The sequence below is a fragment of the Candidatus Chloroploca sp. Khr17 genome, assembly GCF_004138165.1.
Classification (GTDB): Bacteria; Chloroflexota; Chloroflexia; order Chloroflexales; family Chloroflexaceae; genus Chloroploca.
The window spans coordinates 1-57,671 of the sequence record NZ_RYFF01000002.1; the positions used below are offsets into that span (position 1 = coordinate 1).

A 57,671-nucleotide genomic window follows, 5' to 3' on the forward strand; every position below is an offset into this window, starting at 1 on the left:
CCCCCCCCCCCCGGCCCGCCCCACCCCTGCCCTACCCCTCGCCCCTGCCCGGCCCCTCGCCCCTGCCCGGCCCCGGCCCGGCCACTGCCCGGCCCCCCCGCCGAGACGGTGCTACCGCCCTGTCTGTGGCGAATAATCGACGCGGGGATGATAAATCGACTGCAAACTTGTCACGAACGCCTGCTTGATCAGCGTCAGATCGTGCATCGTCAGCGGGGCCAGATCAAGCTCGCCTTCACGAACCCGGGTCTCGATAATGCTCTTGACTAGTTCGTCCAGGGCCATTGCGCCATTCAGACCGCCCGAGACCTGGCCGTCAGTGGTGCGCGATGGGGCCAGTTTGCCATTCTGCGCTTTCGAGCGCACCGTCGCCTCGACCGAGTCGGCTAACATCATGATCGCCTGTTCGCGGGTGTGGGGGCGCGGGCCTGGGTAACGGAAATCAGCTTCGTTGACGGTGTCCTGTTGTTGCAGGGCCTGCTGGTAAAAATGGCGAATCACGCCCGTGCCATGGTGGGTCGCAATGAAATCCACGATCTGCGACGGCAAACCCTCGGCCTGCGCCATCTTCACCCCTTCGCGCACATGATCCACAATGATCTGCGCACTCGTCACCGGGTCGAGATCGTTATGCACATTTTCGCGCCCCATCTGATTGTCGGTAAAGAAATAGGGCCTGATTGTCTTGCCGATGTCGTGATAGTAGGCCCCCACGCGTAGCAAGAGCGCATCGGCCCCGACCGCCTCGGCGGCCGCTTCGGCCAGGTTGCCAACCGCAACACTGTGGTAGTAGGTGCCCGGTGCCTCGCGGATCAACTTGCGCAACAATGGGCGCGATGGATGGGCCAGTTCCATCAATTGAAGCGGCGTAACCTGACCCGCGGCCCGGCTGACCAGGTTGAAGACCCCCAGCGAGAGAATCGTCGCGAGCCCACCATTCATCCCGGCAAAGAGCACCATTGGCAGTAGCGCACTCGAGAGGGTAGCCATTTGCAACGAAGGACTCTCCATCAGCCAGAAGGCCAGGGTCATCCCAAAGGCCGTCATTGCGACACTCACGCCTGCGATGAGGAAGGTAAAAATGCGATCAGCTGACCGCACCGCCAGTACCGCAACGACGCAGGTGGCAACAAGCGTGATCGCCAGCGGCAACGCATCCTGTTCCATCACCCCGATCACCGCCGCCATCAGTGCTGATGCCGTGATACTGATGCGCCCGCTAAAAACAACCGCGAAGATGATCGCCATCGTTGCCAGGGGAAAATAGTGCGGCCACGCTGGTACCAGGGGCAAGAGCAGGCGTGCGGCGATCAGGGTTGCGTTGATCAAGATGATCAAGACTACCAGCGAGCGTGGCCGCATGGCAAGCGGTGCCTCGTAGATCACAGCGTAGGCCATGAATCCGGCCGCAAGCAGGGCCGAAAACAACCCTCGCCCCAGAATATCGCTCCAACTGAGCGGCCGTGGCATCGCGCCAGTGCGTTGTAGTTTCTCGATAATCTCGGGAGTGATAATTTCGCCGGTGCTTACAATGCGTTCACCCGCTAGCACGCGGACCGACTGGGGGGGTACGTTGTTGGAGACCTCTTCGCGGCGTTGCGCGGTGGCTGCTTCGTCAAGCGTACGGTTGACCCGCAGAAACGACTCGGTAAAGAAGGTCGCCAGTTCACGTTGCGTCGGCGAAAGACTCGTTGTGGCGAGCCAGTAGGTCAGCCAGCGTTCACGCAGTTGCAATAAGGCCCGCTCGTCAATCGCAAAATCGTAACGCTCGATCGCCCGATCATAAAGGGCAAGTGTCTGCGTGCGCAGCTGATCCCACCGCACTTCATCGAGCGTTAGCATCACATCGGCTTGCGCCTCGCTGATCTGCAAGGCCGCATTGGGCAGTGAGGCGAGCGTAGTCAGGCGTTGCGCCCGGGTCAGCGATGGGTCTTCACGGACACTCGTGATGGTATCGAGCAACGCAACGAGATTCTGGCGCTGTTGCACCGGGATCTGCGGATCATAGACATAGATCAGGTTGTCGGGGCTGTTGGCGGCCTGCGCCTGACGCTCGGCCGTCAAAACCTCACTGACATAACTCACTTCGTTGGGTGCCCAGATGCTGATCGGGCTCGGTACGCCAACCTCAAGTTGCCCATATTGTCCAGGTAAACTCACGGTGAGCGCGGCCCAGATGCCAAGCATCAACAACAACCCTTCAAGCAAGAGGGTTATCCTGAGACGCCTTGGCTCAGCCACGGTCTGACGTTGTGGTCGAACATGGGAAAGGCTGGCAAGCCAGCGTGGTCGCGTAGTATTCATATGCACAGAGCGCCGGCTCGGGGCCGCAGCCTCTTTCCGACGTATGTTGACTTCACGGTGGCGAAGTCGCAGGAGTGCGGTGTGTTACCCGTTGGCGAGTAATTCACGCGCTACCTGGCTCAAGGCGCGTCCGTCGGCGCGCCCTTTGAAACGCTCTATTAGAGTCGGCATCAGTTTGCCCATTGCCGCCGGGCCACTCAGCCCCAATTCGGCAATCAAGGCCGCAACTTCAGGCCGTAACTCTTCAACACTGAGCATACGGGGCAGATACGCTTGCAAAATGGCAAGCTCAGCCTCTTCAACGGCTGCTAATTCCATACGTCCAGCTTTACGGTATATCTCGGCGGCCTCATAGCGCCGTTTGACCTCTTTGGTGAGCACGGCTTCTTGTTCTTCGGCGGTCAAGCTCACGCGCCCCTGGGCATCAATCGCGGCCAAGGCTGCTTCACGGGCCGCTGGATCGTGGGCGTGCTCGGCCTCTATTGCGCGCGCTGCGGCATCAAAACGCTGTTTTGCAGCCTCAAGTTGGGCACTCTGCAAGGCGGCCCGCGCATTGCGAATGGTCTCCACCCTGGTGCGCTCCCCCGCTTTCATCGCAATTTTCAAATCGGCTTCTAACCGCTCACTAATCATCATTGCTGCTTTCCTTGGAGGCTGTCTGCAAAGGGTGTCAGCATCGTTCTCCACTACGTGGTGTGCCCTTGGAGGGCCGGCTTTAGCCGGCTCATGGTTCAAGTACATAATCCGGTATGCGCCCGATGCCGTGGGGATGAAGCCCTCGGCTCGGGGAAGCGAAGCCCGCCTGCGCGGGCGAGAGCGGATTCATTTCTGAAAGACCATAAGCCTGCACTCCGGTGTAGCCCGTCGACTTTTCAGACAGCCTTTTAGAGTTCGACGTGACGTGGAAAAACCCGATGCTTTTCGGCGATCATAATCGAATGGATCTGATTCACGGCTTCGTCGAGCTGATCTTCACGATTGAGCACGACATAATCAAAGAGCTCAAGCCGCGCCATTTCGTCGCTGGCGACCTCAAGGCGGCGTTCGATGGTCGCAGGATCTTCGGTGCGCCGCAGCATCAACCGCCGTCGGAGTTCTTCCGGCGAGCCGGGCGCGAGAAAGATAAAGATCGCTTCGGGCGCAAGCGCTTTGATGGTCGCTGCGCCATCAACATTGATCCGTAACACGACATCGCGCCCGCTTGCCATTGCTTCCCGAATCTCAAAACGCGGGATGCCTTTGTACTGCCCATAGACTTCTGCCCATTCGAGCAGTTCTTCGTTGGCGATCATCTCGCGAAAACGTTCCTCACTCACAAAATGATAATCGTAGCCGTCAAGTTCGCCAGGCCGAATCGCCCGACTCGTGGCCGTAACGACAAAATGAAAGGGTAAACCTAGTTTCCGCATGCGCATCAAGACCGAGTCTTTGCCGACGCCTGATGGCCCCGAGATCACGATCAGCAATGGCTGAGGCGGCGCTCCTGCCAGCAGTGGATTATAATGCTGCTCGGTCATGGTTCTGTTCTCACGTTTGTGGTATCCTACTTCAGGGCCTTACGAGGGTTCGGCACGATCCAAGAGGAGCCAGGCGTCGCGATGTATTTTGATGCGTTGACCCTTGCCGCAGTCGCTGAAGAGTTACGGGCGACGATTCTGCATGGCCGTGTGCAGCGTGTCTTGCTGACTGGCCCGCTCAGCCTCGGGCTTGAGGTCTATGCCCATGGCCGTCGTTATCAGGTGCTTGCTTCAGCTCATCCGCAATTGGCTCGTGTCCATCTCGTCGAGGGGCGTCTGACCCGTGGTGTTCAGCAAGAGACGCCACTCTTGCTCCTCTTGCGCAAGTATGTGCTCGGTGGGCGCATCACGGCCGTTGAACAACCACCTCTCGAACGCGTGCTTCTCCTTAGTATAGTCAAAGCTGAGGAGATCCGCAACACTGATTCCGCCGCCGATAGTCCGTCGCCTGTGAGCGAGGGTGTCGCGCCCTCGGGGAGTGTTCGAGGGCGGGACGCCCTTGCTCACAGGGATGTTTCTCACCAGTTACCTGAGTCCTTGGATCTGCAACCTGATGATGACTTTGATGCGTTGCCTGACTTTGATGATGAGACGGGTGAGGATGCCGCGTTGGCGGCGTCGCCACGCCCGCGCTCCCGGCGCACTGGTAGGTTGCTGACCTGTGAGTTGATTATTGAGCCGCAGGATCGGCGCAGCAATATTCTCCTGGTTGATGATAATAATCTGATCCTCGATAGCATCAAGCGCGTGACGCCGCGGATGAGTAGCCGTGTGGTGATGCCCCGCCGTGTCTACGAGTTGCCGCCGCCGCTCGACCGCCGCGATCCGACCCTTGCTACGGCGGCTGGCCTCGCTGCCCTCGCCGAGACCGGTCAGGTGGACCTGGTTCGCGCCCTTGTTGCCGGGTATCGCGGTGTTTCGCCTCAGCTTGCGCGTGAAGTCGTTTTCCGGGCGCTCGGACGTACCCAGGCGCGACTTGATGAGCCGTTGCCCCACTATCTGCTTGCCGCTCGTTTACGTGAACTGATGGGGGAGCAAGCCTCCCCCTCGCTCGCCACTGGCCCCGAAGGGCCGGTGGCCTATGCCCCCTACACGTTGACCCACCTCAATCCGGTTGTGCCTATGCCGTCGATCAGCGCGGCCCTCGAGCAGTTCTACGCCTCCCGCGAGACGGTGACTGGTCATACGCAGCGCCGCGAGGCGCTCGTGCAAGCGTTTGGCACGACCCGTGAACGCCTGGCGCGCCGCTACGACCAGCTTGCAACGGAACTCGAACGTGCCCGCGAGCTCGATCAGTTGCGCTGGGAAGGCGAGATGATCTTTGCCTTTCTCCATAGTCTGCGCCCCGGCCAGACCAGCCTTGAGGTCGAAGGGCGGGTCATCGCCCTTGATCCGCAGCGTTCACCGGTTGAACAGGCCCGCGATCGCTTTCGTCAGTATGAGAAGGCCCGGAGCGCGGTCGCGGGCCTGCCCGAACGCCTGGCCGAAGCTGAAACCCAACTCACTGCGCTCGATCAACTCGTGGTGCTGCTTCACCTCAGCGATACCTATGAAGAGGTTGAACAGATCGCCCGCGAAGCCGAGGAATTCGGTTTTATCCGTGAGCATCCCGATCCCACCACGTCCCGGCGGCGTCAGCGCGCTGCTGCCACCCGCCCCTTGCACCTGGTCTCCAGTGATGGCTTTGATCTCTATATCGGGCGCAGCGCCCGCCAGAATGAGGAGGTGACCTTTCGAATCGGACGAAGCGACGATCTCTGGGTGCATGTGCGTACCCTGCATGGGTCGCACGTTCTGGTGCGTTCAGGCGGCCGCGAAGTGCCTGAAGCTACGTTGCACGAAGCGGCATGCCTGGCCGCCTATTTCAGCCAGGCCCGCAATGAGGCCGCCGTTGAGGTTGACCTCTGTCGGCGTGCCCATGTCCGCAAAATACCGGGTGGCCCGCCGGGTCTCGTGACCTATCGCGCTGAACGTACGCTGCGGGTTGCCCCCTGTCAGCCTAGTTTGGAGGCCTCATAATGGAAGCATCGTCTGGTGACAATCCGTCGCGTTGGCAAAGAGAGATTAACAATATTCTTGAAGTTCAGATCTCACGTTACCCGTTTCTTGTGCAAATGCGGGCCTTGATGCGGCAACTTCAGGATGAACGGGCCAACTGGCCGGTCTTATTACCCCTGTTGTTCGTCTTCTTTGTGCTGGTCTATCGCAATGAACGCAAGAAGGTCAAGCGCCTTCTGCGTCACCTAGCTGAGTAGGATGTATGCGCTCTCTGATCTTCGTTCTGGGCCTTGTCTTGCTGGTTGCCTGTGGTTCGCCAGGGGCCTCTGCTGAACCGACCCCTACCCCCGCGCCTGTGAGCGTTATTGCCAATCAGGGGGCTTATGCTGTCCTGGTTGATGAAGTCTTTAGTATGAACCTGCTGCTCGAGTTCTCGCGGCTTGATGCTTTCGAGCGCGATGCGGTCGAGGCCGTCGCGTTGACCCCTGCTTCGCCGCTGATCGAGGTAGTGAATGCTCAGACCTTTTCTCAGGCGATCGGCGGTTTACGTTCGCGGCGCAATCTCACGCTCGACGTGCGCGCCCTTGCCCCTGGCGAGCATACCTTCACCGGGATGCTGATCCGCACCTCGACCCGTAGCTACGAGGTGCCTGTCGGCGAGTTGCGGGTCGAAATTCTGACGGGTCAGACGCCGGGTTTCTTCACGGTGTTTCAGACCCGTGGGGTCTTTGAAGAGCCGCAGCCACTTGTGACCACCCTGGTGAATCCGACGCGTACGACCTACCAGTTTCGCGGCATCATTCCGACCAATCCAGCCTTGAGCTACGGCCCCGAGGATCTCAAACAGATTGCCGCTGATGGAACGGCGACGCCCGTGCCCCCCGAAGGTTTGACCCTAGAACCTGGCGCACGCATCGAGATACGGCTTGACTGGACGGTGGATATGCCCAACGACGAGGGGCGCAGTGTGGAACTACGCCCCCTGGCGCTGCTCGAAGGCCCCGACGGGCCGGTCTATATCCCGATGGCGAATCTTGTCTTTCGCAATGCTCAGGCGGTGCGGCGTCTATAAGCCCATCGAGACATACTTTTCTTCGAGATACTCGTCAATGCCACTCGGCCCGCCCTCGCGCCCAAGCCCACTCTGCTTGAACCCGCCAAAGGGGGCCTGGGCGGTCGAGGGGATGGCGTCATTGATGCCGACGATGCCATACTCTAGCCCCTCGGCCATCCGCCAGGCCCGGCTGAGATCGCGGGTGTAGCAGTAGGCCGCCAGGCCAAAGGGTGTTGCATTGGCATACCCAAGCACCTCGGCCTCGTCATCGAAGCCGATCAGCGGGGCCACAGGGCCGAACGTCTCTTCGCGGGCGACCAGCATCGTTGGCGTGGCATGTGCCAGTACCGTTGGCGTCCAGAACTGCGTCTCGGGCGCAACCGCGCTACCGCCAGTCAAGATCGCAGCGCCACCCGCCAGCGCATCGGCGACGTGGCGTTCGACTTTGGTACGCGCCTGCTCATCAATCAGTGGCCCAATCACCGTCGCCGGGTCGAGCCCGTTGCCGACCTGCATCGCCGCCACCCTGGCCGTAAAGCGCTCGGCAAACGCCTCATAGATCGAGCGTTGCACAAAGATCCGATTGGCGCAGACACAGGTTTGACCAGCATTGCGAAACTTCGAGGCAAGCGCCCCGCTCACCGCCGCATCAAGATCCGCATCGGCAAAGACAATGAACGGCGCATTGCCGCCAAGCTCTAGCGAGAGCCGCTTGACCGTCGCGGCTGACTGCTGAATCAACAACTTGCCAACCTCGGTCGAGCCGGTGAAGCTCACCTTGCGCACCCGCTCATCGCCAAAAATCGTCGTGCTGAAGGGCACCGGATCTTGGCAGGTTACAATATTGCAGACCCCAGCGGGCAACCCGGCCTGGCGCAAGATCCGCCCCAACTCAAGTGCCGAGAGCGGCGTCTGCTCGGCTGGCTTGATCACCGCTGTGCATCCTGCGGCGAGGGCCGGCCCGAGCTTGCGCGTAATCATCGCACTCGGGAAATTCCAGGGCGTAATCATCGCGCAGACCCCAACAGGCTGCCGCAAGACAAGCAACCGTTTGTTCGCGACACTCGCCGGGATCGTCATGCCATAGATGCGCTCGGCTTCACCGGCAAACCAGGTCAAAAAGCTCGCCGCATAGGCAATCTCGCCACGCGCCTCGGCGAGCGGCTTGCCCTGCTCGAGCGTCATGACGGTTGCCAGGCGCTCCTGCTCTTCCAGCATCAACCCTGCCGCCCGACGGAGGATCGCCGCCCGTGCCGGCGCAGGCACAACGGCCCAGGTGGGCAGGGCCGCCGCAGCAGCATCAATGGCAGCCTGCACATCAAGCTCATTGGCATCAGCTACCTCGGCAAGTTGATCGCCCGTTGCAGGATTCGTCACCGTAAACCGACCGCCACCGGTAGCCGGACACCATTCTTCACCAATCAACAACCCATACGGCTCTGTTCCAAGCATGGTCTGGGCAAGCATACGTGCATCTGTCATCACTTTCCTCATACTATATTGTTGCTTGTGTTGGCGACAACGGCCAGCTTTGCTGGCCGTTGTCGCCAGCACAAGCGAGTTTTCAGGGGCCGCTAGGCCCCCTGAAAACTCATAACGACGCATCAGGATTGATGCGATAGCTATTAATCATCACATTCGTTACCTCAGTATACTCGTCAAACCGTTCATCGGGGATCAGGGTCGTCAGAATCGAGATCTTATTGCCCCGTTGCTCAACGAAACTATTGCCCAATAGGAGAAACTCTTCACCCGAAGCCGCAGTCGCAACATAGGCCCATGCTAACAAGATACTCCCATCATTCTGGATCTCTGGATCATCATTTTCAAAGCCAGGTTGCCCACGGAAATTATTGTTGAGAAAGGCGTCGAGAATGCTCAGTAATTCCTCTTCGTTATAGGCCGTCTCGTCCTCAAAGAGATTAATCATCACGCCGCCCTTGCGGGTCGTATCAGTCCAGGTCATAAAAAGTTCATCAGGCCTGCTCTGATCAATCAGGACCCAATTTGCGGGCACATCAAACGAAAAGACGCCCGAGGGATGCTCGTAGGGGACAAGGTTGCCAAACTCAACGAAGAGCGGATCAGCCTCGGTCGTTGCGTCAAGGCTTGCTTGCTCAGAGAAGGTCGCGGTCGGCTCTTCAAGCGGGGCGGGAGCCCCGTTCTGCCCAACCGTGCATGCGGCCAGCAGCATTGTTACAAAGAGCGCCGCTGCAAGCGTGAGCCGTCGTAGGAAGTTTGTCATGGATATCGTTCTTTCTAGGCTTGCCGCTAATAATCGTGCTATTTTACCATTGACGAACCGCAGCCGCCTTCTGTGGAGTGACCAAAAAAGCCAGCTATGCTGGCTTTTTTGGTCACTCCACAGAAAAACGTTCCTCAACGGGTGCAGAGCATGCCGCCATCAACCACCAGGGTCGTGCCGTGGATGTAGCTTGCTTCATCGCTGCACAGGAAGAGGATTGGCCCAGCAATATCTTCGGGTTGCCCAATGCGGCGCTTCGGAATGCGTTCGACAAAATAGCGCTCGCGCTCTTTGTCGCCAAACATGCGCTGGGTCATATTGGTGACCACCATGCCTGGGGCGACCGCATTGACATTAATATTGCGCCCTGCCACATCAACCGCAATGCCCTGGGTCAACAGCTTGGCTGCCCCCTTGCTTGCATTGTAAACACTCTGCCCCATCGCGGCAATCTCGCCCATAATCGACGTGACATTGACAATTTTGCCATAGTCGTGCTCGAGCATAATCGGCAGCACCGCCCGGCAGAAGTAGAACGTGCCACGCAGGTTGATATCCATCACGCGGTCATACTCATCATTCGACATCATCGGAAACGGGCTGAATTGTCCGGTACCGGCATTATTGACCAGAATATCAATCGTGCCAAAGCGTTCGCGGGTCTGCTGCACGCAACTCTCGATGGCTGCCTGGTTTCGCACATCGACCTGTAAGGCCAGACACTCGGCCCCGAGTGCCTCAAGCTCTTGACGTGTCTCCTCGAGACCCTCGACATTGCGATCGGCACAAATTGTTACCTTCGCGCCCTCGCGGGCCAGACCGACCGCCGTTGCTCGCCCGATCCCCGATGATGCGCCCGTTACAATGGCGACTTTGTCTTGAAAGCGCTGGGTCATGCTTTTTCTCCACAGCCAGCAGGGTGCCCGCACGGCCCCTGCAAGCTCGCTGTACATATGAACAGACATCGTTGCTTATAGATAATAACATAGTCTCACTGATTGTGCTGGGCTGCACTGCACCAGTTGCCATTGCACGTAATCTGCGGTAGACTTCTCGCTGGTGTGACGCAAAGGCGCAGCTTTGCGCCTTTGCGTCAATAAGAGATTGCTTCTAGGGCAAAAGTGGGCGGGCTGCCCGCGCTCCCTGGGGTGAGGTTCGGGGCCGCAGGCCCAGTGGAGAGAAAACATGCTTCATCACCTTCCAATTGCTGTGATCGGGCCTGGTGCGATGGGCGAGGCGGTTATTGGTGGTCTGCTGCGTCAGGAACTGGTCACTCCTGACCAGATTCTGGTCAGCCATCCGCGGGAAGAGCGACGCCGTGAACTGGCCGCTACCTATGGGGTGCATACCAGCCCTGATAATGCCGTGGCGGCACGTTGGGGCCGCATTGTGATTCTGGCGGTCAAACCCCAACAACTGCAGCGCGTGCTGCCGCCGCTGCAACATACGTTACGCGACGATGATCTGGCCATTTCGGTCGTGGCCGGGGCGACCATCCAGAGCATCGCCGAGGCGCTCGCCCATCCGGCGGTGGTGCGCAGTATGCCCAATACCCCCGCAGTGATCGGTGAGGGTATGACAGTCTGGACGGCGGCCCACGAGGTGAGCCTTGAGCAGCGTGAGTGGGCCGAGACCGTGCTCGGGGCGCTGGGGTATGCGCTGTTTGTTGATACCGAGGCCTATCTTGATATGGCGACGGCGATCAATGGTACCGGGCCAGCCTACTTCTTCTTGATGATGGAGGCGATGGTTGATGCCGGGGTTCACCTCGGGTTGTCGCGGCGCATTGCCGAAGAACTGGTGCAGCAGACGATGCTCGGCTCGGTACGTTATGCGCAGCAGAGCGGGTTGCATCCAGCGCAACTGCGCAATGCGGTGACGTCGCCAGGTGGCACAAGTGCCGCCGCTATTTCCGAACTCGAACGCGGGGGGATGCGTACCGTTCTCTCTGATGCGATCTGGGCCGCCTACCGTCGCTCGGTTGAACTTGGCAAACGGTAGTGATGTGATGGTCTGAGGGAGGGCTTGCCCTCCCTCAGACCATCAGTTGACCTATCGGTATGATGCGCTCTCAGCTGATCTCGATTAGCAGTTCGTGCAGTTTTACACTCTGACCGGGCTGGATGTTGAGCATGCTGATCGTTCCGCTGCGGGGGGCCGTGATCTCGTTCTGCATCTTCATCGCTTCCAGTACCAGTATTGGCTGTCCTACTTCCACATACTGGCCTGCTTCAACCAGGATGCGGGCAATCAGGCCGGGAATGGGCGCTTTGACGCGCCCGTCGCCACTCCGTGGCCGTGAAATCGGCGTATCACGGTCACGGATCTGCACGTTGTGCCGCCCACGGGTTGTCTGAATCCAGTGCAGATCATGATCGATCAGGATCTCGTGCGGACGGTTGCCCACCATCGCCCAGGCGCTATGTGCGGATGTCGCCGACCAGGGGAGCCTCACCCGCACTGGCTCACCATTGACCTGTACCTCGATCCACCCTTCGATATTCGGTGAACCACTTATCTCAACCTCAAAATCATTTTCGTTAATGGTGACAAAAAAACGACGCATAGGTGCTCCTCTTCACTGTGGCAAACGACGACTATCACGGTGCCAGCCACTCGTGAAGGCTTCGGGGATTGCTCGATGCGCCGCCTGGGTGCGCTGGAGATAAGCGAGCGCGACAATCGCCGCCAGATCGGTGGTGTAATCGCTGACTGGTGGCATCTCGAGCAGGCGTCGTCGGCTAAATTCGGTGGTGTAGGTTCCCGCAATGAAGGCATCGTCATTCAAGATGAGCCAGAGCAGCGCGAGGTTCGTTTGCACACCAGTAATCTGAAACTCTTGCAGCGCCCGATGCACCCGGCGTATGCACTCCTCGCGGGTTGGTCCCCAGACGACCAGTTTCGCCAGGAGCGAGTCGTAACGCACAGGAATTTCAGCCCCGGCATAGGCGTAGGTGTCAACCCGGACATTAGGGCCACCTGGGATGCGGAAGCCAGTGATATGTCCTGGGCTCGGCAAATAGCCACGCCATGGATCTTCCGCGTTGATGCGACAGAAGATCGCGTGCCCCTGCAGATGCACCTCTTCCTGGGCAAAGCCCAGGGGCAGGCCTGCGGCAATGCGCAACTGCTCACGCACCACGTCAATGCGTGTGACCATCTCGTTCACCGGGTGCTCGACCTGGAGCCGCGGTTTGACCTCGGTGAAGAAATGATTGCCTTCATCATCAAGCACAAACTCGATCGTACACGCACTGCGACACGAAAAGAGCCGCGCCACCTGGATTGCGGTTGCCCAGATCGCCTCGCGTTGGGCCTGGCTCAGATTTGGTGCCGGTGTCTCTTCGATCACTTTGCGCGTATTGCGCTGGATCGAACCATCGCGTTCACCCAGATGGATCAAGTTGCCGTGATGATCGCCAAGAATGGGTACCTCGATATAACGCGAAGGGAGCACAGCCTTTTCGAGATAGACCTGTGCATCGAGATAGACGGATTGGGCCGCCGCTGATGACCGTCGCACGACCCCAAGCAGATCATCTGGTCCACGGGCGACAAAGGTTCCCCGTCCGCGTCCACCCGCACAGGCTTTTACCACCAGCGGATAGCCAACCGAGTCGGCTTCACTCAAGAGCGCTTGAGCTTCGTCTGGCATAAAGATCCGTGACGAAGGCTGTGTTGTTGGAATCCCGACGGCCCTGGCGTGCGCAATCGCACCGACTTTATCACGTACCCGACTGAGCACTGTGCTCCCCGGCCCAACGACAGCAATGCCAGCGGCTTCACATGCCTGCGCAAACCCTGGATGCTCGGAAATCAGCCCATACCCCGGAAGCACTGCATCAACCTTGCTTGTCCGCGCCGCCGCGAGCATCGCGTCAGGGTCACGGTAGCCTAGTTGGGCCATAATGGGATACGCCTCGTCGGCCAGGCGGACATGCAGCGCACCTTCATCGCCAGGCTCGTAGACCGCTATCGCCGCAATGCCCAGGTCACGACAGGCGCGAACCATGCGCACGGCGATTTCGCCTCGGTTGGCGATCAATACTCGTTTGAACATACAAGCACCTTCGTGCATACCAATGCAACTTGCATTGTCGTGCGAAACTCTTCCTACATCGGTGAAATGCCATGCTTCTTGGGCAGGTGACGGTCACGTTTCGAGAGCGTCACGTGCAGCGCCCGCACGAGCACCCGTCGGCTGTCGCGTGGCTCGATCACGTCGTCAATCAGACCACGTGCCGCCGCAACATAGGGGTTGTTGAACTTCTCTTGATAGTCGCTCACCAGTTGCTGGCTGCGTGCCTTCGGGTCCGCAGCCGCCTTGACCTCGTTGCGGAAGAGGATGTTGACCGCCCCTGCCGCCCCCATCACCGCCAGTTCGGCGTTGGGCCAGGCATACAGCAAGTCGCCCCGGAGCCCTTTGCTGCTCATGACGCAGTAGGCCCCGCCATAGCTCTTGCGCAGAATTAGCATCAGTTTGGGCACCGTTGCCTCGGAATAGGCATAAATGAGCCGCGCACCGTTGCGGATGATCCCTCCATATTCCTGACTCGTGCCAGGCAAAAAGCCAGGGACATCTTGCAAAGTGATGATCGGAATATTATAAGCATCACAGATGCGAATAAAGTGCGTCGCCTTGATTGAAGCTTTGATGTCAATCGTGCCTGCTAAATACATTGGCTGGTTTGCCACTAACCCAACCACATACCCATCCAGGCGCGCAAAGCCTACGACCATGTTTTGCGCCCAGAGCTCGTGAACCTCTAGGAAACGCCCGTCATCCACGATACTAGCAATGACTTCCCGCACATCGTAGGGCTTCTGCGGATCGACCGGTACCAGTTCCTCAAGCTCAGGACAGCGGCGCTCGGGGTCATCGCGGGGCGGTACATACGGCGGGTCGCTCATATTATTCGAGGGCAGGTAGCTCAGCAATTCGCGCACCTTCAGCAGACACTCCTGGTCATCGCGTGAGAGAAAGTGCGCCACCCCACTCTCGGTGGCGTGAATTCTCCCCCCTCCCAGTTCTTCCTGGCTGACCTGCTCTTGCATCACTGAGCGCACGACTTCTGGGCCAGTGATGAACATGTAGCTGTTTTCGGTCATGAAAATAAAATCAGTGAGCCCAGGCGAATAGACGGCGCCGCCCGCACATGGCCCGAGGATCACCGAGAGTTGCGGGATCACCCCCGAGGCTTCACAGTTGGCATCGAAGATCCGGGCATAGCCCCCCAGACTATCAACGCCCTCTTGAATGCGCGCCCCACCCGAGTCATTCAGCGCCACAAAAGGACAGCCGTAACTCAGGGCCATCCGCATCGCCTTGACGATCTTGTTCGCGTGCATCTCGCCGAGTGAGCCACCCATCACGCTCGCATCCTGAGCCGCCGCAAAGACCTGGCGCCCATTGATCAAGCCAAAGCCAGTCACGACGCCATCACCAAACCGTGACCCCTTGCCACCCATATAACTCTCGTAGCGCGGGGTCACCAGCGTATCAATCTCATTGAAACTATTGGGGTCGAACAATATCTCGATCCGCTCACGTGCCGTCAGGCGACCCTTCTGATGCTGCGCAGCCGCATCTTTTTCTGTGCCAGCCGCAATGGCTTTACGTTCACGGAGCTTACGAACAAAATCTTCCATCATAAGTCTCGACTCTCATATTCCATACAGCGGTGACTGGATAACCGGTCGGTTGCCCACCTGCTCGGTGACGAGACGTGGGGTAATGGCGGCAATCGTCAGGACAACATGGTGATCCTGGCGCCACCAGCAGCGTACGCCAGCTGGCGGTGCGCCAAGCGACGGATCGCAGTGGGCGAGAAATGCTCGCCAGCCAGCATCCTGGTCTGCTGCGTCGAGCAGTGGTACCAGGCATTCGACAAGACGTGTATCAACCCGCAAGCCGTGCCGTAAGGCTTTTAGGACAGCCTCTTTGGTGCTCCAGATTGCATTGAGCAAGAGGTTGTAGTGGGAGGGATCGGTGGCTTCGAGCAACGCGAGCTCGCCAGGCGTGTAGTAGGTTTCGGCAAAGTTCGCATGCCGTGGCTCGATCTGCTCAATATCGGCACCCACCGGTGCCCCCGCAGGGGCCAGCGCACAAAAGGCCTGCCCCGCACTATGGCTGATCGTGAGGCGTACCGTCCCGAGGGCCATCCGCAAGGCGGGATCAAGCGCATGGATTTCGGGTGCGCCATCAGGGGCCGGCAGAATCATCAGTTCCGTTGGGTGGGGCGCGAAGCCAAGCTCGCGTTGTGTCCAGGCCTGGATGAGCCGCCGCGCTGTCCAACGTCCGAGCAACCACTCTTCACGCCGTTTTTCCATGCGGAGTGTCCGCATCCGATCACGTTCGGGTACGCTTAGCCATAGTTCTGGTGCTACGGCCGGTAGATCGGATCGTTGTTGGATCAGCCAGTCAATCATGTCTTTCCTATGCGCCTGGTTGGGCGTTGGGCAGGCAGGAACTTCCCGCCTGCCCAACGCTATTCTTTCCTACAGGTGCGCCGTCCCCGGCAAGCGGGCTGTCCGATAGCCGTGCAGATCAAGATAGACGTTCCCCAGGTCGTCAACAACCCGTGCGTCAAAGCTCGTGCCGTTTTCGACCGGGGTGACGATGGCGTAGATCTGCGCGTCGCCAGCCTCTTCCAGATGCCGATAGACCTCAAGCGTGTCAAGTGAGGATGGCAAGGCCATCGCCTCGGTCTGGACGATCTCCCACACGCCTGCTGTCTGGAAGCAGAGCTCTAGCAAACGTGGGTCAACCAGGTGTTCGGCGTTGATCGGGGTGCTATCGGGTGGCAGGTCGCCCGCCAGCATGCCAATCGCCATCTCGTCGCTCAGCATGACCTTCTCGAGCACCTGGTACGCTGGGCCGTGGAAGTAGACTTTGTAGATCTCACTTCGCTCGATCACCCGCGCATGCTCGTCCGCAATCGGTTGTTCGGTCTGCGCCGCAGTCAGTTCCCCACGCGTGAGGCGAACCTCGGCCCGGAAGTGTACCGTCTCTTGCGCTGGTGGCGGGGTCTGCCCTGGGGCCACTACCGGTTGGAATGTCGAGCTCAACGTGGTCTGGGCCAGCAGATCTCCACCTTCGGCAGGCCGAATGACCGCCCGCAGCGTCAGTGTGCGTGGCTGGCTGCGATGGAATTTGACCGGGCTATCGAGCCGCTCATGCTCGATCCGCGCCAGACGGAAGTCAGGGGCAAACAGCCCCGCCACCTCCGCAAAGCCTTCGGTGCCCATCACGCCCGGCAACACCGGTGTCCCTTCGATCTGATGATCGTACAGGAACGGTTGCTCGTGCGGATCAAGTGAGGTCTGGGCAATGATGCCACCATATAGCTTGGCGGCTTCGACTGTGCCGACCATCAGGTACGGGCGCTCACGCGCAGCCAGCGTTGCTGCGACTTTGTCTGGGTCAAGGCCGCCGTTCGGGTCAAACTCTTCGGTGAGGACACCCAGGCGCAACCCGACGACGATTTCGTCGCGGGTATCGCCCGCCGTCAATTCGCGCCTGATCGTTGGGATGCCAACCTCGGGGGGCAGCATATCAATCCCCGCCATCTCCATGATCCGTGGGATCGACCCACGGGTCGCCATCCCGATCCCGCCCCAGGCTGTCCAGTCAATCACAATGGCACGTGTGTCGGGGCGCCAGCGCCGCATGCTGCTGCTGATTTTGCAGAGCAAGTCGTTCGCGGCACTGTAGTCGGTCTGACCACTGTTGCCAAACCGCCCGGCCACGGAACTGAAGGCGACGGTTGCGCCAATCGGCAGGCCCTTGGCCGCCCGCAGCATATTGAAGAAGCCATCAGCCTTGATGTCAAAGACGCGGCTGAATTCGTCGTGCGCTTTCTCACTCAACGCCCGACTGATCTCGATGCCACCTGCGTGCAACAACACATCAATGCGGCCCTCGCGCTCGCGAAGGGCGTCAATGACCCCGGCAACCGCTGGGGTATCACGCAGGTCGAGGCTGTAGTAGTTGGCTGTACCGCCCGCTGCTTCGATCACTTCAATCACCCGCAACGCCGCCTCTGACCGTTCCACCGCCATGATGCCCCGGTCAATCTGCACTGGCGTTGGCCGTTCGCCGCGGGCCTGCGCTTCCGCGATCAGCGCCGTCTTCAGTGCGGCCCGATCTTGCCGGAAGAGCCGAATGTGCTCGTCGGCGGGATCTGGCTCTGGCGTGAGATCGAGCAGGTAGAACGTGCCACCCATCCCGGCTGCCGCCAGGTCGCCAATGATCGCACTCGTGATGCCCCCCGCTGCCCCCGTCACCAGATAGACCGTCTCGGGCGTCAGCACCATCCCCGAGTTGCCATTGTAGGCGTGGCGCTCTTCCAGGCTGATGCTCAGCCGGAGCCCGTCACTGTAGCCGACTTCAACGATGCCCGGATCGCTCAGGGTTTCGGCGATCAGGCTCTCGGCTGGTTCGACACTCTTGCGCCCGGTCTCGAAGTCAACCGCTTTGACCAGCACCGACGGGTATTCGCGCTTGTAGGCTTTGGCAAACCCTGTCACTGCACCGCCAAGCGGGGCCGCCGCGCCTTCGTCGTCGTAGCCGTGCCGCCCACCCATCCGCGTTCCCACCACGAGGAAGGGAATGCGCTCGGGTTGCGCCCCAACGAGCGTGTGCGTCGCCAGATGCAGATTCTTGACTCGCGCACGGTTCAGTTCGTGCCACTCTGCCAGGTCAAGCTCTTCCAGGTCTGGCTCGACCTCAAGGGCCGGTAGCCAGTAGAGCCCGTCAACCGGCCCTTCGGCAAGCATGCCCTGGATCATCGCGACAATGGCACCCTCTTCCGGTGGCGCCTCAATCGGCAGCACCGTCACGCCCCGCTTTTCAAGCCGCGTTACGAGCGCTTTGCCGACACCACTCCGATCCAACATGACGATGACCCGCACGCCTTCACCAAGCTGGGCGTTCGTTGCTTTGCAGAGATCCAGTGGTGGCCGGAGCACTGGTGTGGCGACGCGCCGTGGCGCTCGGTTTGCTTCGCTCAGGTCGTAGGCCCCGGTAGGCACTGCTGTGGTCGTCTGCGTTGACTCAGCCGTTGCGCTCGCGCCTGTTCCTTCGCTCACCACCGCCGCGCCATTTCTGGTCTCGGGACGCTTTGTATAGACAAAGCCAATCACGTCGCGTAGCGTCGGATAATCGCGCAGCTTCAGATCTTCGATGCGGGGGATGTTGAACGCTTCGCGCACTGCCGCAAAGGTCTCGGCTTGCTTGACCGTGTCGACCCCCAGGTCGGCCTCAAGGTCGAGGTCGAGATCGAGCATCTCAATCGGGTAGCCGGTCTTGTCGGCGACCAGGTTGAGCACCGTTGTCGTGACCTGATCCTCCGCTGAGGCCATGCTTTGCGCTGGTGCATTTCCATTCGGGGCGATCGACGGTGCTGTGGCAACGGTTGTCGCTGCCGCTGCCGCCAGATCGGGGCGCTGCGTATGCACAAAGCCAATCACATCGCGCAGCGTTGGATAATCGCGCAGCTTCAGGTCTTCGATGCGGGGGATGTTGAAGGCCTCGCGCACCGCCGCAAAGGTCTCGGCCTGTTTGACCGTGTCGACGCCTAGGTCGGCCTCGAGATCAAGGTCAAGATCGAGCATTTCGGTCGGGTAGCCGGTCTTGTCGGCGACCAGACCAAGCACCGTTTCGGTAATTGGATCGATCGATGGCTGAGTCACCGGTGTTGCCGCCGGTGCAACTGCTGTCGCCGGTGTCGGGGCCACCGCTGCCGGTGCTGCCACTGATGCGGCGAGATCGGGCCGGTGTGTGCGCACAAAGCCGATTACGTGCCGCATCGTCGGGTAGTCGCGGAGCTTCAGGTCTTCGATGCGGGGGATGTTGAAGGCTTCGCGCACTGCCGCAAAGGTTTCGGCCTGCTTGACGGTGTCGACGCCCAGGTCAGCCTCGAGGTCGAGGTCAAGATCGAGCATCTCAATCGGGTAGCCAGTCTTGTCGGCGACCAGGTTGAGCACCGTGTCAGCCACGGGATCACTCACGCTTACTGGCGCACTAATGGTGATCGGTTGGAGCGCTGCGGCGACGGGCGCTGCCGCCGGTGCCGCCACGGGCGCGGCGAGATCGGGTCGCTGTGTACGCACAAAGCCGATCACGTGCCGCATCGTCGGATAGTCGCGCAACTTCAGGTCTTCGATGCGGGGAATGTTGAAGGCTTCGCGCACCGCCGCAAAGGTTTCGGCCTGCTTGACCGTGTCCACGCCCAGGTCGGCCTCGAGGTCGAGGTCGAGATCGAGCATCTCAATCGGGTAGCCGGTCTTGTCGGCGACCAAATTGAGCACCGTGTCAGCGACGGGATCGCTCACGGTGGCTGTCACACTAACGGCGACTGATTGGGGCGCTGTGGCGACGGGTGCTGCCACTGGTGTTGCCACCGGCGCAGCGAGATCGGGCCGTTGCTCACGGACAAAGCCGATCACATGGCGCATCGTCGGGTAGTCACGCAGCCTCATGTTCTCGATGCGGGGAATGTTGAAGGCTTCGCGCACCGCCGCAAAGGTTTCGGCCTGCTTGACCGTGTCCACGCCCAGGTCGGCCTCGAGGTCGAGGTCGAGGTCGAGCATCTCGCTTGGGTAGCCCGTCTTGTCGGCGACGAGCTTGAGCACCGTGTCCGCGACCGGATCGCTCACGACTGGCGGCGGACTGACCACCGCAGGCTGGGATGCTGGTGCCGGGGCAACCGGTGTTGGCGCAACAACGGGTTTGTGCGCAGCTGGTGCTGGAGCCGGCGCAACCGGTGCCGTTGGTTTTGTGGCAACTGGAGTCGGCGCAACCGGCGCCGTTGGTTTTGTGGCAACTGGAGTCGGCGCAACTGGCGCTGGTGTTGCTGGTCGGCTCACCACACTTGGCGCGCTCGGGCGGCCATTGCTTGCTGGCATAACCGCCATGTGATGTCCGGCCACATCAGGCGCAAACGCTGCGCGCTGCACCGGCCCGGTGCCAGCAACCCAGTCACTTGGTGCTGGTACGCGCTTTGGCGCACCCTGGGCCTTGATCCGCAAGACGCGTTTCACCACTTCGGTCTCGGCCCGGTCATAGCCACTCACCTGGGCCAGCCAATAATCATAGCGCTGGCGCTGATCAATGCGCTCGCTTGATCCTGGAATGCGTCGCAGCAAGGTCAGCGCGATCTGCGAGCCAAAGCCTGCTGCCAGGTGGATCGCATAGCGCACCGGGTAACGTCCGCCGCGGCTCAGGTTCAACTGGCCGAGTTCGGGGTCGGGCTCGCGGTAGTTCGGTACCGGCGGCACAATGCCATGCTCCAGGATCTTGACCGCGATCACATCTTCGATGCCCACCCCCATCGGATGGCCGGTGAAGCCTTTGGTGTTGGCGATGACAATGTCGCTCGCCGCTGGCCCAAAGGTGTGCCGCAAGGCGGCGATTTCGGCCGAAGCACTGCCGCCCCGGGCCGGCGTAAAGGTCTCGTGCGAGATAAAGACCGTCTGCGCCGCCATGGTGCGCCGATCCAACCCAAAGCGCTGCTCGGCGGCCCGCACCAGATTGTCCACAATCTGGCTGATGTGCTGCACATCCAGGCGCGTTCCGTGGAAGGCGCTATTATTCGTCTCACTCGAGAGCACCTCGACAATGCCGCGCATGCCACGCTCGCGGACGGCATCCTCGCTCTCGACCAGCAAGGCACACGCGCCCATGCCGAGCAAGGTGCCATGCCGACGCCGATCAAACGGCAACGCAGCCTCTTCGACCGCATCATCGGTTGCCGCGGCCCCCGTTGCCAGGAAGCCGGCCCCGACCCATTCGAGCATATGCTCGCTTGTGACATCGTCGCCGCCCACTACCAACACCCGTCGACAGCGCCCACTGCGGATCCAGTCTTCGGCAATCGCAACGGCCTGTGCGGTCGAGGCACATGCCGCATTGACATGCGTATTGGGCCCGCGTGCGCCGATATACTCGGCCAACTGGCTATGGCCCATCGCCAGGATGCGGAAGATGAAGCGTCGGTCGAATGTGTACGGATTGCGTTCGATCTCGTCGCGTACTTCGTTCATGCGCTGCGTCAGACGCATCAGCGTCGCCTCGTCACTCGTCACGTTGCGCAGCGCTTCCAGTTCCTGCAGCAGCGCCAGACGACCCTCGTGCTCGTAGTAGCGCTGCAACTCGCCACTCAACTGGTCATAGCCAGGGAAGGCGCTCGCAAAGATAACGCCAGTCTCGTCACGCAAGGCCTCGGGTAGCATCCAGCGCTCGGGCAAGAAGGTGCCCTTGCTCGTCTTTTTGTAGGTTTGCACCAGCGGAAGGCCGGCCTCACGCAGCGCATCAAGCCCCGCCGCCATCGCCAACTGGCTGGTGATGTCCAGCGCCTCCACCAGATTGGCCGCGACGCCGTATTCCGCCGTGAGGTCAAAGCTCCCTGAGCGCCCCGCGAGCCGGATCACATCGTCGGCGTGATCGATCTCTTGAAAGCTACCGCCGCCATCTTCACCCTTGACCACCCGGGTTACATGCTTCTTGACCATCAACCGACGGAAGCGCTCGGGAATGAGATCAATCAGTTGCTCGCCACGCAGGATGCGCTCGGCATTATCGAGTGCCATTAATGGCTTTGCCGCCCCCGGCAGGCCCAGGCCCGTGCCACTGATGACAATCGATCCGGCTGGTGGTCGATTACGGTCGTAGGCAGTCGGGTGTGGAGCCGGGCTTGCGCCATTGCCTGCCCCTTGCCGAAGCGCCTGTGTCAACAAGGCACTCAAGGCTTCGAGCCCTTGCCCATTCCCGTTGCCATGCTGCGCTCCATGATAGTCGCCCTGGCTCATCTCGCGGGTATCCTCCACCGGGCTCGCCTGAGCCATTTCGGCGTCAAGCGCGGGCAGATGTGCTACATTCGCAGGTAGGCGATGGGTTACCACCGGTGCCTCGTGGGCATAGGCTGCGGCGACCTGTCGAGGTGCCGCGACTGCGACCGGCTCAGCTGCATCCAGGCCTGCCGCATAGAGCCCGCAGAGCGCCTGGTTAAAACTGGCAAGCTCACCCGTTTTGGGATGGTTGGTAAAGAGCGCAACGGCATCGCCTTTGTCACCAAGTACATCATCAACAAAGCCCTTCAACGCCTTCTTGGGGCCGCACTCGATAAAGATCCGGCATCCCTCGCGATAGAGCGTCTCGAGTCCCTTGACCCACTGCACCGGCGAGGCGATCTGGCGCTCCAGAAGATCCTTGATGCCCTCCACCGTGGTCGGATAGAGTTCGCCGGTCACATTGGCGACCAGCGGCAGTTCTGGTTCACGGATGTGCAAGCGGTCGAGTACCTTGCGCAACGGCCCCGACGCCGGGGCGACAATGCTCGTGTGGAAGGCATGACTCACCGGGATGCGCTGGGCCTGGAACCCACGGCTAACAAAGAGGTCAATTGCTTGCTCGACGGCCCGACTCGCGCCACCGATCACGGCCTGGCTATAGCTATTGAGGTTGGCTGCAACCACATAGCCATCAACCTCTTTGAGCGTGCTCTCGATCACCTCAAGCGGGGCCATGACGGCGGCCATCCAGCCATTATCCTCTACGCTCACCCTGGTCATCTCGGCACCACGGGCGGCTGCCGCCTCGAGCGCCTGGGCAAAGGGCATAATGCCCGCCGCCACCAGCGCTCCATACTCCCCAAGCGAATGGCCCATCACCATATCGGGACGAATGCCATACTCCGCGAGCAGCGTTAGCAGCGCGATATCGAGCGTCAGCATCGCCGGCTGGGTAATCGCCGTCTGCATCAGCGCCCGCTCGGCCTGCTTGATCACCGTCGGATCGTCGCTATCCACAAAGAGATAACTCGTTAACGGTTGCCCAAGGATCGGCGTCATCACCGCATCAGCCTCGGCAAAGACGGCGGCGACCGCCGCTGAGTGCTGGGCAAGCTCGCGCCCCATATTGAGGTACTGGCTGCCCTGGCCGGGGAAGAGAAAGGCCACTTTCCCGGCAACCGTTCCACTGCCCCGAAAGATACCCTGGGCGGCAAGGGGTCGCCATGCAGCCGGATTATTCAACCCCGCAGCGCGCGCTGCCTTGCCCAGTTTCTCGGCCAGGTCGCTTGCCTCGCTAAAATCCACGACGAGCCGCTCGGGTTGACGGAGTTCGGCCCGCTCCGGCGCAGCAAGTGGCGGTGTCCAGCCACCTTTCACGCGCTCAAGGGTCGCCGTGATCCGCGCTGCCAGATCGGCGCTTGTTGCTGCACCCAGGGCCAGCATGCCCCGCAACGGCGGCTTCTGATCCACTTGAGCAGGGGCAGCATAATGTTTGCTCATACTCTTCGCCTCTTCGCCTCTAGCCTCACCAGGGATCGCAGCACTCTGATAGCGGCGTGGGCCAGTGGTGATCATCCCGGGCACATACTCTTCAAGCACCAGGTGAAAATTGGTTCCCCCAAACCCATAGGCACTCACGCCCGCACGGCGGGGGAAGGCCGCTGGCCGCTCCCACTCGCGTCCCTCGTGGAGCAGGCTAAAAGGCGTTGCCGTGAAGTCAACACTCGGGTTTGACGGCATTGCATTGAGCGTCGGCGGCAAAATCTTCTCGTGAACCGCGAAGGTCGCCTTGAGCAACCCGGCGGCTCCAGCTCCGGCTTTCAGGTGGCCAATATTGCTCTTGGCCGACCCGAGGCCGATGCGCCCGCGTTCGACGCCCGCAAAGACCTTGCTCAGACTCTCGACTTCCACCACATCACCGACCCGCGTGCTCGTGCCGTGTGCTTCGAGCAGCGTGCAGGTCGCGGGGTCAAGCCCGGCATGTTTCCATGCACGCTCGACCGCATAGATCTGCCCGATCGGATTGGGCGCCGTAATGCCCTTGCCTTTGCCATCCGACGCCGCCCCGACCCCACGGATCACGGCGTAGATCGTATCGCCATCGCGTTCCGCATCCGCCAGGCGTTTCAGCAAAAACGCCGCAGCGCCTTCACCCATCACAAAACCATCGGCCCCATCGCCAAATGGGCGTGTCCCGGTCGCCGAAAGCGCCCCGATCTTGCAGAATTTTACATAAGTCGAAATGCCCATATTGCGGTCAACGCCACCCGTCACCACCGCATCAACATGGCCTTCGCTCAGCATCTCAACGGCAGCCGCAACCGCGGCAAAGGTCGAAGCACAGGCTGCATCCGTGATAAAGTTGGGTCCGCGCAGGTTGAGCACATTCGCCACCCGTCCGGCGACGATATTGGGCAACTCACCTGGCATCGAGTCTTCGCTGATCGCGGGCAACTTCCGCCCCACTTCAGCATAAAACTGAGCCAGCATCGCCGCCTGCACCTCAGCGGGAAGCGTTTTGAAGGCGTCGGTACTCGCAAGATAGTTGGCAAAATCGGGGGCCACGATGCGCTGATTGGTCAGGTAGTGCAACTCGCCGCCCATCGCCGTGCCGAGGATAACCCCGGTATTGTCGGTATTGAGCGCCCGGTCAGGCAAGCCGTAATCAGCCAGCGCCTCGGCGGCAACCGTGACCGCCCACTGCTGCCCTTCATCCATCGCACTCGCCACGCGGGGCGGAATGCGGAAACGCTGCCAATCAAACTGGAAACCCCGTACCCACCCACCGATCTTCGTGTAGGTCTTGTCAGGGGCCGCCGGATCAGGATCGTAATAATCCGCCAGGCTCCAGCGATCAGCCGGTGTCTCGCTGATGCTGTAGCGCTTAGAAAGAATATTCTGCCAGAATGCTCGTGCATTAGGAGCATCAGGCAACATCGCGCCAACGCCCACGATGGCGATGGCGCACGAGGCCGAAGTATCCATGAAAAGCTCCTCCGGAGCACCCCCACGCAGGGGGTCACTACTCTGCCGGGAACGCGGCATTGAGCCGCTCGGCAACGATATTCATATCCTCAATCTGTCCAGCTTGAGCCTGATAAATCGCCGGTAGCCCGAGGTTTCCCGCTAGGTTGGGATCGGTCTGCCCTGCACTGATGCACCAGCGTAGCCCATCGGTGGCGACCTTGAGTGCCGCCTCGCGGGCGTGAATGCGCGCCATGGTGCGTAGGGTTTCGGGGCTAAAGGGCACGGCCTTGCTTGGGTTATTGGCGGCGCGCTCGCTAAAGATCGCGGCCGTTTCGGCCCACGCAATCAACTCACCAAGCCGGAAGAGAATATGCTGATTGCGGGTCAACCGATCAAGCCGGCAGCGCTCTAGCACCACCGCCAGTGCACGCAACGCCAGCGCGGTGGTGGCGGCCCCGGTGTCGGGGTTGGTACGGGCCAGTTGCTCGAGTTTCGCCGCCCAGTCGTTGTAGTAGGCTCCACGCGTCTTCAAATGCAACTGCCACCGATCACGCGCAATCGTCCACTCCATAATCTCCGAGGTACCCTCGTAGATACAGGTGATCCGCACATCGCGCTTGACCTTCTCGACCATATACTCTTTGGTGTAGCCATAGCCACCGTGCGCCTGGATCGCATCTTCAGCCGCCTTATTGCCGCTCTCGGTGGCGAAATACTTCGCTACGGCCCCCTCGGTCTGCTGCCCGGGGTCGCCCGCATCAATATTTTCCGCAACCCACTCGATATAAGCGCGTGAGGCTTCGAGCCGCACTGCATTCGGTACCAGCAGTTTGTGGGTGTAGGCCTGTTTCGTCGAAAGCAGCGCCCCACCTTGAATGCGCGTCTGCCCATACTGAATCGCCCGCTCAAGCGCGCTCCAGCCTCCACCCATGCCAAAGGCCGCGACCATCAGTCGGGTATAGCCAAAGACCGCTTGCGCCTGCGCAAGCCCCTGCCCTTCGACGCCGCCGACCAGATTTTCGGCTGGCACAAAGACCTCATCAAGGAAGAGCGCTGCCGTATTCGAAGCCCGAATGCCGTGCTTATCTTCGGGCTTGCCCCAGCTAAAGCCAGGCGCCCCCCGCTCAACGACAAACCAGGTTGGCCCGCCTTCGGTATTGGCAAGAATCGTATAGAGCGTCGCCACCCCACCATTCGAAATCCACTGCTTGCGCCCCGAGATCTTGTAGCCAGTCAGTTGCCCATCTTCATAGACTGGCGTTGCCCGGGTCGTCAGGCTGCCAAGATCACTCCCTGCCTGCGGCTCAGTCGCCCCATAGGCCACCAGCAAGCCCTCGTCGGCAATGCGCCCCATCCAGAGCGCCTTCTGCTCGTCGGTGCCACCCACCACGATTGGATCCGTGCCGAGAAAGGTTGCTAGTACTCCCGTCGCGACCCCAAGGTCGATGCGTGCCATTTGCTCGGAAACGCGGTAAATATCGTAAGCACCCCCACCGAGCCCACCGAACTCTTCGGGGATGAAAATAAGGTGCAGGCCAAATTTCTCAGGGTCGTAGAGATCCTTCAGCACCTGGTGCGGAAATTCGTCACGTTCGTCCAACTCCCTCAGAAATTCGGGTTTCAGTTGCCGGTCGGCATAATCCCGCAACGTCGTCAGTACCATCTCCAGCGTATCGGTATCCAGGGTCGTCATTACCTGTCCCTCCGAACTAGACCCATAACATAAGGGTATAAAACAGGCTCTAGTGTACACCATCGCAACGCGCTCGCGCCAATAAGTTGCAGAAGTAATAGATAAGAGATATTTATTATGCGAGAAATTTCGTTCACCGTTATGTTTCTAGGAGTATCAATTTGTGCCTTTGCCTTGTCTGTGAAAACATTCTCAATTGTATCAATCCATGGTATACTAAGCCGAGACTGCCCAGGTTTCGCTCAGTGAATGGACGTATGTTGCACAGAATAGGGCAGCCCTGCAGCGCACTCAGGAGTTCCAACAGGGAGAGTGTATGATCGTCGGCATTCCGGCTGAATTGGTGTCGGGTGAAGATCGCGTGGCGATCGTCCCCGCAGATGTGCCAGCCCTCATGAAAATGGGGTTGCAAGTTGTCGTTGAGGCAGGTGCCGGGATGCGGGCCGGGTTTCCTGACGCTGCCTATGTCGAACGTGGGGCGCGTACCGTGGCGTCGCGTACCGAGGTCTATGCGCAGGCTGATATCGTGCTCAAGGTGCGGGCGGCCGGCGCTGATCCAGGTCACGCCGATAAAGAACGGGCGATGTTGCGTCCTCAGCAGTTGTTGATCGCGTTTCTTGAACCGCTGTGGGAACCAAGGTTGGCGGCGAGCTTGGCTGAGCGAGGCGTGACCGCGATGGCGATGGAGTTGATCCCTCGCATCAGTCGTGCGCAGAGTATGGATGCGCTCTCTTCAATGGCGACGGTGGCCGGCTACAAGGCAGTGCTGATTGCGGCTGCCAGTATGCCGCGGATGTTTCCGATGTTGATGACGGCCGCTGGTACGGTGACGCCCGCTCGGGTCTTTGTCATTGGTGCCGGTGTGGCTGGGCTTCAGGCATGTGCTACCGCCAAACGCCTTGGGGCGCGCGTTGAGGCCTATGATGTCCGTGCTGCAGTGAAAGAACAGGTCGAGAGCGTTGGTGCCAAGTTTGTTGAGTTGCCCCTTGAAACAGGCAGCAGCGAAGACAAAGGTGGCTATGCCAAAGCGCTTGGCGATGATTTCTACGAGCGGCAGCGCAAGTTGATGGCTGAAGTGGTCGCACGTAACGATCTCGTCATTACAACGGCTGCTATTCCAGGGAAGCCATCACCGGTCTTGATTACGGCTGAGATGGTTGCTGGCATGCAGCCTGGTTCGCTGATTGTCGATCTCGCCGCCGAACGTGGGGGGAATTGTGCCTTGACCCGGTCTGATCAAATTATCGTCGCGCATCATGTCACGATCATTGGGCCAGGTAATTTGCCCGCAACGGTGCCTAATCACGCGAGCCAACTCTATAGCCGTAATCTGATCAATCTGCTCCGCCTCTTGGTCAAGGATGGCAAATTGACGGTCAATATGGATGATGAGATTATCCGTGAGTCTACCGTCGTTCACGATGGCAAAGTTGTCAGCGCCAGGATCAATGATCTGATTGGTGCGGGTACACCAGTTGCCTCGTCATAGCTGATCACTCAACGCATCGACGCATCAGTTAGACCAGCAGCGGTCGTTCTGATCGCTTGCCCCTGGATAACAAAGGAATCTTCGCATGGAAATACTCGTGGTCTCGTTGACCGTCTTTGTTCTGGCGCTTTTTATTGGTGTTGAGATTATTACCAAAGTGCCGCCAACCCTGCATACGCCGTTGATGTCAGGCTCGAATGCTATTTCAGGCATTACCTTGGTTGGGGCGATCCTTTCGGCTGGCTCGCTGGGGCCACAGGCGGCGACAATCCTTGGCTTTCTGGCTGTTATTCTTGCGACGATCAATGTGGTCGGTGGTTTTATGGTGACGAATCGCATGCTTGGCATGTTTCGCCGGAAGGATTGAGCGATGGGCAACGCGCTGATTAATTTGGCTTACCTTGCGTCGGCAACGCTCTTTATCCTTGGCATCAAGGGCCTTACCCATCCACGTACCGCCGTGCGTGGCAATCAACTCGGTGCGATCGGGATGCTCATCGCGGTCGTAACCGCTTTGGTCGATCAGCAGGTCGTCAATTATGTCTGGATCATCGCTGGCTTGGTCATCGGTTCGGGCATCGGTGCCCTGATGGCGACCCGCGTCCAGATGACCGATATGCCCCAGATGGTTGCGTTGCTCAATGGTTTCGGTGGTGCCGCTTCGACTTTTGTCGCCGGTGCTGCCCTCCTTGATGCGCTTCAGATCGATCTGGCACTCATTACGCCGCAGTTTATTGTTGCTACTGCTGCCTCCGGTCTTGTTGGTACCGTGACGTTCTGGGGCAGCCTTGTGGCGTTTGGTAAGCTGCAGGGCATTGTCAAGGATGTTCGCTTGCCGGGTGCCCAGATCTTTAATGCGATCTTGCTCGTCGTCGCTCTCGCGCTCTCGGTCTGGCTGATTGTTGATCCGACGGCCGTCTGGATCTATTGGGCCATTGTGGTTGTCTCTTCGATCCTTGGGCTTTCGCTCGTCTTTCCTATCGGTGGCGCCGATATGCCGGTGGTGATTTCGTTGCTCAATTCTTATTCGGGTATTGCCGCCGCTGCCGCTGGTTTTGTCCTTACGAATAATGCGCTGATTATTACCGGTTCTCTCGTTGGGGCCTCTGGGATTATTCTTACGAGCATTATGTGCCGGGCGATGAATCGGTCGTTGACGAATGTGCTCTTTGGCATCTGGGTTCCCTCGGATGCCGCTGATAGTAGCGATGATGTCTATGGCGGGCGCGTCAAGGCGGCCAATGCTGAAGAATTGGCCATGTTGATGGAGACAGCGCGCCGGGTGGTGATTGTTCCCGGTTATGGTATGGCTGTCTCGCAAGCCCAGCACGCGGTGCGCGATCTCGTCAATTTGCTCGAAGAGCGTGGTGCTGAAGTCGAGTTTGCCATCCATCCGGTTGCCGGTCGCATGCCCGGCCATATGAATGTGTTGCTCGCCGAGGCCGATATTCCCTACGATAAGATGAAGGAGATGGATGAGATCAATCCTTCCTTCGAACAGACCGATGTGGTTATTGTCATTGGGGCGAATGATGTCGTCAATCCCGTTGCACGTACCAATCCGAGTAGCCCCATCGCTGGGATGCCTATCCTTAATGTCGATAAGGCCCGCAGTATTATTGTGATTAAGCGGAGCCTTAGCCCCGGCTTTGCCGGTATCCCTAACCCGCTCTTTGCGGCCGATAATACGCTGATGCTCTTCGCCGACGCCAAAAAGGGTGCCCTCGATATTATGAATGCCCTCAAAGCAGTATGAACATATAGTCTTTGAATATGTGCTTCTGCCTACCTATTGCCGAGATGGAGCATAGCCGAAATGATGCGGTTCTGGTATGATACCCAGAACCGCATTCTCGTCTCTGGCTGTTGTGCTGCCTCCGTCCAATGTTGTATGTCAGGAGCCTCCATGATTGCCCGTGAGCCTGCCCTTACTGCGCTGACAAGTCTGTTGCCGCCTGGCCGTGTTGTGACTGATCCGGTTGCGTTGCTGACCTATGAAGGCGACGCGAGCCTCGATCGCGGTCTTCCCGATGCAGTGGTTTTGCCCCAGACGACCGAAGAGGTCGCTCGCCTGGTCGCCTGGGCCTCACGCTATCGGATTCCGCTGGTGGCGCGTGGCGCTGGTACCGGTCTCTCGGGTGGCGCTGTCGCTGAACACGGTGGTGTCATTGTTGCCTTTGCCCGTATGGAACGCCTCGTTGACCTCGATCCGGTGGGTCGGAGTGCTGTCGTTGAACCTGGCTTGACCAATCTGTTGCTCGATACCGTTACCCGTGAGCACGGGCTCTATTTTCCCCCTGATCCTTCCAGTGGCCGTGCTTCGACGCTCGGCGGCAATCTCGCTGAGAATGCCGGCGGCCCCCACTGTTTCAAGTATGGGGTCACCTCCAATTATGTGACGGGCCTTGAGGCTGTGTTGCCCGATGGCCGTCTTGTGCGCCTCGGCGGCGCGGCCCTCGATTATCCTGAGTATGATCTCGCTGGGTTGCTCGTTGGCAGTGAGGGTACCCTCGGCTTGATTACGAGCGCAACGGTGCGTTTGATGCGCTATCCACCTGCCGTCAAGACGATGATGGCTGCCTTTGACTCGGTTGAGACCGCTGGTGAAGCTGTTTCCGCCGTCATTGCCCGTGGCCTGGTCCCCGCCACGATGGAGATGATGAATCAGGCGATGATGGAGATTATCGAGGCCTTTGTGCCCGCCGGTCTCCCTACTACCGCCGGGGCGGCGCTCATTATCGAGGCTGATGGCTATCCCGAGAGTGTCGGTCTTCAGATTGATGAGATTGCGGCGATTCTGCGCGAGTATGGTGGCTTCAATCTCCGCATTGCGCAGAGTTCCGAAGAGCGTGACCGGATCTGGTATGGGCGCAAGAGTGCCGCTGGCGCGATGGCGCGCCTCGCCCCGGCCTTCTATCTCGTGGATGGCACGGTGCCTCGCAGCAAGCTCGCTGCAACGCTCGGTGGCGTCAATGCGATCTGCGCCCGCGCTGGTCTCGAGGTGGCCTATGTCTTCCACGCCGGCGATGGCAATCTTCACCCCTTTATTCCGCTCAAAAATCCCAATGATCCGGCCCTGGTACGCCAGGTCATTGAAGTTGGCCGTGAAATCCTGGAACTCTGCGTTGGCTACGGTGGCAGTATCACCGGTGAACACGGCGTCGGCATCGAGAAACGTGCTTTTATGCCGATGATGTATACCGCCGATGAGTTGGCCGTCATGCGCGAGATCCGTGATCTCTTTGATCCACAGGCTATTTGTAATCCAGGCAAGATTTTTCCGCCCGCCTCGCCCACACCGGCCCCGGTGCCTCCGGTTGACCATCCGGCCCTCACCGCAACCCCTGAAGATGCTCTTGCCCCCACCACTGCCGCCGAGGCCGCCGCAATCCTGCATGCGTTGACGGCGACGGGCCGTTCTGTGCGCCTGGTCGGTGGTGACTCGCACGCGTCTTCGCCTGGTTCGGCTGAGGTGACGGTGAGTAGTCGTGGCCTTGCCGGTATTACGACCTATGCCCGTGACGATCTCTATGTTGTCGCCGGTGCCGGGACGCCTCTTGCGACCTTGCAGGCCGAGTTGGCGCAGGATGGGATGTGGGTGCCCCTCGTGTCGCCCTGGCCTGAGGCAACGCTTGGGGGCATTGTGGCGACCAACTTCAATGCGCCTTTGCGCATGCGTTATGGGGGCGTTCGTGATCTTTTGCTCGCCACGACCGTCGCGTTGCCCGACGGTCGGGTCATCGGGGCTGGTCGTCCGGTGGTCAAGAATGTCGCTGGCTACGACCTCCCCAAGCTCTATGTTGGCTCGCACGGTACGCTTGGCATGCTCACCGATGTGACCCTCAAGCTCTCGCCGCGCCCACGTGCCTCGGTGACCCTGCGCGCCAGTTTCGCCAGCCTTGCCGACGCCCTTGCCGCTGGTGCCCGTCTGCTGCCGCTCTGTCTCGTGGCATCGGCACTGCTGATCGTTGCCGAGCCTGGCTCGACCGCGCTTGTCTATACGGCTGAAGGGTATCCCGAAGATGTACAGGCTGAAAGTGCGCAGGTTCAGGGGTTGCTCGCCGGGGCAACCGCGCTTGAAACCCTGACTGAGACGACCGGGTCGGCGCAGTGGGCGGCATGGCTTGCCGCTAGTCAGGCGCGCATAACGCTTCGTCTGGGCCTTCCTTCCCAGCGCCTGCCCGAGGTGACCCGCCTCGCCGCCCCGACGTCGGCTGGTCTGCTCGCCGATCTTGCCAATGGGTTGCTCTACGTTCGCGATCCGGCGCAACCCTCCGCGCTTGCTCAGGCTGCACGGCAGGCCGGTGGCTATGCTGTCAGCGTGCCAGGTTGTTTGCCGCCTCCCGCTGATCTCGCTCTCCAGGGCTATGTGTCCGAAGCGCGGGCAATCCAGCAGGCGCTGCAGAACCATTTCGGTGCTGGGGGGCTTCTCAACCCCGGCATATGGTCATAAATACTACATTTTGAGTGATGCTATTGGTGTCTGCTACCGACTATACTAGCTATACACTTGATCTCGACAACAGTGCATTGCTGTATGCCATTTGTGCATCACAAATGACGAGGCGGTACTCTCAGTAGTGCCGCTTTTGGTGGGTAGATACCATGTCTTTTGCGCAGATACTATGACCATCAAAAGCCAGATTCGGATAGTGACTGCTGATCCACAGTCAATCTATCGTGCTGGAATACGCCATATCCTTTCCGCGCTGCCGAATATTGCGGTTGTGGGTGAGGCGGGCTTTGCTGCCGATGCTTTTATGCTCTGCGAGCGGCACCATCCTAACCTGCTGCTGCTTGATCTGACGATGCCAGGGGCGCTGGATTTGCTGCGTGACCTTCAGCACCAGCAGCCGCCTGTGCGTGTGGTTGTCTTGACCGAGCGGGTTGAAGCGATGCTGCTGCCTGCGGCATTGCAGTATGGCATCACCGCGTATCTGCTCAAGCATGTTGATGCCTTTGAATTGGCCCAGGCTCTGCGCAATGCGGCGAATGGGGTGTTGACCCTGGCTCCCGAAGTTGCCGCCTTGCTTGCTGGCGATGATCAGCAACAGGTTGCTGATCCGGATCGCCTCTCTCAACGCGAACAGGCCGTCTTTGCGCTCTTGTTGTACGGCCTCTCGAATGATGCGATTGCTGAACGCCTGCATATTAGCCGTACAACGGTCAAGTTTCATCTGCGCAATATCTATGGTAAACTTGGTGTACGCACGCGTGTGGAAGCAATCAGCAAGTCCTACCGCCAGTATCACGCTGCTGGGACGTCGCTGCACGATCGGCTGCCTCCTTTGTCCCGGCAGCCGTTAAAGCTCTCGATGAAAGGAATTTGATGTATGCCATCGGTGATTGACACAATTTCGAATCTGATCAGTCCGACGGTGATTGAACGTGTCGGTAAGCAGGTGGGCCTTAGTGACGAAATGACCCGCCAGGGGATCGCTTTGACCACCGCAGTGCTGGCGGGCGGTTTGGCCCGTATGGGCAATACGCCCGAGGGTGTCGAGGCGCTTGATAAGATGATTCAGGGCGCTGATACTGGTGTGCTCGGCAATCTCCAGGGGGTGCTCGCCAAACCGACCGGCACAACCCCCGCAGTTGTGCAGCAGATGTTTGGCAGCAATCTTGAACTCGTAACGGGTGGCATCAAGAAGGCGAGCAGCATTGATATTACGCCGTTCCTTGGTATCGTGACTCCGGTGCTGATGGGTGTGATTAAGAATATGACGACCCAGCAGGGGATGGATGCAGCCGCCCTCACCAAGACCTTGCAGACCGAACTGCGTGGCCTGAGCCGCCGCGATAGCACGACCAATCAGGTGATCAAAGAGGTCTTCAAGCCGCTTGAGGTTCAGGATAAGTTGCGGGCCAAGTTTAGTGATGAAGAATGGGCTACGTTGCGCCAGGGTCCGGTCTATGCCGCGACGCTCATTATTCTTGCTGATCTTTCCGGCAAGGGTGGCCGTGATAAAGAACTCGATGCGATGTATGCCGCAATTGATGAGGCAGTCACCAAAGCTGGCCCCACCGAGTTGCTCAATATCCTCTTCAATGACGATGTGACCGCTGATGAGGTCGAGGCAATGGTCAAGGCCCATAAGAAGTCTGAGCAGGCCGAGATCCAGGCGACCCTGATGCCCCTCGTGCTCGAGTCAGTTGGCGTTGCGCGTGCCAAGGCGCCTCGTTCCGATGCCGTCGCTTATCAGGGCTTGATGCTTGCGATTGCCCAGCAAGTTGCCGGTGCGGTCAAAGAGGGTGGCTTCCTCGGGATGGGCGGTACGCCGGTGAGCGCCGAAGAGAAGGCCGCCATTGATGCCCTTGCTGCCGCGCTGGCGGCAAGCTAAGCTGTCTTTATTCCTGATTTTTTCTCGTTTGCTCGCTTGTGTCATTTGAAACTTAGGGAGGTTTTTATATGTCCGCTTTGACTGTGCTGAAGTTCCCGACCGTGGACGGTGCCGAGAAGATGCTCGATACGCTGGATAGTCTGCAGAAGCAGCAGTTGATTACCATTATTGATGCGGCTACTGTTGTCTGGGCTGCCGATAAGAAGAAACCCAAGACCCGCCAGCTCCATAATCTGGCCGGAATGGGTGCCCTCAATGGGATGTTCTGGGGCATGCTCTTTGGCTTGCTCTTCTTCATTCCGTTTGTCGGCGCGGCGATCGGTGCCGCCACCGGCGCACTCACCGGTAGCTTCGCTGATGTCGGTATTGATGATCGCTTCATCAAGGAAGTTCAGGCCAAAGTCACCCCCGGTACCTCGGCCCTCTTCTTGATGAGCACCGGTGCTGTCCTCGACCGGATCAGTGAGGCCGTTAAGGGCCAGGAATTTGAGTTGATCGCGAGCAATCTCTCGACTGAGCAGGAAGCGAAGCTCAAAGAGTACTTCAGCGAGGAGTAAGCTCGCCCGCAGCATCGTATATAAACAAGAGCATACGTAGGCTGATGCCTGCGTATGCTCTTGTTTACATAACCCCTGTGATTGCACGCAAACCCATTTTAGAACTAATGAGTTGTTAGACGCGGTTTCAGGCTACTGTACCGTTCACGCTCATCGGCGTGCCGACTTCAGTCGGCTTCCAGTTCAGCCGGCTGAAGTCGGCACGCCGCGTCGAGGGTAGAGCTGATCCGGCCCTTCTAGAACCATGTCGTAACGCAGAAAAAGGCGGTGCCGTGTTTGAATTTCTTGGCTATGTGCTTCAGGGTATTGGTGGGGCGCTTCGCCTTAATCCCCGCGTCTTTGAAGTGGTCGAAAGCTATCCCAATACCAACTGGATCATTCTGATGATTGCACTTCTCGGTGGCGCCTCGATGCTCGTTGGCCAGAGTGTCATTCTCTTTGTGAATCGGGTGCGCCCCGGGCGCTTTGTGCTCAGTTTGCTGGTCAATGGCATTATTTTTGCGACCTCGCTGCTTATCTGGGCGATCGCGATCTGGGCCACCGGTCAGGTGCTCTTTCCCAATGATATTCCGTTCCGTACGGTGATGCGCCTGGTCGGTCTCGGTGCTACGCCCTATCTCTTTGGTTTTTTGGTGCTGATCCCTTACCTCGGTACGTTCATTGGCCGTGTGCTCTCGGTCTGGAGCTTTCTGGTTGTGCTCGGTGGCATTACCTTTCTCGCTAATGGCGCCCTCTGGCCCGCGCTTGTCTGTGTTGGCCTCGGGTATCTGCTTGTGACGGTCGGCAGTGCGACGATCGGACGCCCTATTCTTGCTGTCCGTAACTGGCTCTTCAAGACGGCTGCGGGGACAACCTTTGATACGGCGCTTGATGATGTGCTTGATCGTTTTGCCAATGAGAAATCACCCCCCAAAGGAGGTCGCTGATGCTCTCATTACTCTGGTTGCTCTTCATTGGTGCCGTTGTTTTGCTCTTCCTTTCGGCTGCCGTTGCTCCCTTCGAGAGCCTTGGCTGGTGGGCCGGTTGGTTTGGTGAAAGCAAAGCGCCCCCGGTTCCCGGTCACGTCACGCCCCAGTTGGCCGATATTCCTGAAAGCAAAGAACCCCATTTTCTCGTCTATCTCTCGGGAATCGGGGCGATTGATGCCGCCGGTATTCCCCAGGAAGAGATCGATTGGGGCAAGATGGCGATCAAACGCCTCTCCAATACGACCGTGGTTCCTGATGTCTATCCCTATTCCGTCACCAATGCCGGTCTCACCAACGAACGCGCCTTTGCTCGTATGTGGGGGTATCTCGAAAAGCGCCGTTTGAAAAATCCGTATGACTTGCTGCAATTCCTTATTAACATTCGCAATATGTTCCAGGTGGCAATTTCGGCGGATCGCCGCTATGGGCCGATCTATAACCTGGGGGTTGCCAATGAAATTGTTGAGGCGCTGCAGTTGCGTGGCTATCGCATTGGCAGTGGCAAGCCCGTGACGATTATTGGTTTCTCGGGTGGGGCGCAGATTGCGATTGGTGCCGCAACGTTTCTCAAGCCGTTGCTCCGCCAGGCTCCCATCCGTGTTATCTCCATTGGTGGGGTGATGAGTGATGATCTCGGTATTAAAAATCTGACCAAACTCTACCATCTCTGGGGTGACGATGATCCTCTCCACGGGCTCGGCGAGAAACTCTATGCCGGGCGCTGGAAGTGGTTTTCGCAGAGCGTCTGGAACCAGGCGCTCTACAATGGGGTCATCGAGTTTGTCCCGATGGGCAAGATGCATCACAATGGTGCAACCAACTATTTTTCGTGGGTGGCGTTTACCCCCGATGGGCGCTCACACGCAATCGCAACCATTGATACGATCGGTGATCTGCTGGTGCGCGAGCATCTGATTGATGCAACTGATCTCGCTGCCGCCCGTGAGTCAACTGATGCCGAGGCTCGTGTCTATGCCGATGCCCGTGTGGCTGAGATTGCCGAAGCCAGGGCTGAACGCGAGGCGAAAAAGAAGAAGCAAAAGGTGGCCTAAATGACGACCGTCAGCAATTATCAGCGCTATCAAGCCGCTGCCTTCAATCAACCCGCCTTCTATCCGCTTCAGCAGGTGCCCGATCCTACCCGCTACCAACCGCTTGGTGCCTGGCTCGGCCGCTTGAGCTTGCCTTCACTCGCTGAACGTGAATTGGTGCTTGGTTGCTGGATCGAACTCGAACACGTGCCCGCAACCGATCAGGATCTCCTTGGTGCTAGGGTGCGCCTGCGCTGGCTCCCGAACCTGACGCTCAATGCGCGTTTCTGGGGGGCCACCCGCAGTGTCCATATGAGCGAAGATTCGCTCAAGGCGATCGCGGCGGGTACGGTGCTTGCCGAACGGGTCAATGGCTGGGAGTATGTCAATCCACTTGAGTCGCTCGCCGGGGCGCATCCGCTTGATGATCTCACGGTGCGCCTTGAAGATGAGGTGACGGTCGAACGCCAACCCGCCGATGGCGGCCCGCCAATCATCTTTGTGACGACCGAACCAGTCCAGATTACCGGTCGCTTCTATGCGCTGGTACAGTTTCTTGGGCCTTCAGGTGACGGTGATGCCTATCGTGTGCGCCACTATGCGTCGGCGACCAGTGACTTCACTGGCCCCGAAGAATTGGTGCGCATGCCCGAGGTTGTGCCCGATAGCTTCGGTGTGTCCAATAGCACCGCCTCTGGCATCGAGCACTCGCCCCTCAATGCGCAAGGCTGGTATATCTATGGTGCCCAGGATGCCGAAGGCAATTTTGTCGTGCGTGCCCTGGCCCCTCGCTTGATGCTACGCCTCGAACCCCAGAGTTACGCTGATCGCACCTCTGAGTGTATGGAGTATTTGAAGCCTAAACAGTGGAAGCAAGCCGCTGTCAAAGGCCAGGCGACCACCGTATTGCTTGCTGGTGACGGCATTACCCCGCATGCGGCACGTGATGCGTGGCGAGCCGGGGATCGTGCCTTGCTGGTTCATCTCTTTGGTGGCATTGGTGGCGAAAAACGTGAACCTGCCGCTCGTACTCCACTCTATTGGGGCCATTTTGCGTTTGGCTGCGCTACCGTCATCCATGAACCGCTTGCTGATGAGTTAAGCTTTGATCTTGTTTATCATCAGGTGTATGCCCATAATGTTGATGGCCTGACCGCTGGCTCGATGCACTATAGCCGGTATAGTGGTGACCGCCAGTATGGTTGGTCGGGGGTTCGTCCGATCCAGGATGTGCTGATCAAACATCCTGCGGTGACAGATGCATTCCAACTGGGTGGCCAGCCGCTTGCCGCGCTCGATTTGATCTTGCGCCAGCTTGAAGTAATGATGGCGCGCTATCGTATCGCCGATGGACGTGGTGGTACCAGTGTCGGGGCGGCCAATAATTGTGCCCAGGATTCAGCCCAGGCGCTCTATGCGGCCATTCGCAATGCAGGTCGCCTCTTGCGTGATCGGCCTGATCTCCAGGAGGCCCTTGCCAATACTCCCGAAAATGCCCGTCGCCTCGAGACGCTCTTGTCAATCGGCAGCGATGTGCGCGAAGTCCTCACACCCTGGGGTGCCCGCGAGGATTGGGAATACGACCTGCCTATCCTTGGCAGCGGTGGCACACCACTCAAAAGCCTTGGCAAAGCCGTACGCAGTTGGCGCACTGTCCTGCCGCCCGTCATTGCCCGTGCCCTGATCGAGGTCTTTCTCAAACGCGGTGCCTCGGCCTGGGTCTTGCGCAGCAGCCAGATCGGCGGTCACGACCCGACGATCGAGCCAATTGTCCCGAACGTGTAGCGTGTTGTCCGCACGAAAAAGCCAGCATCGCGATGCTGGCTTTTTCGTGCGGACAACAATTGATCTCAGGTTGCCGGTTGGGCTGGCGCAACGGGCTTGCCACGTCGTTTCACATCATAGTACTGCCAGATCCAGACCCCACTAAAGATCGCGATACCCAGCAGATCAGTGCCTAGACTCGGCCAGAAGCAGAGGAAAGCCCCAAAGGCGGCGATGATCCACTCCCACCACGTTGTTTGCCGTACCAAATAGAACATCGAAACCGCCGAGAACGCAATCGTGCCAATAAAGCCTGAGAAGAAAGCGAGGCCCACCTCACCCCACATGACTTCTTGTAGCGGCTGACCGGTATGCCCAATCAGCAAAATTGCCGGGCTGAAGGCAAAGAGGAACGGCATCACATAGAGCAACTTCGCAAACTTAAAGGCCGTCCATCCTGTCTTCCAGGGGTCAGCCCCGGCAATGGCGGCCCCGGCATAAGCAGCCACACAGACCGGGGGCGTAATGTTGCTATCCTGGCTGAACCAGTAGACAATCATATGCGCCGCGATCAAAGCTACCCCGAGTTCGGTGAGGGCGGGCACCATGATTACTGCGGTGATCAGGTAGGCTGCTGTCACCGGGACACCCATGCCAAGCACGAGTGAGGCCAGGCCAATTAATATGATTGCTAGCACAACATTGCCACCCGCCAAGTCGGTCAGAATCTTGGCAAAACGCCCGCCAATGCCGGTTGCATAGATGGTGCCAACGATCATTCCGATCACGCCCACCGTTGCTCCAATCACCAGTGTATCGCGTACACCCTCTTCCATTGCCTCAATCACACTGCGCCCTACGCGCAAGGTACTGCGCCCAAAGGCTTGCAGTTTGCTGCCGCCCAGCACGAGCGGATTCTTGAAATCGGCAGCATTATCAGGCATCGTATACATCAGGATGACACACGACAGGATTGACCAGAAGGCTGAGTAACCAGCGGAAAAGCCGGTCATCATCAACGCCACAAGCACCAGCAGTGGCACCGACATATACCACTCTTTACGAATGATGTCGATAGCCTTCACACCGGTCTCAATCCCGCGCAGGTTGTGTTTCTTTGCCTCAAAGTGAACCATTGTTAGCACCGAGAGAAAGTAGAGGATCGCGGGAAAGATCGAAATCACCACAATGGTTGGATAGGGAACTGCGGTCAATTCGGCCATCAAAAATGCACCAGCACCCATGACCGGGGGCATAAAGGCACCACCGATCGAGGCCGAGGGTTCAATGGCCCCTGCAACGTGTGGGCGAAAGCCAGAGCGCTTCATCAACGGAATCGTGAAAGCGCCGGTACTGACGGTATTGGCAATCGCACTGCCTGAAATTGAACCAAAAAGCGCTGATGAAATGACCGCGACCTTGGCTGGCCCCCCCGTTGATCGTCCTGCCAGGGCAAGAGGAAGATCAATAAAAAAGCGGCTTGCGCCTGATTTGCGAAGGAAGGCCCCAAAGAAGATGAAGAGGATAACGTACGAGACGAGCACGTTGGCCATGATGCCAAAGACGCCTTCCTGGTCAAAGAAGAGCGTGGTTGCCGCGCGTTCGGCTGAGCGTCCGCGGTGCGCAAAGGTGCTTAAAATGGGGACATCATAGAGCACACTGCCAAAGCGCAGATAGAGAATGAACATACCACCGATAATAGTCATTGACCAGCCAAGCACACGGCGGGCAATCTCAAGCGAAATCAGCAACCCGATTGAGCCAACAATATAGTCGTTATAGTTGTAAGCCCCTGCCCGAAATTGAAGATCCTTGAAATTGAGAATGTAATAGCCAACGACACCAACAGTCAAGGCCATCAAGATGAGATCAATCAAGCTTGGCCCCGAAGGTGGCGCAAGCACCATCCGCAGCCAACCTGGCAGTCGCTCAAGGATGTTCTCCATCCATGGACGTACTTTGCTTTTGCGGGGAATGGCCGGATAGAGTAGCAGAATCAAGATGTAGGTTAACATCACATACAAGCCGCGCTGCCACTGTACCGGGGCCGGTAGCGTTCCCGCAGTATAAATATAAAAACCAGCCATTCCAACCGAGATGACCGAAACAACCATTGCCCAGAAGCGATTGAGTTGACGGGTAGCTGGCTCCTCTTTCTCGACAATTGCACGTAGCTTTTCGTCTTGAATCGCATCCTCAGCACCCGGAGTGCTCAAGGCAGCCAGAATTGCCTGTGGGTCTTCTTCGGGTTTTTTCTTTTCCGGTTCGGGGGCGGACTGTCCTGCCATCACTCCTCCTCATCGAGTTGGCCGTTAGATTGCGCAATGGTGCTATCCACAACGATTTCGTGGATAACACCATTGCTGCGTTTAAGCAAAGATACCTGTTACTTCAACTCATCCGGAATGGTAACGCCCTGCTCTTCCCAGAAGCGTACTGCTCCGGGATGCAACCGACTCCCGATGCCGGTAATGCCATTTTCGAGGGCGACCTCACTGGCCGATGGGTGGGCGGCCCGCAGGCGGCTCATCCCTTCATCACCGAACACCGTCTTGAGTGCATTGTAGACCACGTCTTCGGGGACATCGACATTAGCTACCCAGAGGGCTGTATCCTGGAAGCTCGGCACATCCTCATCAACCCCACTGTACGCCCCGCCAAGCAGATTGCGCGCCGAGTAGAAGGGGTAGGCCTCAAAGAAGCCGCCCTCAACGCCAGGATTGTAGACATCAATCAGGCGAATGTCGGTGACCGTGGTTGCCTCAGTTACTGAAGCATTGGGGAAGCCGGCCAGGATCCAGAAACCATCAAGCTGACCATCGCCCATCGCCGAAGCAGCCTGCGAATAGCCGAGGTATTCAACCTGGATCTGATCAATCAGCCCCATCTGGGTAAAGTAGCGCTCGGCGGAAAGCGCCGCACCCGAGCCAGCGTTGCCCAGCGCAATGCGCTTGCCCGGCAGATCAGCCACACTCTGAATGCCACTGGCTTCAGAGACGACCAGGTGGATCACACCACCATACAGCGGGGCCACCGCCAGCACATTGGTATACTGGGTCGGATCCTGGGGCAGTTCACCGGCAGCACCCAGCGCCACGTCGCCTGCATAGACGATGCCAAACTGGAAGTCACCCGAATTGGTGCTACGCAAATTCTCAGCCGAACCACCTGTACCCTCTGCCGTGATCTCTAGATTAGGATCGGCATCGGCTACAATGATCGCCAGCGTATCTGCATATACCTGGAAGACACCACCGACTGGCCCACCACCAAACGAAAGCCGCAACTGCTCTGCTGCGGGGGCTTCGGTTGCTGCTGCGGGGGCTTCGGTTGCTGCTGCGGGGGCTTCGGTTGCTGCTGCGGGGGCTTCGGTTGCTGCTGCTACGGGAGCATCTGTTGCTGCTGGAGCCGGTGCCTCAGTTGGCGTTGCCGCTGGTGCTGCGCCACATGCGGCCAGAACTAGGGCCATAACCATCATCAAAACGACTACCATCAACTCACGTGGCGAACGAAAGCTTCTCATCTACACTACCTCCTTGTCAAATTCCTACGACCGCGTCACTGCGATAACTAGTTGGGCCGGTCTGAGCGCGAATCGATCAGACCCGATGAGAAAGATCTATGCTTGGGGAGGCTTCTGCATTATTATGTGAGAGACTCTGCGTGTGTGCGGAGTATAACCCGCATCAAGTTCGCTTGTCAAGCGATGACATAACGTTGGGTGCTCGCTGGAGGTGTCAGCCCTCCCAAGATTCTTGCTTGGACTGGCGAAAACGACTAGCTTCGCTCGCCGTTTCCGCCAGCCCAAGCAAGATTTGCCGGGCGTTAGCCCAAGCCATATAATTCCTCTCATTGACATGTCTTGTGCCGATGTGCTATAACATGTATAACGCATTGCGTTAAATGTTTATCGATGCGTGATCGGCGCCTCCCAAGTTTATGGCAGAGCGACGATGATCCGTCGACCGACGACAGTGTTGTCGCCGGCGGCACGCTATCTATCGGAGGAGATCTATGGCTCCCGTCACGCTACCCTTTGCTGGTCTCTCTCGTCTGTTTCAACAGGTGAAATTCCCTGGTGGAGTCAGTCCGCAGGAGATCGGCCTGCTGCTCAAGAGCATTACGAGCAAACGTCGTCCAAAACATCTGCCGTCGGTCAATGGTGACTTCTACGATATTCTTGATGTGTTGTCCGATGAAGAACGTGCGATCCAGTTGGCAATCCGTACGTATATGGAGGAGCGCGTTCGCCCGGTGATTGCTTCCTATTGGGAACGTGGTGACTTTCCACACGAACTCGTGCCTTCGTTTGCCGCGATGATCCAGAGTACGTTTGGCTCACGCCCCTATTCGCTTGATGCCCTTGGCCCTGTCTTGACAGGCATTGCTGCAATGGAACTCGCACGGGTCGATCCTTCGATGTACACCTTCTGGGGTGTCCATTGGGGCCTCTCGATGGGCTCGATCTTCATGTTTGGCTCGGATGAGCAAAAACAGCGCTGGCTGCCCGCGATGGAACGCTTTGAAAAGATTGGTACTTGGTCGCTCACCGAGCCCGAGGTTGGCTCGGCGACGGCTGCTGGCCTGTTGACGACGGCCCGCCGTGAAGATGATGTCTGGATTATCAATGGTGCCAAAAAGTGGTGCGGCAATGCGCCAATTGCTGATCTGAATGTGGTCTTTGCCCGTGATGTGGCTGATAATCAGGTCAAGGGCTTTGTGGTCGAACGTGGCATGCCCGGCTACCATGTCGAGAAGCTTGAAGGCAAAATTGCCCTGCGCGTGGTGCAGAATGCGAATATTCAGCTCCAGAATGTGCGCGTTCCCGAGGCCAACCGGCTCCCCGGGGTCACTGCGTTCCGCGATGTCGCCCGCCAGTTGGCGATGGCTCGCGCTATTGTCGCTTGGGCAATGACTGGCACGGCGATGGGTGCGTATGAACATACCCTCGCCTATGCCAATGAGCGCATTCAGTTTGGTCGCCCGATCACCGGGTTCCAACTCGTGCAGAGCGGTCTCGTGTCAATGCTCGGCAACCTTACCGCGATGCAGGCGCTCTGTCTGCGCCTCAGTCAGCTCGCCGCCCGCGATGGCAAGCTCAGCCACGAACGGGCCTCGCTCGCCAAGGCCTTTTGTGGCGAAAAGATGCGCGAAGTGGTCGCCACTGGTCGGGGCCTGCTCGGTGGCAATGGCATTCTGCTTGAACACGATGTCGCCCGCTATTTCGCCGACGCCGAGGCGCTCTATTCCTACGAGGGTACCCACGAAATGAATACCCTCATCGTTGGTCGGGCTATTACCGGTATGAGTGCCTTTATTTAGGCGCGTAGTCCCTTTGCTCTGTTTGGGGTAGCGTGGCGCTCGCTCGACCACCACGCTACCCCAAAAAATTCCCTCTTGACAATCTCGCGTCAAACTGTTATATTTGAACCCAGCACACGAACAACTAGACGCGCGGCTCATCCAGAGCGGTGGAGGGAACGGCCCTATGAAACCGCGGCAACCACCTGGAAGTCTGATGCTTTGTAGACGCTCGCTTGCATAGAGCAGGTAGCGTATGATCTGCAAAGCGTTTTGCCCAGGCTCGGTGCCAATTCCGACAGAAAACATCTGGAAGATGAGCGGCACGCTGCGCCGATCTTCTACCTGAATCGCGAGTGTCTGCCCTCATCGAATACCGATGAGGGTTTTTTTGTGTGTTGTTTTGTTCGCAATCTATGCTATAAGGGGGGATCCTATGGCCGATGATCAGCAGTTTACCGGTTTTGAGACGCTGGCTTTGCATGGCGGGCAGGTTCCTGATCCGACAACGGGCGCACGCGCAGTGCCGATTTATCAGACGACATCGTATCAGTTCCAGGATACCGATCACGCTGCTCGCCTCTTTGGTCTGCAAGAGTTTGGTAATATCTATACCCGGATTATGAACCCAACGACCGATGTCTTCGAGAAGCGGCTCGCGCTCCTCGAGGGTGGCGTCGGTGCCCTTGCCCTTGCTTCCGGTCAGGCTGCTGAAACCCTCGCGATCCTCAATCTCGCCGGGACTGGTGATAATCTCGTTGCGTCAACCGATCTTTATGGTGGTACCTATAATCTCTTCCGCCATACTTTGCCCAAACTCGGCATTACAACCCGTTTTGTTGATGGCCGTGATTATGAGGGTTTTCGTCGGGCGATTGATGGGCGTACCAAAGCCTTCTTCCTCGAACTCGTCGGCAATCCAAAGCTCGATGTGCTCGATCTCGAGCGCATTGCCGCTATTGCCCACGAGTCCGGCGTTGCGGTGATTGTTGATGCGACTACTGTAACCCCTTATCTCTGGAAGCCGATCCAACATGGGGCCGATATTGTGATCCATTCGGCAACCAAGTTTATTGGCGGCCACGGCACCAGCATCGGCGGGGTGATCGTTGATAGCGGCAAGTTCGATTGGGCCAATGGGCGCTACCCCGAGTTTACCGAACCCGATCCTAGCTACCACGGGCTTGTGTATACTCAGGCTCTCGGCAATCTCGCCTATATTATCAAGGCCCGTGTCCAGGGTCTGCGCGACCTCGGTGCGGCGATCAGTCCCTTCAATTCCTTCCTCTTGCTCCAGGGCCTCGAGACGCTGCCCCTCCGTATGGAACGCCATAGCCAGAATGCGCTCGGTGTCGCTCGCTGGCTCAGTGAGCACCAGAAGGTTGCCTGGGTCAATTACCCTGGTCTGCCCACTCATCCGAGCTATGAACTGACCCGCAAGTATCTGCCGAAAGGCCAGAGTGGCATTCTTGGCTTTGGCATCAAAGGCGGGCGTGAGGCAGGTCGGACTTTTATCAATAACCTGCGCCTCTTCTCGCATCTGGCGAATATCGGTGATGCCCGTAGCCTCGCCATTCATCCCGCCAGTACCACCCATAGCCAACTTACCGCTGAAGAGCAACAACTGACCGGCGTCACGGATGACTATCTTCGTCTTTCGATCGGCATCGAGACCCTGGATGATATCCTCGCCGATCTCGACCAGGCGCTCGCCAAGGTGTAGGTGTGATTGGGGGAACCAGTGGCGACCGAAGGGCCACTGGTTCCCCCGCCAAGCAAGTAGTGTAAGCCAGTATCCTTGAGGTGTCTCTATGACTGCTGTGGCAACTGAGCGTGTCTTTGATGGTGTTGGTCTTGTCCAACGGCAATATTTTACCTGGACTGAGCCGCTCACGCTTGAGAGTGGCAAGATGCTTGGGCCTGTAACGCTTGCCTATGAGACCTATGGACAGCTCAATGCTGAGCGCAGCAATGCAATTCTCTTGCTCCATGCCCTTTCGGGCGATGCGCATGCCGCTGGTTTTCATGGCTCTGCTGAACGCAAGCCGGGTTGGTGGGACATGATGGTCGGCCCGGGACGCCCCTTTGATACTGATCGTTACTATATTATTTGCTCGAATGTCATTGGTGGGTGCATGGGTTCGACTGGCCCTTCCAGCCGTGATCCGCGTACCGGGCGTCCCTATGCGACCAGGTTTCCTGTGATCACGATTGGCGATATGGTTCGCGCCCAGGCCCGCCTGATCGATGCGCTCGGCATCGATCAGTTGATGGCCGTCGCCGGTGGCTCGATGGGTGGGTTTCAGGCGCTCGAGTGGATGACGAGTAACCCTGAGCGCGTTCGTAGCGCGATCTTGATTGCCACCGCTGCGCGCTCAGGTACCCAGACCATCGCCTGGAATAGCATTGCCCGCCGGTCTATTATGAGCGATCCGCGCTGGCGCAATGGCGACTATTATGGCTACGAGCCTCCCGTGGATGGTCTCGCCCTTGCCCGTATGCTCGGCCATGTCACCTATCTGAGTGAACCCGCGCTTGAGCAGAAGTTTGGGCGACGCCTGCAGCATAATGATGATCTTGCTTTTAGTCTCGAACGCGAATTTGCTGTCGAAAGCTATCTCGATTATCAGGGCGAAGCCTTTAATCAACGTTTTGATGCCAATTCATACCTCTATATCACCAAAGCGATGGATTACTGGGACTTGCCGGGACGCTATGGCAACCTCGATGTCGCCTTCAATCGGGTAACTGGCAGCACGCTGCTCATCTCGTTCAGCAGTGACTGGCTCTATCCGAGCGCTGAGTCACAGGCGATTGCCGATGCCCTCACCCGCCGTGGCCGTTTCGTCGAACACGTTGACCTCCCCGGGATTGCCGGCCACGATGCCTTTTTGCTTGATGCTGCCGCCCAGGAGCCGATCATCAACGCGTTTCTTGATGATGTCGGTTGTTAGCGATCCGGATCCATGCACAAACGGCGAGCAAAGCTCGCCGTTTGTGCATGGATGTGGGCGATCCTTGCTAGTAGAGTTCACGCAGCATCGCGTGCCGTCGCAGGCGGTTCAGGACGATCCGCTTGATTGCGTAGATCTCGTGAACATCGCTGAAGAGGTTTTGCCAGCGTTCGTAGATGTCGCCCGGTTTCATCCCGAGTTGGTACGAACAACGCACGACCAGGCGCTCGGTTTCACTGGTGAGTTGAGCCTCGATTAGTTGCCAGAATTCTTCTCGCCCTACGCGTTCGGTGGCCTCTTCATCGGCGTGCGCCATGCGCTGATCGTTCCAGTTCACCGCTTCTTCGGGCAGCAAATCGGCATAGGCCTGGCTCCGTGCTGCATCAATCACCACACACGAGGCACACCGGCGGAGATAGTTGAGCAGCGCCGCAAGATTCGGAAAGGCCTCAAAGCGCGCGGCTGGAATAGCCCGCCAGAAACGGGTAAAAGCTTCGCTGACAAAAAAATCACTCGTCTCGCCACTGACCGTGAAGGCTCCTGTACGACGCACCCAGTGCTCGACCAGGGGGGCATAATGTTCAAAAAGAAACGTCCATGCCAGTTCATCACGCTCGACCAGGGCGCGCCGGAAGAGTTCATAGGCAAAGCGTGCATCATACTCTTCGTGGTTGTAAAAACGACGCCCTTCCGTCTGGGCGCGACGGGCGAGACTCGTCAGATCCATCTGCCGTGGGTTATCTGCCACGGTTGAAGGCGGGCTATACGTTGGGTTTGTGGTTGGTATCAGCTGCGCGTTCATTCCTGGCCTCCTCTTCGGCATTCCTGCGTGTGAGTTCTAAGACCAGTGTAGTTGGTTGGCGCAGCGATGTAGAGGTCGAAAGCCTCCTGTTTACCTGACGAAAAACGGGGGAAGCCTACGTTTATTCCCCCTCGTACTATGCAGACCTCACAGGTCTGCAAGACCTGCGAGGTCTGATGACCGCTATCTCCAATCGCACTAGCGTTTGAGCCTTCGCTTCTTCAGCCGCCCCACCGGGTAGCCCACCATTTTGGCGATGTCGCCAACCACCCGTATCAGTGGCACCAGGGCCAGCGCAGTCCCCTGCTCAAGCCCTGGTCGCCCCTTCAGGCGCTTGAGCAGCCGCCGGTACGGACGATACGTGTACGCACCAAGCCCCAGGGCCACCAGTGCTGCGCTCGGCCCGCAGAGCCTGGGTACGTAGCGGGCCGCCGTGAGCATCAGGGCGGTGCTGCTATAGACCAGGTAGCGGATCGCGTGGCGTTTGGGCCAGAGACCCGCTATGCCGTCGCCGCGCGCATAGAAGTAGTATTGGCGGGCAAAGGCGCTCAGCGAACTGCGTGGGCGAAAATAGACCAGCGCCGAAGGTGCAAAGGTGCGCCTGAACCCTGCCTGCTCGGCGGCCCGGGCAAAGACCAGGTCTTCGCAGTGACTCAGCCATTCGGGAAAGCCGCCGACGTGCTCCCACAGGCTCCGTCGAAAGGCCATTGATTTGCCAAAGGGCATAAAATGGGTTGGATCGATTTCGTCCAGATCACGATAATTGACGGCTCCCAGGGTCAACTCAAAGAGCGATTGCGGATCGGCCTGAAAGAATCCGCCGACAAGGTCTGCTTCATCGCGCTCGATTGGTGCTACAATCGCCTCAAGCCAGCCAGGATCGAGGCGCAGGCCGGCGTCAGTGCAGGCAATGATGGTGCCGCTGGCGGCACGAATGGCATGATTGCGTCCTGATGAAATCGAATTTCCACCTGCCACCATGCGAATGCGTGGCTCGCGGGCCGCATAGGCACGGACAATCTCTGGCGTTGGGTCACGACTGAGGCAATCATTGATCACAATTTCATCGGGAAGACGGTGTTGCGCCAGCATCGAGTCGATCAAGGCCCCGATCGTTTCTGCTTCGTCACGTACGGTACAAATGAGTGAAATAGACATAACGTATTGCTCCGTGAGCGGGCGACAGCCCTCGAGTTTCTTTCTTTGGCTGGTACCAACCAGCATAGCTGGTTGGTACCAGCGCAATAAGGAGATGGTATGAGCAACCAACCAAAGCGCAAAGCCTCCAAACTTGGTCGCAATGATCCGTGTCACTGTGGCAGTGGCAAGAAGTATAAAGATTGTCACCTACCGCTAGAACAGGCCGAACGGACCGAGCAGATGCGTTTGCATCAGGCGCAGGATACCCTCTTGCCACGCATTATCGAGGCGGCGCAGGCGTTGCCGATGCAGTTTCTTCCGGCGCTTGAGCGTTTCTGGCAGGGCAAATATCAGGTCGGGCAACTCGATGAGCTCGATACGCTGGAAGATCGAGGTGCCGAGCGCTTTCTGACCTGGTTTGCCTTTGATCTGCGCCAGGAAGATGGCCGTACCCTGGTTGAACAACTCGCAGCCGATGAAGCGTTTGAGCTTGACCTCTACGAGCGCCGTCTCTTGCAGACATGGGCAACCGTCCGCTTACGTCCGTATCTTATCGAAATGATCAAGAAGGGCAAGGGCGTCATTGCCCGCGACCTGTTGAGCGACGCGACTTACGAACTCGCTGATCACAAAGCCTCGCGCCGCCTGGAGAGTGGTGAAGTTCTCGTCGGCCACCTGGTGCCCGTGGAAACCCCCGTTGGGGCCGAAGCGCCCAACTATTACCTAGCAGGTGCTGCGGCGCAACTCACCGACGACACAGCTGAAACGCTGGTGGCCTTTGCTGAACTGCACCTGGCCGACCTCCGCCGGACGCTCCCCGATGCTGCCTGGGCCGACCTGATCAAGGAACGGAGCGAAATCTTCAACCACTTTGTCACCGCCTTACCGACCGAAGAGCGCGATCCAACCATCTTCGACCGCATTCTCAGTGACGGCCAGATCGCCCTCAAACTGACTGCAGCTAATCTCGCCGAACTCCTCGGTCGCAAACCACCCGAAGAAGAAGAAGCTGACTCCTCACCATCCTCCTAACGCTTGTGCTTGCGTTGAAAAAAGCCAGCTACGCTGGCTTTTTTCAACGCAAGCATTTACACACCTATCCCGCCGGAGGCAATAAAGAGGATCACCCCTAGACAAAGATAACTCCCATAGGCTATGTAGGTTGGCGTTGGGCGTCCGGTCGCCCGCACAATGAGAATGCCTGCCGAGACGATGCCCGCCAGGATCATCCCCGCAAACAGGGCTGCACCAAGGTGCAAGAAGCCGACGGCGGTGCCAATAAAGATGGCCAGATAGACATCACCAAGGCCAAAGGGCACGCCTGCCGAAGGAAAGAGCATCCGGGCAAGGAGATAGAAGAGGAGGAAGACGAAGCCGCCGGTCAGCGCACCGAGAATCATCAGACGCCAATCGATTATGCCTGTCACCAGGCTGAAAAGAAATGCGCCAATGACCCCGCCAAAAATCACCGCAGTATAAATATACCGATAGAGCCAGTCAATTGCCCCGGTGATAACTAGTACGGCGCATACAAAGGTCAGATAATAGAACGTCGGCCCCAACCCGTAGAGTTGATAGAGTCGCAAGAGCGTGAGGCCACAGACGACCTCAACAAACGGGTAGATCCAGTGCAGTGGTTGCCCGTTGCGTGCGCGACCACGCTGAACCAACCAACCCACAACCGGGATGAGTTGCCACCAGACCAGGGCGTCGCCCGTGCGTATACAGCGCGGCCATCCGAGCAGCCTGCCTTCACGTGGAATGCGCACAATCAGCACATTCAACAGGCCACCCAGAATCAGCCCACTCAGCATGACGAGGAGTGCGGTACCCATACTTAACGCAACGCCGCCCACATAACCTCCAACGGTGCCTCACGTCCCGTCCAGAGGGTAAAGCCGATCGTGCCCTGATGTACCAGCATGCCCAACCCATCACGGATCTGGGCCCCACGGGTTGCCGCTTCCTGCAGCAAACGTGTCTGGCGATAGACCATATCATAGACAAGGGTGTGCGGACCAACAGGCGGATCGGGCAGCGGTGTTTCGTCGCCATGCCAGCCCTGTGAGGTGGCATTGAGCAGCAGATCGCAGGTGCTCAGGTATTCGGTCAGCTCGGGATCGTCTAGGCCCAGGGCAATCAGTGAGGGGGGTGGTTCGCCGGTTGCCGTCAAGCCTTCATCATCGGTGGTCGTCAGCAACAGATCAGCCAGCAACTCCTCGGCGCGCTCGGGCGTACGGTTCGCAACCACGAGCGTATCAACTCTGGCCTCGGCGAGACCGAAGGCTGCGGCGCGGGCGGCCCCGCTGGCCCCCAGGATCACCGCCAGGCGCCCCTCGGGCGCAAACCCGGACGCGGCGAGATCGACCATCAGCCCGGGGGCGTCGGTATTTGTGCCGATCAACTCACCGGCTGGACTCTTATAAATCGTATTGACCGCCCCGATCTGCGCAGCGAGTTCATCAATCCCGTCTAGGAAAGGCATCACCGCCTGTTTGTGGGGCAGCGTAATATTCGCCCCGAGGTACTCAGCGCCACGGAGGGCCGCAATCCGGGCGGCAAGCTCGGCGGCAGGTGTATGCACCGCCTCATAGCGGATCGCGAGGCCCAGGTGCTTCAGGGCTGCATTGTGCATCAGATGGGAGCGGCTGTGGGCTACCGGGTCGCCAATTAAGATAATTTTTTGCATCCTCGATCCTTTGCCCTGACCAGAAGCCATGTCTGGGCTACTGACAGGCCAACCACTCGGCCTCGTACTCCAAGAATTCTGCGAATGAGGCCGCAAAATTGTGTGAGCCATCAAGTTCGCAACTGGCGACAAAAAAGAGATAACCGTCTGCATCATCGGGTTGCGCGGCCGCTCGTAGCGCATCAAGCCCCGGCGAGGCAATCGGGCCTGGCGGGAGACCGGGGCGCAACCGCGTATTGTACGGACTCTCAATCTGCAGGTCGGTCATCGTCAGATTTTTGCGCCACCACGTTTGTTCAACGGTACTATAGCCTACCGCATATTGGATCGTTGCATCAGCCCCAAGCAACCCGCCACCGACAATTGGTGCATTCTCGGGCTTGAGTCGGTTCCAGAAGACCCCGGCGATCAAAGGCATCTCATCAACCAGAGCCGACTCGCGCTGCACAAGTGAGGCCATCGTGACCAGTTGATGCACATTCACATTAGGAACCTGGACATTGCGCTCGATGGTTGCATATTGCTCAACAAAACGATTGAGCATCCGTCGAACCACTTCATCGGGGTTCGCCTGTTGCGGAAAGCGGTAGGTGTCAGGGAAGAGATACCCTTCCAGGCTCGCCCCATCAGGTAAGCTACTCAGCAAGAAGAACTCGTTACGAAAGCGTGCGCCATCGCGGGCCGCTTGCAAAAAAGCGGTCGCCTCAACAATTTCCGCCGCTTCGAGCGTGTCGGCAATCTCTTCGAGGCGCATCCCTTCGACGAAGGTTACCTGCATATCCTCGATCCGTGCGGTCTGTAAAGCAATGGTGATCTGACTCATCGTCATCGTCGGACTCAACACATAACGCCCGGCCTGCAGGCGCCCATCGAGATCCTGGCTGCGACTGAGCCATGTAAAAAGTATCGGCTGACGAATCAGCCCCTGACTCCGCAGCTGGGTCGCTATTTCAGATGTACTTGCTCCTGGCCTGATCACAAATTCAACCGGCTCACCACGCGGGTCAGCCGGGGCACGTAGTTCATTCAACGCAGCATAGCCAACGCCAGCCACTACGAGCGCGATCAGGGCGACGCCCAGCATCAGGGCGCGCACGTGTCGCATCACAATAGATCCTCCTGGTACCTGTCTTGTCCTCGTTCACCACGTCATTATACCACTGACATTCAGGGCTACGCCCTTCGGGGGGGCTCAATGCAGGGCTGAGGCAACGTCAGTTCTCCAGGGTCGCCGTCGCCGTAAACGGCTCGGCTCCTGCGTACAAAGCCCGCCTGCGCGGGCTGGATGCGGCCGCGCAGGCGGCCTTCGCGACCCGTAGCCGCGGGCTTCAGCCCGACGGTGTTCCGGTCAGGTGGACGTTGCCTCAGCCCTAAGCCTCAAAGGGTTTCTCTTGCCATGAGCAGTGGAGGGCCAGCGGGTATCACCGCCTTCGGAGGTGTTGCGCCATCTCCGTTGCGCCCTGCCCCCGCTCTGGGTGCCCGCGTGCGCGGGAACGACAAGTAGGGGGCCGGCGGGTACACCCAATCGGCCCGGAGGCCCAGTTGACTAGCCGACACCCTCACCACATGCGCGTGCTGGGCCGCCCGTCCTGATGCGCAACAAGAATTGGTACGCACGAATGGGGCGTTTTGCCGGATCAGCAAGCCCGTGTCAGCATAGGTGAAATCCTTGGAAAGCCTATGGCCCCGGCGTAAGCTCTAAAAACTATGCTACAATCATATGCTGGCAATAGACCCTTAGACAAGGTTTCAGCCTCCTTTAGCATTCGGAGGTGTGCATCGCGTCCTGATGCGCTTGGCCTATTTCCTATTTCCTATTTCCTATTTCCTCGTCTTAGCGATGTGCCGTGTATCGCTGGATACCGATGCTGGAAAGAGTGATGGTTTCACGACGACTCCTGCTTGGCGCGACAATCTTTTGCCTCGCAGTTGGTGCGCTGGGTGCGCTGCTCTACCTTCAGCAACGGGCCGCTCGTTGCAACCCGCTTGTTGCCCGTGAGTTGTTGCCCAATGCTGACTTTGCCCTCGTGAGTCTGCCCGGGACACTCCCTGATGGCTGGAACCGCCGGGCCGGTGGCGTCGAGTTGCGTGGCCCGGCGGTTGATGGTCAGGGCTTTGATCTTGATGGCGATGGCCGTGCGATGCAGGTGATCGGCATTGGCAATTACCTCCAGACACCCGCTGTGCCGGTACAACCCGGTGTGCGCTACTGTGTGTCGGGGTTTGCCCTGACCGATTCGATCCAGCGCTCGTCTACTCGTCTGCGCGTTACGTTTCACTGGTACGATGAGGCCGACCAGCCTATCCAGACCGACCACACCCTCTGGCAGCCCGTGGTGCTCTGGACACCTGAACAACCTCCACGGGCTTGGTCGCCGATCCTGGGGAGTTTTGAGGCCCCTGCTGAGGCAGCGAGCCTGACCATCCGGTTTGCGCCGGCCTCAGATGATCGCATCTACCTTGACCGCCTGCGTGTCCGCCATGGCGGGGTTGCCCTGGCGCAACTGGCTGCCACGCCCGATCCACGCTGTTGTGACCAGTAAGCCTATGAAACAAATCAGACCAGGCCAGCAAGCAGGGTTCCTCTCACGGCGTCGCTTTTTGCGGCTCGCCGGGGCATTGGCTGGCGGCTCCTTGCTGGCTGCCTGCGCATCACGTACCCCTGTTGCCCCCGTCGAGACATTTTTCCTCCCTCGGCTTGCAACTTGGCCGGCAGGTCGTCGGGCTGCTGTCGCTTTTACCTTTGATTGGGAAACGGCGATGGGGGGCTTGGTTCATTCGCGTTCGATTGGCGACCCAAATGTTGATCAAGACTATTTGCTCCGGGCGCGACGGATGCGCGAGGGCCTTGCGGCAACCATGGCTATCTTTGCCCCACTCGCGATCCGGGCGACCTATTATGCGACCGGCTACAATTTTTTGCTCGGCAACCGCGAACAGCGCCAGTTTCTCGGCAATCCGATCTTTTCCTGGGCGACCCAGGCCAATGGCTGGACTTCGGATCGCTGGACGACAACGCCCTGGTTTGCCGATGACCCTTTTGGCACGGTTGAGACCCATCCCGAGTGGTATTTTGGGGATGTGATCGAGCCGTTGCGTGAGGCCGGACATACGCTTGAGAGTCATACCTTTAGCCATTTCCACGGCGGCCTCGTTGATCCAGTCACTTGGCGCCTCGATCTCCAGACCTGGAATAATCTCGCGGCAGAACGGGGTGTGCCCCCCGCTCGTTCGCTCGCGTTCCCATGGAGTAGCAGCGCTGGCATGAGTGATGCTTCGTGGGATGAATTGGAATTGGCAGGCATCACCAGTGTGACTCGTCTCAGTAACCAGGCCCAGTATAGTCTCTGGGAGGTTGATCAAGACGGCGTTGTGCTCCATCCGTGCCCATGCTGGTTGCCCGGACGTGAGGGGCGCATGATGGCGTGTCCCGATTTTTACCTGACGGTAGCGCGCACAAGCCTCGCTCTGGTGCAAATTGAACGAGCCGTCGAGACTGGTGGTATGATAGACTTCTGGGCGCATACCGAAGAGGTGGTTAGCGCTGAACAGCTTGCCTCGTGGCAACGGGTGGCTACCCGCGTGGCGAATGATATTCGCCTCTGGGTTGCACCATTAGATGAAATAACGACCTGGTATGCGGCCATTGCTGAGGTGCGCGTTGAGGCTGATGTGCTTGATGAGCAGCGTGGCGAGCTTCATCTGCAACTCACCAATCCAACGCGAACCGCTTTACCAGGCTTGACGTTACATGTGCCAGCGGCAACGCAACAGGTTTTTGTCGAAGATGCCGAGCTTGAAACCGTGCGTGGGCGTTTGTCGTGGCGGATGGGTTGGTGGCCCGCCGCCGCCCTGGTCACGCTTGATCTTCCTGCTGGAACAGCAGTACGTATGCGGATAGTAATGTGAATTTCTTTGATCGTCTTGCTCTGCTCAATCGAGTTGTCCTGGGCTTGCGGCTCTATCAATGGTTCTGGGTGCTGCTTTCTGTCGTGGGCGCTCTTGCCGTTGCCGTGCCGCGGGTACTCGCTCAGCCGGTTGTCTATTATGCGACGGCGCAGACCCATTTTGATCTCGAGCGCTATGGCGCAATCTATAATCCGGTTGGCCCGAATGTGACTGGCCTCAGCATTGCGATCGGCGATGCTCATGAGGTCTTGCGTCAGCGTTCCTTCGCCCGTGGCGATGTGCGCTTTGGGCTTCCCAATTATCGGGTTGATTTCATTCCTGATGAGCCTGGCGTGGTGTTGGTGCGTGGCGTCGGGTCAACCGCAGGTGAGGCGCAGGCTCTTGCGAATGCTGGGGCCGAAGAATTGGTGCGCCAGATTCGTGCCGCAGGTGGTCGCGAAATCTTGCGCAATATGCTTGGTTGGGAGCTCTGGTTGTCCACGTCAACTGAAGCTATATCCACTGAGCCTGATGCATTTGCGCAGTTGCTACGCCAGATTATTCGTACGCAGGCCTTCCCGATGTCACGCGAGCTTGAGCCGGTTACCACGCCCCGCGATCTTGCGACCCTCTCTGAAGAGGAACTCCAGGATGTGGCCCGTGCGCTCGAAGCCCGCTATGATCTCTGGCGTTTTGCCATCAATACGCGCAATGCGACCCTTGATGCCCTCTGTGGTACCGATGGGATCAATGTCACTGCGACTCGCGAGACTGCGCTGGTGACCTGTGCCGCAACGAATCCCGCTGCCGCCGTTGAGCTCGCCGAGCGTGATCGCGCCATTGTGCGCCTCCGCGTTATTCAGGCGACGCTCAACTATGTCGTCGTGACTTATGATGTGCGGTTTGATCCAACGACTCCCGCTAGTGTCTGGGCTGTTCCGGCCCCCCTGCCAGCAACTTCTGAGCCACGGTATGTTCCGCACTTGATTGCCCTCGCGATGGTCTTTGGTCTCACCTTTGGGATCTCCGGGGTTGCTGTTGAGCGAAGTGCCGGGATTACCACCAAAGCTGTTGAACTCTGGGGGTATCGTGAACTGATCCGCAACCTTGCCCTCCGCGATCTGCGCACGCGCTATAAAGGCAGTGCGCTTGGATACCTCTGGACGCAACTCGCTCCCCTGGGCATGATGCTGGTCTATGTGATTGTCTTTAGCCTGCTGCTGCCCAGTAGCATCGCCATGTTTCCGGTCTTTATTATCGTCGCGCTGTTGCCCTGGAACTATACCGCCGAGTCGATTATTGGTGGTACCCGCAGCATTATTGACAACGCTGCGCTGATCAAGAAGGTCTATTTTCCTCGCGAGGTTTTGCCGCTGGTGACGGTCTTTTCGAGCCTGATCAACTTTGTGCTCTCGTTGCCGATGATGTTTCTGGTTATGGCGGTGGTGCAGTTGACGACCATCGGACGACTCAATTTTTCTTGGTCGTTTGCCTATTTGCCTGTGCTCATGCTTATCCAGACGATCATGCTTGTGGGGTTTGCCATGCTGCTCGGCTCGGCGGCGGTCTTCTATCGCGATGTTGTCCACCTCATCGGCATCATCATGAATATCTGGTTCTTCCTGACGCCGATTATCTATCCGCTTGGGGTCTTTGGCGAAGGATTGGCGGTACGCCTGGTGCGCTGGTTCAATCCAATGGCGTCACTGATCGAGTTTTATCGTGAAATTCTATATGGTAATGTTGTTGCCGTCGGGCAGATCCCGACGCCCGCGTTGCCCGCGTTGAGCAGCGTGTTACGTGTGAGTGTGATGGCGCTCGTGATCCTTGCTGTCGGCTATTGGGTGTTTCAGCGCGTCAGTCGCAATTTTGGGGAAGAGATTTGAGCCCTGTCATTGAATTCAACCAGGTTAGCAAGCGCTTTGTCTTGCACAAAGATCAGCGCAAGACCGTGCAAGAGCGGGTGATTGGTCTGGTGCGCCCGCGGCCCCCTGGCGATGTCTTCTGGGCGTTGCGTGATGTTGACTTTGTCGTTCATGAAGGGCAGTCGCTGGGTCTGGTTGGGCATAATGGGGCGGGCAAGAGCACGGCGCTCAAGCTGATTACGCGGATTCTTGAACCAACAAGTGGGCACGTGCGTACCCGTGGGCGCATTGCCGCGCTGCTTGAACTGGGCA

At 58.6% G+C, this 57,671-nt stretch carries 41 protein-coding genes and 1 riboswitch (1 of these 42 running past the window's edge); of the genes, 22 read left to right on the forward strand and 19 right to left on the reverse strand.

Annotation, left to right across the window (positions count from 1 at the left end; genetic code table 11):
* Positions 1 to 111 precede the first annotated feature (111 nt).
* The 3 genes from EKD05_RS01470 to EKD05_RS01480 all read right to left on the reverse strand — a co-directional run bounded on the left by EKD05_RS01470 (position 112) and on the right by EKD05_RS01480 (position 3,821).
* Positions 112 to 2,304 (reverse strand): HD family phosphohydrolase, encoded by a 2,193-nt coding sequence (locus EKD05_RS01470; protein ID WP_129670543.1) that lies wholly within the window; start codon positions 2,302 to 2,304, stop codon positions 112 to 114.
* Positions 2,305 to 2,388: 84 nt separating this feature from the next.
* Positions 2,389 to 2,940 (reverse strand): GatB/YqeY domain-containing protein, encoded by a 552-nt coding sequence (locus EKD05_RS01475; protein WP_129670544.1) that lies wholly within the window; start codon positions 2,938 to 2,940, stop codon positions 2,389 to 2,391.
* Between the two features lie 248 nt (positions 2,941 to 3,188).
* Entirely contained in the window at positions 3,189 to 3,821 is a 633-nt protein-coding gene (locus EKD05_RS01480) for a guanylate kinase (RefSeq protein ID WP_129670545.1), read from the reverse strand.
* 81 nt (positions 3,822 to 3,902) lie between these two features.
* On the opposite strand from EKD05_RS01480, the gene EKD05_RS01485 reads away from it, so the two are divergent.
* Genes EKD05_RS01485 through EKD05_RS01495 form a run of 3 tightly spaced genes read left to right on the forward strand, consistent with a single transcriptional unit; the run spans position 3,903 to position 6,891 of the window.
* Positions 3,903 to 5,840: an NFACT family protein gene (locus tag EKD05_RS01485; protein ID WP_129670546.1), complete on the forward strand. Its 1,938-nt coding sequence runs from the start codon at positions 3,903 to 3,905 to the stop codon at positions 5,838 to 5,840.
* Positions 5,840 to 6,076 carry a hypothetical protein gene (locus tag EKD05_RS01490; RefSeq protein WP_129670547.1) on the forward strand — a complete coding sequence of 79 codons (237 nt, stop codon included), beginning with the start codon at positions 5,840 to 5,842 and terminating at the stop codon, positions 6,074 to 6,076. Before EKD05_RS01485 ends, EKD05_RS01490 begins: the two co-directional genes overlap by 1 nt.
* Positions 6,077 to 6,081: 5 nt before the next feature.
* On the forward strand, positions 6,082 to 6,891 hold the full coding sequence (locus EKD05_RS01495) for a hypothetical protein (protein ID WP_129670548.1): 810 nt from the start codon (positions 6,082 to 6,084) through the stop codon (positions 6,889 to 6,891).
* Here the strand turns inward: EKD05_RS01495 and EKD05_RS01500 are convergent.
* From EKD05_RS01500 to EKD05_RS01510, 3 genes are all read right to left on the reverse strand, one after another.
* Positions 6,886 to 8,355, reverse strand: coding sequence for an NAD-dependent succinate-semialdehyde dehydrogenase (locus tag EKD05_RS01500; protein WP_240695576.1), 1,470 nt, complete (start codon positions 8,353 to 8,355; stop codon positions 6,886 to 6,888). The two genes, EKD05_RS01495 and EKD05_RS01500, sit on opposite strands and share 6 nt — an antisense overlap.
* A 109-nt stretch (positions 8,356 to 8,464) precedes the next feature.
* Positions 8,465 to 9,118 (reverse strand): hypothetical protein, encoded by a 654-nt coding sequence (locus EKD05_RS01505; RefSeq protein ID WP_129670549.1) that lies wholly within the window; start codon positions 9,116 to 9,118, stop codon positions 8,465 to 8,467.
* A gap of 134 nt (positions 9,119 to 9,252) precedes the next feature.
* The gene (locus tag EKD05_RS01510) at positions 9,253 to 10,014 is read right to left on the reverse strand and encodes an SDR family NAD(P)-dependent oxidoreductase (RefSeq protein WP_165360539.1); all 762 of its coding nucleotides are present in this window, start codon (positions 10,012 to 10,014) and stop codon (positions 9,253 to 9,255) included.
* 289 nt (positions 10,015 to 10,303) lie between these two features.
* On the opposite strand from EKD05_RS01510, the gene proC reads away from it, so the two are divergent.
* Positions 10,304 to 11,119, forward strand: coding sequence for a pyrroline-5-carboxylate reductase (gene proC, locus EKD05_RS01515; protein ID WP_129670551.1), 816 nt, complete (start codon positions 10,304 to 10,306; stop codon positions 11,117 to 11,119).
* A gap of 70 nt (positions 11,120 to 11,189) precedes the next feature.
* On the opposite strand, the gene EKD05_RS01520 is transcribed toward proC, so the two are convergent.
* The 6 genes from EKD05_RS01520 to EKD05_RS01545 all read right to left on the reverse strand — a co-directional run bounded on the left by EKD05_RS01520 (position 11,190) and on the right by EKD05_RS01545 (position 26,570).
* A complete protein-coding gene (locus EKD05_RS01520; protein ID WP_129670552.1) occupies positions 11,190 to 11,684 on the reverse strand; it encodes an acetyl-CoA carboxylase biotin carboxyl carrier protein subunit in 495 nt (164 codons plus the stop codon).
* A 12-nt stretch (positions 11,685 to 11,696) separates the two neighbouring features.
* Positions 11,697 to 13,178, reverse strand: coding sequence for an acetyl/propionyl/methylcrotonyl-CoA carboxylase subunit alpha (locus EKD05_RS01525; RefSeq protein ID WP_129670553.1), 1,482 nt, complete (start codon positions 13,176 to 13,178; stop codon positions 11,697 to 11,699).
* 53 nt (positions 13,179 to 13,231) lie between these two features.
* Entirely contained in the window at positions 13,232 to 14,767 is a 1,536-nt protein-coding gene (locus tag EKD05_RS01530; protein WP_129670737.1) for an acyl-CoA carboxylase subunit beta, read from the reverse strand.
* A gap of 15 nt (positions 14,768 to 14,782) precedes the next feature.
* Positions 14,783 to 15,547 (reverse strand): 4'-phosphopantetheinyl transferase superfamily protein, encoded by a 765-nt coding sequence (locus EKD05_RS01535; RefSeq protein ID WP_129670554.1) that lies wholly within the window; start codon positions 15,545 to 15,547, stop codon positions 14,783 to 14,785.
* Between the two features lie 69 nt (positions 15,548 to 15,616).
* A complete protein-coding gene (locus EKD05_RS01540; RefSeq protein WP_129670555.1) occupies positions 15,617 to 24,895 on the reverse strand; it encodes a type I polyketide synthase in 9,279 nt (3,092 codons plus the stop codon).
* Positions 24,896 to 24,932: 37 nt separating this feature from the next.
* Entirely contained in the window at positions 24,933 to 26,570 is a 1,638-nt protein-coding gene (locus EKD05_RS01545) for an acyl-CoA dehydrogenase family protein (protein ID WP_129670556.1), read from the reverse strand.
* A 316-nt stretch (positions 26,571 to 26,886) separates the two neighbouring features.
* Between EKD05_RS01545 and EKD05_RS01550 the strand changes: the two genes are divergently transcribed.
* From EKD05_RS01550 to EKD05_RS01595, 10 genes are all read left to right on the forward strand, one after another.
* On the forward strand, positions 26,887 to 28,059 hold the full coding sequence (locus tag EKD05_RS01550) for a Re/Si-specific NAD(P)(+) transhydrogenase subunit alpha (RefSeq protein ID WP_129670557.1): 1,173 nt from the start codon (positions 26,887 to 26,889) through the stop codon (positions 28,057 to 28,059).
* An 85-nt stretch (positions 28,060 to 28,144) separates the two neighbouring features.
* On the forward strand, positions 28,145 to 28,426 hold the full coding sequence (locus tag EKD05_RS01555) for an NAD(P) transhydrogenase subunit alpha (protein ID WP_129670558.1): 282 nt from the start codon (positions 28,145 to 28,147) through the stop codon (positions 28,424 to 28,426).
* A gap of 3 nt (positions 28,427 to 28,429) precedes the next feature.
* Positions 28,430 to 29,815, forward strand: a complete 1,386-nt coding sequence (locus EKD05_RS01560; RefSeq protein ID WP_129670559.1) for an NAD(P)(+) transhydrogenase (Re/Si-specific) subunit beta — start codon at positions 28,430 to 28,432, stop codon at positions 29,813 to 29,815.
* A gap of 150 nt (positions 29,816 to 29,965) precedes the next feature.
* Positions 29,966 to 32,512, forward strand: a complete 2,547-nt coding sequence (locus tag EKD05_RS01565; protein ID WP_129670560.1) for an FAD-binding oxidoreductase — start codon at positions 29,966 to 29,968, stop codon at positions 32,510 to 32,512.
* A gap of 172 nt (positions 32,513 to 32,684) precedes the next feature.
* Positions 32,685 to 33,389 carry a response regulator transcription factor gene (locus EKD05_RS01570; protein WP_129670561.1) on the forward strand — a complete coding sequence of 235 codons (705 nt, stop codon included), beginning with the start codon at positions 32,685 to 32,687 and terminating at the stop codon, positions 33,387 to 33,389.
* Positions 33,390 to 33,392: 3 nt separating this feature from the next.
* On the forward strand, positions 33,393 to 34,400 hold the full coding sequence (locus tag EKD05_RS01575; protein ID WP_129670562.1) for a DUF937 domain-containing protein: 1,008 nt from the start codon (positions 33,393 to 33,395) through the stop codon (positions 34,398 to 34,400).
* Positions 34,401 to 34,468: 68 nt separating this feature from the next.
* Positions 34,469 to 34,957 carry a DUF1269 domain-containing protein gene (locus EKD05_RS01580; protein ID WP_129670563.1) on the forward strand — a complete coding sequence of 163 codons (489 nt, stop codon included), beginning with the start codon at positions 34,469 to 34,471 and terminating at the stop codon, positions 34,955 to 34,957.
* A gap of 272 nt (positions 34,958 to 35,229) precedes the next feature.
* A complete protein-coding gene (locus EKD05_RS01585; protein WP_129670564.1) occupies positions 35,230 to 35,883 on the forward strand; it encodes a hypothetical protein in 654 nt (217 codons plus the stop codon).
* The gene (locus EKD05_RS01590; protein ID WP_129670565.1) at positions 35,883 to 36,977 is read left to right on the forward strand and encodes a hypothetical protein; all 1,095 of its coding nucleotides are present in this window, start codon (positions 35,883 to 35,885) and stop codon (positions 36,975 to 36,977) included. The genes EKD05_RS01585 and EKD05_RS01590 overlap by 1 nt, the downstream gene beginning before the upstream one ends.
* Positions 36,978 to 38,741 carry a hypothetical protein gene (locus tag EKD05_RS01595; protein ID WP_129670566.1) on the forward strand — a complete coding sequence of 588 codons (1,764 nt, stop codon included), beginning with the start codon at positions 36,978 to 36,980 and terminating at the stop codon, positions 38,739 to 38,741.
* 65 nt (positions 38,742 to 38,806) lie between these two features.
* Here the strand turns inward: EKD05_RS01595 and EKD05_RS01600 are convergent, their stop codons facing one another.
* Complete coding sequence (locus EKD05_RS01600; protein WP_129670567.1) at positions 38,807 to 41,008, reverse strand: TRAP transporter fused permease subunit; 2,202 nt, start codon at positions 41,006 to 41,008, stop codon at positions 38,807 to 38,809.
* 98 nt (positions 41,009 to 41,106) lie between these two features.
* Positions 41,107 to 42,243, reverse strand: a complete 1,137-nt coding sequence (locus EKD05_RS01605) for a TAXI family TRAP transporter solute-binding subunit (RefSeq protein WP_240695577.1) — start codon at positions 42,241 to 42,243, stop codon at positions 41,107 to 41,109.
* Positions 42,244 to 42,734: 491 nt separating this feature from the next.
* Between EKD05_RS01605 and EKD05_RS01610 the strand changes: the two genes are divergently transcribed.
* The 3 genes from EKD05_RS01610 to EKD05_RS01620 all read left to right on the forward strand — a co-directional run bounded on the left by EKD05_RS01610 (position 42,735) and on the right by EKD05_RS01620 (position 46,975).
* Positions 42,735 to 44,042 carry an acyl-CoA dehydrogenase family protein gene (locus tag EKD05_RS01610; protein WP_129670568.1) on the forward strand — a complete coding sequence of 436 codons (1,308 nt, stop codon included), beginning with the start codon at positions 42,735 to 42,737 and terminating at the stop codon, positions 44,040 to 44,042.
* Positions 44,043 to 44,176: 134 nt separating this feature from the next.
* Positions 44,177 to 44,344: riboswitch (SAM riboswitch) on the forward strand.
* 113 nt (positions 44,345 to 44,457) lie between these two features.
* Entirely contained in the window at positions 44,458 to 45,744 is a 1,287-nt protein-coding gene (locus tag EKD05_RS01615) for a homocysteine synthase (RefSeq protein WP_129670569.1), read from the forward strand.
* 88 nt (positions 45,745 to 45,832) lie between these two features.
* On the forward strand, positions 45,833 to 46,975 hold the full coding sequence (locus EKD05_RS01620; RefSeq protein ID WP_129670570.1) for a homoserine O-acetyltransferase: 1,143 nt from the start codon (positions 45,833 to 45,835) through the stop codon (positions 46,973 to 46,975).
* Positions 46,976 to 47,042: 67 nt separating this feature from the next.
* Here EKD05_RS01620 and EKD05_RS01625 read toward each other — a convergent pair whose 3' ends face one another.
* Positions 47,043 to 47,777, reverse strand: a complete 735-nt coding sequence (locus EKD05_RS01625) for an RNA polymerase sigma factor (protein ID WP_129670571.1) — start codon at positions 47,775 to 47,777, stop codon at positions 47,043 to 47,045.
* 198 nt (positions 47,778 to 47,975) lie between these two features.
* Positions 47,976 to 48,935 carry a glycosyltransferase gene (locus tag EKD05_RS01630; protein ID WP_129670572.1) on the reverse strand — a complete coding sequence of 320 codons (960 nt, stop codon included), beginning with the start codon at positions 48,933 to 48,935 and terminating at the stop codon, positions 47,976 to 47,978.
* A gap of 99 nt (positions 48,936 to 49,034) precedes the next feature.
* On the opposite strand from EKD05_RS01630, the gene EKD05_RS01635 reads away from it, so the two are divergent.
* Entirely contained in the window at positions 49,035 to 49,949 is a 915-nt protein-coding gene (locus tag EKD05_RS01635; protein ID WP_129670573.1) for a YecA family protein, read from the forward strand.
* Between the two features lie 56 nt (positions 49,950 to 50,005).
* On the opposite strand, the gene EKD05_RS01640 is transcribed toward EKD05_RS01635, so the two are convergent.
* Genes EKD05_RS01640 through mltG form a run of 3 tightly spaced genes read right to left on the reverse strand, consistent with a single transcriptional unit; the run spans position 50,006 to position 52,711 of the window.
* Complete coding sequence (locus tag EKD05_RS01640) at positions 50,006 to 50,752, reverse strand: A24 family peptidase (protein ID WP_129670574.1); 747 nt, start codon at positions 50,750 to 50,752, stop codon at positions 50,006 to 50,008.
* 2 nt (positions 50,753 to 50,754) lie between these two features.
* On the reverse strand, positions 50,755 to 51,606 hold the full coding sequence (gene aroE, locus EKD05_RS01645) for a shikimate dehydrogenase (protein WP_129670575.1): 852 nt from the start codon (positions 51,604 to 51,606) through the stop codon (positions 50,755 to 50,757).
* A gap of 37 nt (positions 51,607 to 51,643) precedes the next feature.
* Positions 51,644 to 52,711, reverse strand: coding sequence for an endolytic transglycosylase MltG (gene mltG, locus EKD05_RS01650; RefSeq protein ID WP_129670576.1), 1,068 nt, complete (start codon positions 52,709 to 52,711; stop codon positions 51,644 to 51,646).
* Positions 52,712 to 53,486: 775 nt separating this feature from the next.
* Between mltG and EKD05_RS01655 the strand changes: the two genes are divergently transcribed.
* The 4 genes in view from EKD05_RS01655 to EKD05_RS01670 are tightly spaced (at most 4 nt apart) and all read left to right on the forward strand, a layout consistent with a single transcriptional unit that may run on beyond the window.
* Positions 53,487 to 54,149 carry a hypothetical protein gene (locus EKD05_RS01655; protein WP_129670577.1) on the forward strand — a complete coding sequence of 221 codons (663 nt, stop codon included), beginning with the start codon at positions 53,487 to 53,489 and terminating at the stop codon, positions 54,147 to 54,149.
* Between the two features lie 4 nt (positions 54,150 to 54,153).
* On the forward strand, positions 54,154 to 55,515 hold the full coding sequence (locus tag EKD05_RS01660; protein WP_129670578.1) for a hypothetical protein: 1,362 nt from the start codon (positions 54,154 to 54,156) through the stop codon (positions 55,513 to 55,515).
* Complete coding sequence (locus EKD05_RS01665) at positions 55,512 to 57,380, forward strand: ABC transporter permease (RefSeq protein ID WP_129670579.1); 1,869 nt, start codon at positions 55,512 to 55,514, stop codon at positions 57,378 to 57,380. Before EKD05_RS01660 ends, EKD05_RS01665 begins: the two co-directional genes overlap by 4 nt.
* Positions 57,377 to 57,671, forward strand: partial view of an ABC transporter ATP-binding protein gene (locus tag EKD05_RS01670; protein WP_129670580.1) — the start only. It continues 956 nt past the right edge of the window; only the first 295 of its 1,251 coding nucleotides appear in the window; it begins with the start codon at positions 57,377 to 57,379; the stop codon falls past the right edge of the window. Before EKD05_RS01665 ends, EKD05_RS01670 begins: the two co-directional genes overlap by 4 nt.

Coding starts and splice junctions, on each gene's coding strand:
- EKD05_RS01495 (WP_129670548.1), top strand. CDS start 6,082: ATGCGCTCTCTGATCTTCGTTCTGGGCCTTGTCTTGCTGGTTGCCTGT.
- EKD05_RS01590 (WP_129670565.1), top strand. CDS start 35,883: ATGCTCTCATTACTCTGGTTGCTCTTCATTGGTGCCGTTGTTTTGCTC.
- EKD05_RS01545 (WP_129670556.1), bottom strand. CDS start 26,570: ATGACGACCCTGGATACCGATACGCTGGAGATGGTACTGACGACGTTG.
- EKD05_RS01520 (WP_129670552.1), bottom strand. CDS start 11,684: ATGCGTCGTTTTTTTGTCACCATTAACGAAAATGATTTTGAGGTTGAG.
- EKD05_RS01500 (WP_240695576.1), bottom strand. CDS start 8,355: ATGACAGATGCACGTATGCTTGCCCAGACCATGCTTGGAACAGAGCCG.
- EKD05_RS01600 (WP_129670567.1), bottom strand. CDS start 41,008: ATGGCAGGACAGTCCGCCCCCGAACCGGAAAAGAAAAAACCCGAAGAA.
- proC (WP_129670551.1), top strand. CDS start 10,304: ATGCTTCATCACCTTCCAATTGCTGTGATCGGGCCTGGTGCGATGGGC.
- EKD05_RS01610 (WP_129670568.1), top strand. CDS start 42,735: ATGGCTCCCGTCACGCTACCCTTTGCTGGTCTCTCTCGTCTGTTTCAA.
- EKD05_RS01560 (WP_129670559.1), top strand. CDS start 28,430: ATGGGCAACGCGCTGATTAATTTGGCTTACCTTGCGTCGGCAACGCTC.
- EKD05_RS01660 (WP_129670578.1), top strand. CDS start 54,154: ATGAAACAAATCAGACCAGGCCAGCAAGCAGGGTTCCTCTCACGGCGT.
- aroE (WP_129670575.1), bottom strand. CDS start 51,606: ATGCAAAAAATTATCTTAATTGGCGACCCGGTAGCCCACAGCCGCTCC.
- EKD05_RS01485 (WP_129670546.1), top strand. CDS start 3,903: ATGTATTTTGATGCGTTGACCCTTGCCGCAGTCGCTGAAGAGTTACGG.
- EKD05_RS01490 (WP_129670547.1), top strand. CDS start 5,840: ATGGAAGCATCGTCTGGTGACAATCCGTCGCGTTGGCAAAGAGAGATT.
- EKD05_RS01615 (WP_129670569.1), top strand. CDS start 44,458: ATGGCCGATGATCAGCAGTTTACCGGTTTTGAGACGCTGGCTTTGCAT.
- EKD05_RS01640 (WP_129670574.1), bottom strand. CDS start 50,752: ATGGGTACCGCACTCCTCGTCATGCTGAGTGGGCTGATTCTGGGTGGC.
- EKD05_RS01535 (WP_129670554.1), bottom strand. CDS start 15,547: ATGATTGACTGGCTGATCCAACAACGATCCGATCTACCGGCCGTAGCA.
- EKD05_RS01530 (WP_129670737.1), bottom strand. CDS start 14,767: ATGGAAGATTTTGTTCGTAAGCTCCGTGAACGTAAAGCCATTGCGGCT.
- EKD05_RS01480 (WP_129670545.1), bottom strand. CDS start 3,821: ATGACCGAGCAGCATTATAATCCACTGCTGGCAGGAGCGCCGCCTCAG.
- EKD05_RS01625 (WP_129670571.1), bottom strand. CDS start 47,777: ATGAACGCGCAGCTGATACCAACCACAAACCCAACGTATAGCCCGCCT.
- EKD05_RS01575 (WP_129670562.1), top strand. CDS start 33,393: ATGCCATCGGTGATTGACACAATTTCGAATCTGATCAGTCCGACGGTG.
- mltG (WP_129670576.1), bottom strand. CDS start 52,711: ATGCGACACGTGCGCGCCCTGATGCTGGGCGTCGCCCTGATCGCGCTC.
- EKD05_RS01565 (WP_129670560.1), top strand. CDS start 29,966: ATGATTGCCCGTGAGCCTGCCCTTACTGCGCTGACAAGTCTGTTGCCG.
- EKD05_RS01505 (WP_129670549.1), bottom strand. CDS start 9,118: ATGACAAACTTCCTACGACGGCTCACGCTTGCAGCGGCGCTCTTTGTA.
- EKD05_RS01620 (WP_129670570.1), top strand. CDS start 45,833: ATGACTGCTGTGGCAACTGAGCGTGTCTTTGATGGTGTTGGTCTTGTC.
- EKD05_RS01555 (WP_129670558.1), top strand. CDS start 28,145: ATGGAAATACTCGTGGTCTCGTTGACCGTCTTTGTTCTGGCGCTTTTT.
- EKD05_RS01630 (WP_129670572.1), bottom strand. CDS start 48,935: ATGTCTATTTCACTCATTTGTACCGTACGTGACGAAGCAGAAACGATC.
- EKD05_RS01655 (WP_129670577.1), top strand. CDS start 53,487: ATGGTTTCACGACGACTCCTGCTTGGCGCGACAATCTTTTGCCTCGCA.
- EKD05_RS01475 (WP_129670544.1), bottom strand. CDS start 2,940: ATGATGATTAGTGAGCGGTTAGAAGCCGATTTGAAAATTGCGATGAAA.
- EKD05_RS01605 (WP_240695577.1), bottom strand. CDS start 42,243: ATGAGAAGCTTTCGTTCGCCACGTGAGTTGATGGTAGTCGTTTTGATG.
- EKD05_RS01570 (WP_129670561.1), top strand. CDS start 32,685: ATGACCATCAAAAGCCAGATTCGGATAGTGACTGCTGATCCACAGTCA.
- EKD05_RS01595 (WP_129670566.1), top strand. CDS start 36,978: ATGACGACCGTCAGCAATTATCAGCGCTATCAAGCCGCTGCCTTCAAT.
- EKD05_RS01510 (WP_165360539.1), bottom strand. CDS start 10,014: ATGACCCAGCGCTTTCAAGACAAAGTCGCCATTGTAACGGGCGCATCA.
- EKD05_RS01470 (WP_129670543.1), bottom strand. CDS start 2,304: ATGAATACTACGCGACCACGCTGGCTTGCCAGCCTTTCCCATGTTCGA.
- EKD05_RS01550 (WP_129670557.1), top strand. CDS start 26,887: ATGATCGTCGGCATTCCGGCTGAATTGGTGTCGGGTGAAGATCGCGTG.
- EKD05_RS01540 (WP_129670555.1), bottom strand. CDS start 24,895: ATGGATACTTCGGCCTCGTGCGCCATCGCCATCGTGGGCGTTGGCGCG.
- EKD05_RS01635 (WP_129670573.1), top strand. CDS start 49,035: ATGAGCAACCAACCAAAGCGCAAAGCCTCCAAACTTGGTCGCAATGAT.
- EKD05_RS01525 (WP_129670553.1), bottom strand. CDS start 13,178: ATGTTCAAACGAGTATTGATCGCCAACCGAGGCGAAATCGCCGTGCGC.
- EKD05_RS01580 (WP_129670563.1), top strand. CDS start 34,469: ATGTCCGCTTTGACTGTGCTGAAGTTCCCGACCGTGGACGGTGCCGAG.